This is a genomic window from Virgibacillus tibetensis (genome assembly GCF_036026595.1).
Lineage (GTDB): Bacteria > Bacillota > Bacilli > Bacillales > Amphibacillaceae > Virgibacillus_P > Virgibacillus_P tibetensis.
In genome coordinates this window covers 173,014-230,684 of the sequence record NZ_JARZFX010000004.1, presented here as the reverse complement: position 1 = coordinate 230,684, position 57,671 = coordinate 173,014, and the positions used below count along the sequence as shown (strand labels likewise).

Genomic DNA, 57,671 nt, shown 5'->3' with positions numbered 1-57,671 from the left:
CAAAATCTGACCACACGCAGATCATTCGTCGGATCACGCTTCCATACCGAATATCTTAACGATAACTTAGCTGCTAATGTATTCGTAGAGTTCCAATAAAAGGCCTCCTCAAAATGCCTTTTTCTTTCTTCATATATATTAGGTGTAAAACTTTCGTATACACCTTTTTCTTTAAGACTTTTGAAAACATCAGTACTTTCAGCAAAGTCCATATTTATGTAAGAAGGTAATTTATATGCTTTAGCCTTTGAGAAAATTTGATCCATAAATGGAAAGCCAATTCTAAAGATATGTGGCAGCTTTCTTAGCCTGGCACTCCCCATATTCCTGCTATATTGGTCCAATTCCTGATAAAGCCGAATCCATTTTATTTTTTTTAACAGAATTGCGTAATAATCTAAAGAAGATCCCCATGAAATACTAAAATTCCCTCGATCACCATTAAGTAATACACCCACTCCCTCTTCATTTGCTTTCTCCACCAATCCTTCTAACCAAAAAGAATTCTCAAAGAATTTATACGGCATTTCCATCAGATCTAAAAAATCGTCTATTTGTGAGTAGGGTTCTCTCCCGTAAAAGTCTAAGTAGTGGTCTTTAATGCTTCCTACGTGACTGACTGTTGAGTGAATTTGTGCTCTCTCATTAGGTATTAATTGTTTTGGTGTGAAATCACTAAAATCCTTCGAAGGAATGTAGCTAAAGCTATCTAAACTTTGATTTCGCTCACGTAAGGTTTTTGCTGCAAAGCTAGCTACCGCACCTGAATCCAATCCACCGCTTAACTGAACACCGACTTTTTGACTGGTACGCAAGCGAGAATTAACAGCTTCTTGAAATATCTCTTGAAACGCTTCTACATATGCTTCACCTGAGCCCAGCTTTAATTGCTTATTAGAGGTTACTGTGCAGTATTTTATAAGTTTAACTTTATCTTCAGTTACAGAAATTGAATGTGAAGGTGGTATTTGCATAATACTTTGATATGGGGTAATTGAAGCATCTGTCGTTTCATACATCCCGGAAATAGCCATAAATTCCGCGAGCCATTGTTCATTCAGATCTCTTTGTACATAAGGTAAAGTTAAAAGAGGCTCAATTGTTGTACAAAATGCAAAGCGGTGTTGGATTAGAAAATAATATAATGTTCTAGTTCCAGAAAAGTCCCTGGCACCAAAAAGTTTCTGCTTTTTTTCATCCCAGATCATAAAGGCGAAGTCGCCTATTAAATGTTTCGGTGTATCTTCCCCCCATTTACAATACGCCAATAAAATCAATTGACTATCAGGCATTAACTTTCTTTCCGGTCGATCAACCTGTAGATTATTAAATAATTCATCCCGATTATCGATAATAGCATCAACTGTAATAGCTAATTGACGGTCATAGTCATAATAAGGCAGTTGCTCTCCGACTGACTCTGGAGTGATCCATTGTGCATGGCAGCCTAAAAAAACATTATCTTTTTGCCACATTTGGGCATCGTCAGCGGGGTATTTTTGTAATGCCTGCATCATACCGAAATTGTGTTCTCTAGATATAGGCTCTTTATTTAAATGGTATATTCCAGCGATAGCACTCATGGTAACCTCTCCGATTTAAACTTCTATATTTTTAAAAACAAGTAGTGAGAATTAGGAAGCATCAATTTCTGGATAAACCTTATCTTTCACCGACAATATAGGATTATTTGTTGGACTAATGATATTTATTTTCTTATCATTCCATATGATTCCTCTATCAAGTTCAGGTGCATAATAGGTGTCTACTTTATATACAACCTCTGTGTTCTCTTCAAGCGTACAGAAACCGTGGGAAAATCCTTTAGGGACTAGAAGTTGCTTTTTGTTCTCCTCGCTCAATTCAACACCAAACCACTTCCCAAAGGTGGCCGAGATTTTTCTAATATCTACTACTACATCAAGAATAGAACCGCTGACCACTCTTACTAGCTTTACCTGGGATTGTGGATTTAGTTGGTAATGCATGCCTCTTATCGTTTCTTTTCAACCGATAAGGAATTGTTATCTTGAATGAAATTATTTTCAATCCCATAGCCTCTAAGTTTTACTTTCATAGTTACCCCCCCTCCTTCTAATTGCGCGCTATCAGTGACTTATCATTACACTTGACCTGATTGAAAGCTACGTATTCTCCACTTTTTATATTTTTCCACCATTGTTGGTTATCTGAGTACCATTTCACCGTCTCTTTCAGGCCCTCATTCAAGGTATAAGTATGTTCCCATCCTAATTCCTTTATAAGTTTATTAGGGTCTATAGCATAGCGACGATCATGTCCTTTTCGGTCTTCCACATACTTTATCAATTCGTCTGACTTTCCAAGGTACTTTAATATTCCTTTTACAATATCAATATTACGCTTTTCATTATGACCGCCAACATTATAAACTTCACCTGGAGTTCCCTCATGAAGAACTAAGTCAATAGCACTACAGTGGTCTTTAACATGCAGCCAATCTCTCACATGTAAACCATCACCATATACTGGTAATTCTTTGTTTTCTATCGCATTTGTGATTATTAGCGGAATTAACTTTTCAGGAAAATGATATGGTCCATAGTTATTTGAACAACGTGTAATGTTAACATTCATTTTGTACGTTTCGTAATAGGATTTCACTATGAGATCTGCGCCTGCCTTGCTTGCAGAATAAGGACTGTTCGGAGATAACGGTGTCTCTTCTGTAAAATAACCTTTTTCTCCAAGACTTCCATAGACTTCATCTGTCGATATTTGAAGATACTTTTGAATGTTATTTCTGTAGCCAACATCCAGCAATGTTTGAGTTCCAAGCACATTTGTTTTAACAAATATAGCTGGATCATTAATGCTTCTATCAACATGAGACTCCGCAGCAAAGTTAATTATACAATTTATTTTATGTTGTTTCACCGTGGACTCTACTAACTGAACATCGATAATATCTCCTTTGACGAACTGGTAGTTCAAGATACTCTCTACATCTTTCAAATTCTCTAGATTGCCTGCATAGGTTAGCTTATCGAAGTTTACAATCTTATAGCCCGGATATTTTTTAAGCATAAACCTAATAAAATTACTTCCGATAAATCCTGCTCCACCAGTTACTAAAATATTCATATTTTCTCCTCCAGGCTATTTATTAACTAAGAGTTCTTCTCTTTCTTTGATCCTATTCATTTCTACCAATCGAAGTAAATATTGACCATACTCACTTTTCCTTAGTGGCTCTGCTAATTCTAATAATTTAGACGTTGAGATATAGCCTCTGTTATAAGAGATCTCTTCTAAGCATGCAACTTTAAAGCGCTGGCGCTTTTCAATAATCTCAATGAACTGTGAAGCTTCTAATAAAGACTCATGTGTTCCAGTATCTAGCCAAGCAAATCCACGTCCGAGTAGATCAACTTTCAACTGACCTTTAATTAAGTATTCATTAAGAATATCGGTTATTTCCAATTCTCCTCTTTCCGATGGCTTTACACTTTTGGCAACATCTATAACCTGATTATCAAAGAAGTATAAACCTGTTATGGCATAGTTAGACTTCGGAAAAATCGGTTTTTCTTCGATTGACAATACTTGCCCGTTTGAATCAAATTCAACTACACCAAACCGCTCTGGATCTTTGACATTATAGCCAAATATTGTAGCACCACTTAATTGGCTCGACACCCTTTCTAGGTGAGAAGTAAATTCATGACCGTAGAAAATATTGTCACCTAAAATTAAGGAGACATCATCTTTACCAATAAACTCTTCACCAATAATAAAAGCTTCTGCCAAACCATTTGGTTCCTCTTGTATAGAGTAAGTTAAATTAATTCCTAACTCCGTCCCATTCCCTAACAGCTGTTGAAAACGTGGTGTATCTTCAGGCGTTGATATAATAAGAATATCTTTAATTCCAGCCAACATTAAAACGGAAATCGGATAATAAATCATAGGTTTATCGTAGATCGGTAATAATTGTTTCGATATAGATTTCGTTAATGGGTATAACCTAGTTCCACTGCCTCCAGCTAAAATAATTCCTTTCATAGTAGCCCTCCTTTTAAATTAAAAAATGCACATTAAAAAACACCTCTAGTTAGACTGAGATGTTGCTTTTCATAGGATTTGGTAGTTTTTGCACATTTTTTCTTAATTGACGCATTTTAATTACAATACCATTTCCTCTATTATTATTGAGTAGTTTATAAATGGTTTCCTCTTATTTGGGAGTTAAGGGTAACTCCTATTTTAGGACCCAGCTTCTCTAATCAACTTTCCATTGTTCTCAATCTACCTCCTTCTATTTGCTCCTTTAAACTTAATAACTTACTTAATAGCCATTATTCAGATTTTTATAAGTGTAAGAATTCCCCTATTTAATGGATTGAGCACCAATTCCCGTTATATAAAATAAATGAATAATATATTTTCTTGTCTTTGTACCATTAATTATGATGTTAGAATCAGTAATTACACCATTAATTGTAAATCTCTATATTTATAGCCTTCTCACTTCCGTTTTCACAAAAGAACCTCATAAAGAATGTTTTTGCAATATCCTTTTCCCAACTTCCATTTTTGACCAAAGGCCAATTACTAATATCATTAATATCAATTATTCTCGACCATTTATCTAAGTATTTAACTCTAAGCGACTTAGCTCCCATAGCTAATAACACAGCAGCTCCATGCTTACCACGTTCAATTATAAATCTATATTGATTGCCATTCTTTAAAAAAACCCTTCTATCTTTCCAAATTCCCCACCCGGACTATATCCATTTTTGTTTACTGACTCATATATATTTACTAACCTTATGAATTCTTCTGCACCTCTTTCTTTAGAAACAGTTCCAAAGTGTTGATAACCATGGTTAGGTACCCAAGACTTCAATTTAGCAAAGTCATCCGACCATGGCATGAAAAGAGAATATTCTCTTGGTAACAATTAGTAACTTATATTATATTACCGAGATTAAAACTTATTTTATTTTCTAATTTTCTAATTCTTCGTCTGTCTCTTTAAACACTCTTATACAATTATTTATCTTAAACAGACATTTTTGAATACTATTGTTATTTGTTTGTATTTCTACTCTATTTTCAAAGTCTAAGTAAATATACTCCAAATAAAACAACATTCTGTATAGTTCCTTATTCAAACTTATATCTTGTTCACTCTCATTTATTTTCTTTTTTACATTTTTTCTAGTTTTATTTATATTTTTATTTAAGCTTAATTTAAAAGACTTGTGGTTAACACTTGTTCTTTCAAATATATTGTGATAATACATGTAATAGAAGTCGTGATACAACGATCTCTCCTTTTGTGTATCCCAATCAATTAGTATTGACTTCTTTTTATTTAATAGAATGTTCCATGCATGAAGGTCACCGTGCGTTAAGGTCAGATAAATGTATTTAATATTATTTGTATAATCTAAACTCAGTTTTTCACGAAGCCCCTCTACATACCTTTGGATATTTACCAAGCACTCCCTATCATAACCCTCTTTTTTGAGATAATTAATTCTAGTAATAATAAAACGTTCTTGATCTAAAAGGTAATCCTTTAGCATTATTTTTTTAATAGGAAATAACTCAATATTCCTTTCCCAAATCGGTAAAATGACATTATCAAAATAGGAAGTAATAGGGTAAAATCGATCTGCTTTATAAAGATTTATATACTCCTCAGATATCGATTTCTCATCAGAATTTATTTGCTTGATGTTAGGTGATATATAATAATTCCCAATACCTTTTAAATTGGTTGCTATCTTGGTGAATAATTCTTTTTTAAATTCCACTTTATACTGTGTCACAACTGTTTTTTCTTGAAGGTTGAAAATTTTGTTTCCATTTGAAGTTTTTACTAGTATGTGTCCATCATATGAAGATTCTACAAATTCATGATTATCCTTATACATATACATATACATATACTTTATAAAAATCAGATTTTTGATTATGTTAATTATTCGTAGTAATTTAATGAATCGTCCTGGTAAAATCCTAAGAAATTTATTATATGCTGTAAAATGTAGATTAAACGGCCTAGTTCTGATTAAAAGAAACCATGCTAAACTTAAAATATTCTTATCCATAGAGACATACATATCTTGTATTTTCACAAAACTTCTATCACACTCTAACCCCAAAGAGACACCCTCCTAAGTAACTTTTACTATAATGCTTTTTTATAAGTTGTTTTCTCTGAATTATCTTCAATGTCTATTAATTTACCTCCATTAATTCTGAAGACAGTATCACAGTTTTCTATTGTACTTAATCGATGCGCTATAATAATTAAGGTTTTATCTCCCTTCAAGCCATTAATTGCTTTCATAATCTCTTTTTCTGTTTCATTATCGAGCGCTGATGTAGCTTCATCCATAAATAAAATTTCGGGGTTATGATACAAAGCTCTCGCGATACCAATTCGTTGCCGTTGGCCTCCCGATAGTCTAACACCTCGTTCTCCAACAGTTGTTTCCAATTTACCTGGTAGCTGTTCAACAAACTCTTTTAATTGTGCTTGTTCTAATACCCTCCATACTTGCTCGTCATCAATATGGTTATTATCTAATCCAAATGCCACATTTCCGCGGATAGTATCATCTGATAAGAAAATAAATTGTGGGATATAGCCGATTTTCTGTTGCCATAGTGACTTTTGTTGAATTAGACTCTTATCGTCCACCAGCATATTTCCTTTTTCTGGTTCCAATAATCCAAGAATAATATCGATAATAGTAGTCTTTCCTGCACCAGATTCTCCTACAAACGCTACTGATTGACCAATAGGAATTGTTAGTGAGACATTTTCAACTGCACACTCACCTTGATCAGGATAACGATATGAAACTTCCTCTAACTTGATAGAATCAATAAAGACTTTATTTCCATCGTTTATTAATTCTTTTGGTTTTCTTGTATCAATTTGTTTTGCTCGTTCCTCTCTATTTTCAAACAAATCCTCATACACTACATATAATGCCGGCTGACTCACCCGAATAGCTGTAATTAGTGAAATTACACGTGTTATAGAAGGCATTAATCTAAATGCTGCCATCGCAAATAATGCCATTTTAGGAACAATTTCAGTTGTGTTCATGCCCTGAAAAATAATGATTAGCATTGTAATAAGCACAGTACCAACTAATAACGTTTCAATAAAAAGTCTAGGCGATTGGTCAAGCATCTTTAAATACCTTCCATTATTAGCTTTAATTTGACTTTGCTTTGTATATGCATTTACAAAGAAGTTTTCTTTTCCCGAAACTTTTACTTCTTTACTTGCTCCAAGCCCTTGATTTACCCACTTGATCATTGTTCCACTTACTTTTTGTTGCTCTGTTCCTAACTGAGTGATCTTCTTGCGGAATACATTGAAAAATATCAATACACTACTAACTAAAATGATAGAGGCTGTTAATGTTGCTATAGGGGCGGCAATGACTAGTAACGTTAGAATACATGTGATAATTAGAATTTCGGTAAGTAATTGAAAAACAGACATGATGATACCTTGAAAAACTCTGGGGACCTCTGTATTAATGTTTCTTAGTAGCTCTGCAGAATTTCGTTGTAAATGAAATGTGTAAGGTTTTGTTAGGTATTCATTAAGTAAGCTTCTTGAGAGCTTTACTTGTTGGTTTAAAATCACCCTGCACTGTGCATAAAAAAAGAATAGTAAATATAAATTTTTCATTATAAATATAGTGAATAACAATACTACAGAAAACAAGATGAAAGCATTGGTAGACCGAAAGTTAAATAATTCATATAAATAGGCTAAAATCGGCTGTTGTTGAATAAATTCCGGGTTTGTTACAATTCCTACAAAGGGAACAATCAAACCTATTCCAACAGTTTCAAATATAGCAGCGAAAATCATCATTAGTAATAAAATTAAAAGCTTTTTCTTTTCTCTTTTGTTGAATAGAAATAGTAATTTTTTTAAAACAGTATGCAACCCTCTCACACCTTTTAGTTAAGTTATTTTATACAAAATTAATTTAGTCATCTATTTTTCTATCTTATGTGTTTATTTCACATATTTTAGAGCAGACCTTTTATTCTTCTCAATTATCGAAGGAGAATTTCCATCGTCCACATATCCAAAAAAATTATTTATGTCAAAATCCTTATGGAACGTTTTTTTTCCCAAATTACTTGAAAATTCTTGACGTAATTTGTTTTCTGACAGTAGTTTTTTGACCCCATTATATATTTCTCGATCGTCCACACCTACAATTAGTCCTGTTTCCCCATTTATTATTTGTTCCTTTGCGCCAGTGAAGTCGGTTGTCACAATTGGCTTTCTTAATAATCTAGCTTCCGCAAGTGTTATACAGTAACCTTCATGCCGAGAAGGTTGAACATATACGTCACACTGTTCTATATACGGATAGGGGTTTTTATCAGTACCTAATAAGATAAATTTATCATCTAAATTATATTCTCTAATAAGCTTCTCATAGTATTTTCTCGACTCCCCATCCCCTACACAGTACCACTTGGCGTTATATCCACATTCTATTAATTTCGCTAAAACCCTTATACCAATATCTTGCCCTTTTTCAATTGCTAACCTACCTACAGTTAGAATTCTAATTCCATCAAATTCATCATTAAATCCTTTTCCCTTATCTAACTGACTACGAATTACCTCTGATGAAATAATGTGAGGAAAGAAAGTGACTTTTTCTTTTAATGCAGGTAACATTGTTTCTAATTTGACTTTTCCTTCTTTAGATACCACACATATTCTATCGTATTCATTGTAAATTCTAGAGACGAATCTTTTATCAAAACCCACTTTGGTAACATCGAAATGGACCCACTGAAACTTTCTGTTTGCTCTTATTTTTTTGGCAACAAAATAGCTTATGAAGTCCATAGGACCAGCATAAGCTACAGCAATGTCATAGTGTTCATCTAAAACAGGATACTTTTTCAACAGATACTTAAAGAAAATCCTTCTATCTTTTGTTAATTTTAATATTATGTGTAAGATTAAAAGTTTTAAGGAACCAATAATTTCCCCTTCCTTAAACATCTTAATAATTGTTTCTTTTGGAGGATAGTTTAGTCTGCGTTTTAACTCCTTAAACCCTTTAAAAAAGCGAACATTGACATCATTAGGTATATCATTTAAATAACCCCCATGCTCTAGCAGCAAATATATACTTATATCATACTTTTCTCTTGATAGTTCTGAAATCAAGTTAAGCAAAGACTTTTCGGTTCCGCCAACATTCATAGTACTCAACATAAAAACTATTTTTTTCTTCATTATTAATTCTCACTTTCAGAAAACTTATTTTTACTCAATTAGCTGATAAACCTTCTCTACCTCTTCAAGATTGCCCTTTTTCTCTGCTTTTTGATACTTTATAATGCTTTCTCTTAGGGAATGGTTATGAATGATCTTTAGAATACCTTCACATACTGCTTCCGAATTCATATCGACAACAAGACCATTTTTCTCATCAATCATCTGACTAAAAACTGCATCGAACCTCGTTGTAACTACTGGAATGTTAAGCATTCTTGCCTCAGCTATTGCAATCCCGTAACCTTCAAATTTTGAAGTTTGAACATAGACATCTGCATTCTTAATATAAGGATATGGATTGGATTCTACTCCAAGAAGAATGAAGTGATCTGTTAATTCATTTTCTTCTATATTTTTCTTTATTTCTTCTTTTAAAGGTCCTTTTCCAAGTGCATACCACCGAAAAGGTACGCCGGCATCTTTCAGTTTTTTGCAGGCATCCAGTGCTATATCATAGCCTTTTTGATGTGCGAGCCTTCCTATCGTTAATATTCTAATACCGTCAAAATTATCTTTATAGCCCTCTCCTATTATCGCCATCTCATTTATAAAATGCGGGTTGTTAATGTCATAAACAACATTTACAAGTTTCGAGTAAGCCGGAAAAGTTTCCAAGAAGATTTCTTTAGTTGTATCAGAAACAGCAACCACTTTATCGTATTGATCATAATATTTTTTTTGAAATTGTTTTTCTGTAGCTGCTAACCTATAACTAACATTCACCCATGCGATCTTTTTTTTTGCTCTCACTTTTTCCGCTACATAAAAAGTCGGAACACCCTGTGCATAGCTAATGGCTACATCGTACTCTGTTGGATTAGATTCAATAACTTTTGAAGTACTCTGCCAAAATAACCTTGCTTTTTGAGAGTTACTATATTTTTTTTTACGTAAATTTGATGAATATTTCAGTCTGGATAATAACATTCTGTATTCAGACTTAGTAATGGAAGCTATGATCGCATCATTAAGTCGCAAGTTGGAAAAATTAGTATACCTTAAAGGCTGTAGTATTTTTACTTCCTTTGGAACCAACTTCTCTAATTCCTTCCCATGTGCAAATAACATTAAATCTACCGTGAACTTAGAGTAGTCTAACAGCCCTAATAAGGTTACTAAACTCTTTTCTGCTCCAGCACAATCTAGTGAGTCAATTACAAATAATAAATTTATTTTCATATAGCAAAATTCCTCCTCACTCAAAAAGCTTATTAAGATGTACCATTATAAAAATAACTTTCTATGTTAAATCCTAGTTGTTCTTTTACTTTTTTCTCTACCGTTTTTTATTAACTCAAATAATGGTGGATTTGCACTAAACAATACACACATTAATTTTTGCTTCCAACCAATTTCCCTATGTTTTAATAGAAAAAACAAACTCTTATCAAATGTACTTTTTAATTGTTTTAATTCTTTATCAACATTCCCTATGTTGGACTTAGCCATATAATAGTACCAAAAAAACACTTCCATATAATGTTTAAGTGCTTTTTGATGTAAATCAAACTCTTTTTTGTTTCTAAAAAAAACTTCTCTATGTTTAAGTGCATAAACTCTATCAAATTTCTTAATATGGAATGGGGTATTTACTATACTACCTATTCTTTTAACATAGTAATACAACACAGTTTGAATATATGTTACTTTTTCACTGTGATAAAGAAGCTTATGAGCTACAGATTCATCATCATATAAATTTCCAAATTCATATGATATATCTTCAAATAAATGTTTTCTGTACAATTTATTCCATGAGTACACAAATGTAGCATCCTTTTTGGTATAAATTTGATTTAAAGCTTCTTTGTTATTAAAGTTTTGTACCCTGTATTCTGAATCAAACTTCATAGTATTACAGTGCTGATCCTCATCCACATTTTGAAAATCACAAACTACTATATCCGATGAATGAATGATTGCATTGTCATATAGTGTTTCAAACATAAATTCATTAATATAATCATCATTATCAACAAATCCTATATATTTTCCTATTGCTACTTCTAATCCGGCGTTTCGAGAGGATGCCACTCCACCATTTTCTTTATGAATAACTTTTACCCTTTTATCAAGATTCGCATATTCATCACAAATATTACCACTTCTATCTGTAGAACCATCATTTACAAGTATTAATTCAAATTCAGTGAATGTTTGAGCTAAAATGGAATCAACACACTTTTGTAATAAATGGTGAAGATTATATATTGGAACTATAATACTAATTTTAACTTCCATAACATACCCCCTAACCAATACTCTGGTTTCTAAACACTCTTTTCACCTGATTTGAAAACACAAGGAATCGCAAATTGTATTTCATCATGGAAACAATATATTTATATTTAAAGGATAATAATTTATTTTTCATAACATCCTCATAATTACTTAATAAATTCTTCTGGATATTTTTTAAATAGATTTTCCTATATGTTTTATCTGGTATTTGATTTAAAATATAATAAATATTATCAACACACCAATAACCATAACAAGCAACAACATCCTCTAATATTTGATCATAGTTTTTCTTCATAAAAACCAATATTTCATTCCAACCAATAAATGCATCTAATCTTGATTGATTAAATCTTGATGTTAAAATACTGTTATTTCTTTTTACATATATATATCCCAGAAAATTGGAATATACTATTTTCTGGGCATTAGCAAAAAGCTTATAGGTTGTTGACAAATCTTCATGAATTCGACCTTCAGGAAATTGAATATCCTGAAAACACTTTCTACTAAACAGCTTATTACATAGCGAGAATCGGTATAGAACACCTTTAAAAAGTTCACTCATCCCTTCTTCATTAGTGAATTCTTTTATATAAACTTCATGATTACCACCGTTTATTAATTTACCATCTATTACCCTTCCTAAATTACAAATAGCAATATCACTCTCATTTTCTTGACATAAGTGAAACAAAGTTAAATACATATCCTTTTCAATATAATCATCCCCATCTACAAATCCAATATAATCACCCTTCACTAATTCGACTCCTGCGTTTCTAGCAGAGCTAACTCCACCATATTCTTTGTGAACAACAATAATCCTAGAATCCTTGGCTGCATATTCATCACAAATCACCCCACTATCATCTGTAGATCCATCATTTACCAGAATGACTTCGAAGTTAGTAAAGGTCTGAGCAATAATACTATCCAGACACTTTCTGAGATACGCCTCTACGTTGTAAACAGGCACAATAATACTAATCGTTGGTGGGCTCATAGAAAATCATCCTTCCTCTACACTTTTATTTTTTCTTTTACAAGTGTGGACGACACGCCTTTTGTATAGGGGAAGTAAACAATATCAACACCTACTTGATCAAACTGGCTCTCCAATTCATTAAAAAGTGAATTCCCTTTCCAATCATCCCCAACAAACATGGCGTCGAAATCCAACTTCTCCCATGCAGCAAATTTATCTCTTGTTATTTGGGATACAACCAGGTCGACATATTTTATGCCTTCTACAATCTCTATTCGCTCTTCGTAGGGAATTACTGGTCTCTTTTTCTTGTATTCCTCTACTAGTTCATCGGTACTGACGCCTACTATTAAATAGTCACATCGCTCTTTGGCACGTTTCAATACGTTTAAGTGACCGACGTGGAAGAGGTCAAATACACCTGTGGTATAACCTGTTTTATACTGCTTCATGGCTACCCTCCTTGGTTTTGTTAAAGCATTTTTCAGTTATTTGTTTAAGTAAGTATTCAGTAGCTCTTCCTCGTTCATAGGATCCAATGCTAGTTGAAAACTCTTGTAATCTTCTCCTGTAATCTACAGAATCAAAACTTTCTATTCTCAGTAGTAATTCATTTATTGTGGTCGCATGATAGAAGGGTAAGTCAGTTAAGTTAAAATAAAGCTTTCTGTCATTCTTTAAATAATCGATTACGTCTGGGACATATAAGAAACAAGGAAGACCTGTTAATGCATAGTCAAACATTAGCGAAGAATAATCTGTAATAAGCACATCTGAAATCCCCAGCAGTTCTTGTATATCATCATATTCAGTGACATCAATTACCTGATCACCATAGACCAATTCACTTGATTGAGAGATTAAATGTGGATGTAACTTAACTAAGAAAGTCCAATTACCACCAAATCTTATGTGTAACTCCTCTATGATCTTTTCGTAATCTAAATTATAAATATCCACTTGGTTATCTTTTCTGAATGTTGGAGCATATAAGATTATATTTGCCTTAGAGCTAACTCCAAGAGATTTTAAAATCTTATGCCTTAGATGCACATTATCTTCAAATAAAACATCATTTCTAGGAATACCCTGTTCAAATATCTCACCCTCATACCAGAACGATCTTCTGAATATATCTGTGCTGTAGGAACAGCCTGATAATAATAAATCACATTTCCTTGAATCCTTTTTAGCCATCTCCACATAGTTATCAGGGAGTGTATCTTCGGTATCTTTCTCAATTTGTTTTAACCGTAAAGAGCTATGCCAGGTTTGAATGTAATATTGCCTTTTTCTTTTAACAAATAAGTTCGTCGTTCTAAAGTTTGTGATGACAACCTTAGAAGTACACAGTTCATAAAAATACTTTAAGGACATCGTTTTAACCTTGCGGACTCCTATAAGCTGCTCCTTTGAAGCAGGATCATTAAAGGCCCATACCAGATCAAATGTCTGCTCGGGATAATGATCTACTATATATTTGGTTATGTACTTCGGACTGCAGCCATATTGGCTTCCATAATAACTGAATAGAAATATCTTATTATGTTTAATAGGGAGGCAGTTAAAGATATATATAATGGCTAGTGATACCAGTTCCTTTAAACGATTAATTACTTTGATCATTAAATGACTCCCTTTTCATAGATTGATTCTCTTTAACCCCTTATTTGCTGGTATGATCTTCACTTTTCTTATTGACTTTCTAACTGCAAGGTAAAAAAGATTCAGATAAGGATGTATACGAAAAAACATCAGCTGTCTATAGAGCTGATGTTCATTTCTAGCCGATATTATAAATTGATTATGATTTTTCTCAATGTAGTTCTTAATCTTATTTCGATTGTAACCAGTTGAATCCTTTTTTCTATTTAAGAGCAGCAGATAATAATGTTCAAGATTAGCCTTCAACAACATTCTGTAAGATTGATTAACAAGTTCTGGATAGTTATGCTGTATGAACTGATGTCTTTCCTTTAAGCCCCTAATAAAGTCTAAATTCTTCAGACTGTATGCTGCAACAATACTATCATCACGTTGGTAATAGTTATAAAAAGGTTTGTTAAGAAGGACATAGGTGTTTACGCGATCCATTACTTTATGTGCCCAAAAAACATCTTCAAAAAACACACCTTTTTTGAAAGGAATATCTTTAATTAAATTGGTTTTATAAAGCTTTCCCCATGCAAAGTTTTTAACTCGTTTATTATCAACCAGCTCATGCATGAGCTGCTTTTTTTCCATGACTACTACATTTTCTTCTGGAGGGTAACTTCTAGTATCATAGAGTAAATAATCATCATGGGCATAATAAAAGGCTGATTGAACAACATCAGCTTGATAATCCACCATGTTATTGACCATTAATTCGATCATATTCAGATCCAGCCAATCATCACTGTCGACAAACATAATGTATTCACTGGTTACATGTTTCATTCCATAATTTCTAGCATCAGATAACCCTCCGTTTTTCTTGTGGAAAACTTTTATGCGATCATCTTCAGCCTGATAATCATCTGCAATTTCACCACAGCTGTCCGGGGATCCATCGTCTACTAAAATAATCTCCAGATCAGAATAAGTTTGGTTAATAATACTATCTAAACACCTGTTCAGATACATTTCTACCTTGTATATAGGAACAACAACACTAACTTTTCCTTTTTGCAACGATTATTGCCCTCCTAAACTATTCTATACAGCTTTTCCAGTTCTTCTCTGTTTTGATAGTCTGTTTTCCTGCAGTTAGATTCTAACTGTTTTCTAAGTTCCACATCCATATATAACCTCTCTATTCCATTTGCAATTCCCTCAATGGAAAGCTCACATATTGCTCCATCAAAGCCATCCTTGATCTGGCTCGGTGCCGTAGAATAATTTGTAATTAATACTGGTTTTCCAAGTATTTGCGCCTCACCTACCGTAACGGCCTTTCCTTCATACCTTGATGGTTGAACATATAAGTCTGCTGCCTTCATAAATGAATACGGATTGATTTGTTTTCCTAATAATATAAAGTCATCTTTTAAATCATTTTCTGCTATCAGCTCTTGCAGCGCTTTTTCATCGCCACCATAACCGACAACATACCAGGAAAAATTGTTGAACCCTCTATCCTTTAATAGTTTCAAAGCTTTTATAGCATTATCAATTCCTTTTGCATGTGATAATCTAGCTACTGTTATCAGTTTAAAACGTGAATCACCCAGCATCGGATTTTCAACCTCTTTTTCCGCTAAGTCTCTAACAAAATCTGGAGATGTTATGTTTTCAATTACAATAACTTTCTCTTTTAAAACAGGGTATTTTTTGATAAACGCATCCTTACAATCCACAGATACTGCAACGATGTAATCAAAATTACTCCACATAGCCACATCTGTATTTTTATTTGTATTTACAGCTGAGAAGTCCGTATGTATCCACGCAATTTTTGTTTTTGCCTTCACCTTTTCCGCCACTGCATAATGTGGCCACAAGTAGCTGATTGCAATATCGTATTCCTCCTCCAGATTGGGCAGGAATGGCAGTGCGTATTTCCACATATACTGCATTTGTTTATATCCTGGTTCTGATGTACTACCCAAGCTTGCATTAAATTTAGCTGCAATTCTTGTTAGGCCTATAAGCATACTTCCTGATTTTAAGATTTCTCCTACTGGCATTCTAAACGATTTATAAGCTTTCAATTCCCCCAATAAATTTACTTTATCAGGGATCAAATCCATAAAATCACCAGTATGACTGTACAGCATTAGATCAATTGTGTTAATTTCATAATCAAAGTTATTCAGCATGCTTATAAGACTTCTTTCCACGCCACCAACTTCCATATCAAAGGAGGCGATCAATATCTTTTTCATATGCTTCACCTACATTAGATTGATAGATCTGCATTAATGTGGAAATTCCTTCTGTTAAGGAATACCCGCTCTGTTCAAATCGATTAACAATTTCATTTGTATTTCTCTCTTTTTTGTCTGCTAAATCTATTATTTTGTCTGCCCAAACAGTAGGTCCATCGTCTAACGAAAGAGTTGTAACCAAACCCAATCCAACATCTGCTTCAGGCTGTATAGCTTCAGACACCACACATGGAACTCCACTAGCCTGTGCCTCTAATAAAACGAGCCCTAACCCTTCATATATAGATGGGAAAACAAATACATGCATACTGTGAAGTATCGTTGAGATATTCTCTCTAACCCCCACAAACCTTATATTATCAAGGAGTTCTAATCTCTTAGCCTCTTCTTCAACTTGCCCTTTTAAGTCTCCGCCTCCGATAAGCAGCAATTTTATGGTTGGATTTAAATTGACTATGTTTTTCATTATATCTAATAAAAACGAATGATTCTTTGCTTCGATAAATCTGCCAATATGACCTATTACAATACCATTTCCAAGACCTTCTTCCACCTTAAACTTATTTATTTCTTTTTTAGGTGCGTTTAAAAACGATGTGTAATCAATTACGTTTGGAAAATAGGAGTATTTGGTGTTCGCCACCACGCTCTTTCCGTATAAATACATTCCAGCACCGTCACTGCATGATAATAACTTAGTCGAAAAACCATTAATTAGTAGACGCATAAGTTGAATATACATTTTTCTCGCAACTGAATCACTAGTGTCTGAAGTAGTATGGGCATGAGATATTCTAATATTTACTCCAGCTATTAGGGCTGCTATAGTTGCAATCCCACAATGAAATAACGTATGGGCATGGACTGCATGATAAGGACCATGTATTTTAATGGCACGATAAAGTTCTCTAATCGAGGTAGTCTTTCTAAGCTTTATAATTTTCCCGCCTAGTCTTTCTATTTCGTGATCATAGTCTGCTTCTTTATTGTTGTACGAAATAAAGTCAAACTGTATCTTCCGATGATTTATGTTTCTGTATATATTCATTAACATCGTTTCTGTACCAGCTCTATTCATTGCTCCAACAACTTGAAGAATCCTAATTGGCTTCCTATTTTTCATTTTTTTTCCCCTTTTTAAATCTAACCTAATTCATTTTTCTCCTTTTGCCACTTCGCAAATTCAATTACCGTCTTATATTCCTGCAGCTGTTCAGTCTCCACGCCTGATTCTTTTAACTCCCTTACAAAATCCAACCATTCCCCCTCTGGTAGTGTATTAGGGCCAGATTTCGAACCAAGCAGTGTTTGAAGATCAACATTCAAGACGGCCGATATTTTTTCAATGATTAAAATAGATGGATTTTGTGTTATATCCCGTTCTAAATTACTTAAATACGACTTTGATATCTCTGCTCGAACAGCACACTCTGATAACGTAAGTCCCCTTTTTTCCCGTAGCTTTTTAATGTTTTCTCCTATCATCGTTTATACCTCATGTTTTCCTAGAATCAAATAACTCCTATTAATAATGGTTTTATTAAATACATCTCTAAAGCATTTAATGACACGGAGCTGTTCTTCTCCAGTCAATCCTGAACCAGAGGGGAGACAAATGCCACTTTTAAATAAGTGTTCTGCCACATGATTGTTTTCTTCGTGGGGGTAGTATTGACAACCTTGGAATAATGGCTGGGTGTGAAGAGGCTTCCATACTGGCCGCACTTCTATATTTTCCTTTTCAAAGGATTTCAGTAAGCGACTTACAGTGACACCAGATTCAGCTTCATTTATGGTAAGTGTAGTCAGCCAACGATTCATTCTCGTATTCTCTAACTCAGGCATAAAGTTAATTCCTGGAAGGTCAGCTAACCCGTGGTAATAAATTTCAAATATATTTCTTCTCGTCTCTACCCGACTTGCTAAAACTTCCAATTGGGTTCTGCCTACACCTGCTAATAAATTACTCAGCCGATAATTATATCCGGTAACACTATGCTGGTAATGTGGAGCTGGATCACGCGCCTGACTAGCTAAAAAACGAGCTTTGTTAATGGCTTCTGTATTGTCTGATACAAGCATTCCTCCTCCAGAGGTGGTAATGATTTTATTTCCATTGAACGAATAGATTCCAAATTCACCAAATGTACCACTTACTCTGCCCTTATAGGTGGTACCAAGAGATTCAGCTGCATCCTCTATTATCGGAACATCGTACGTGTTGCAAATTTCAATAATTTCATCCATCTTTGAACTTTGCCCATATAAGTTAACGACAATGACTGCTTTAGGAAGGTTTCCCTCGCGTCCAGCCTCTTGCATGGCTTTTATTAGTGCCTGTGGTGACATATTCCATGAATCTGGCTCTGAATCAATGAAAACAGGATCTGCCCCTTGATACAAAATCGGATTAGCGCTCGCTACAAATGTCAGCGTGGAGCAAAATACTTTATCCCCATTGCTTACATTTAATAAGGCAAGAGCTAAATGTATTGCGGCCGTTCCTGAGCTAACTGCCAGTGCTGCTTTGACCCCAACAGCTTTCGCAAATTCTACTTCAAATGCATCCACGTTAGGTCCTAATGGAGCAATCCAATTTGTTCTAAAGGCTTCATTTATATAATGTTGCTCTTTCCCGCTCATATGAGGTGGAGATAGTAATATTTTCGGTTTTGTCACTAGAGCCACAACCTTTTCATTTACTATTTATTTAATGAGGATTCTTTCAATAATTCTTGTCGGACAACCAACCGCCTTGCTGTACGCTGGAATGTGTTCGATTACGGTAGACCCTGCTCCAATTACCGACCAGCTTCCAACATGCATGCCCGGAATGATAGTAGCAGAAGACCCAACATGCACGCCCTCACCCGTTGTTACAGCTCCGGCTAACGTTGCGTTAGGTGAAATATGCGCATAAGTACCAACTGCATTATCATGTTCTATAATCGCACCCGTGTTAATAATACAGTGCATGCTTATCTCTGCTTTGGCATTCACAACCGCGTTTGGCATGATCACCGTCCCGTTCTCTATTCTTGCCGAAGTACTGATAACTGCTGATGGATGGATGATGGTAAGGTATTGTTCTGGAAGCAGGCTTAAACTTTGAACTACTTTTTTGCGGACGTTATTATTCCCTATTGCAACAATCACCTTGATATCTCCTCGTATCAGTTTTACTAAGTAAGAAATTGGCGCATGAATGATTCCTCGTTCCTGAAACCTTTGTTCATACTTATCATCCAAAATAGCAATTACTTCATATTCTTCTTTGGCAAAAATCATTTCCTGTATTACTCTGCTGTGTCCCCCATCTCCCAGAATAATTACTCGCATCCTACAGAACCCCTTGATTGCCATTGAATTTTTCCATAGTAACAGAATCCTGATGAGAGATTCCTTCCCTTTTCAGAACCTTTGAGGTGGTTAGTAATAAGATTTTACAATCGATGTAAATACTTTGGTTATTTACATACCACTGATCTAAGTTGAATTTTTCTTCCCATGTAATTGCATTTCTTCCATTGATTTGTGCCCATCCAGTAATACCGGGTTTTACAGATTGTCGTGACCTTTGTTTTTCGTTATAGAGGGGTAAATACTCCATTAATAGTGGCCTTGGTCCAACTAAGGCCATTTCACCTCTTAACACGTTAATCAATTGGGGGAACTCATCTAAACTTAACCTTCTTAAACGTTTGCCTAATGGTGTTAATCTAGTTCCATCAGGTAATTCCCTTCCTTTATCATCTAACTGTTTAGTCATGGTTCTAAATTTATATAGATAAAATGGCTTACTGTTTAATCCTGGTCTTAGCTGTCTAAATAATATTGGGGTACCCATGCGTACTCTGATAATGACAGCAACAATAAAAATTATTGGAGAAAATACCGTGAGTAAGGTCAAAGAAATTACGATATCCATCACTCGTTTCACGCTTTGATCACTCCTTATATCGAATGTGTTATTAAGGCATTAAAAAACCGCTGCATCATTATGCACCGGATTCTGGTATTCTGTAGTCGTGTATCCATTTGGATTTTTTTGTTGCCATCGCCATGTATCTTCGCACATCTTATGAATCCCTCTTGTTGCTTGCCAACCGAGTTCATTTTTGGCCTTTGTGGGATTTGCAAAGCATATCGCCGTATCACCTGCCCGGCGTTCTGCTATTTTGTAGGGAATTGTTTTTTCAGATACCTCTTCAAATGCTTCCACCATCTGCAGTACACTGTAACCCTTGCCTGTTCCAAGGTTATAGGCCTCTACACCTCCGGAAGACTGAACTTTTTCCAAAGCACTCAGATGTCCGGTTGCTAAATCCATAACATGTATATAATCTCTTATACCTGTTCCATCCATTGTTGGGTAGTCTTTTCCAAATATAGTAAGTTGTTCTCTCTTTCCAACTGCCACTTGGGAAATATATGGCATCAGGTTGTTCGGTATTCCACTCGGATCCTCACCAATATAACCACTTGGATGTGCTCCAATTGGGTTGAAATATCTCAATATGGCAATATTCCAAGTTTGATCCGATCTATATATATCATGTAATATTTCTTCAATGATTTTCTTTGTTCGACCGTATGGGTTTAACGCATTCAGTTTCGTGTTCTCATCGATTGGAACTTGATCAGGTGTTCCATATACAGTTGCCGATGAACTAAATACAAGGTTTTTCACGCCGTGCTGCTTCATGACCTCACATAAATTCATCGTACCTGTTACGTTGTTTTGGTAATACTTGAGCGGAACAGCTACTGACTCACCAACTGCCTTTAGACCGGCAAAGTGGATCACGGCATCAATCTTATTTTCAAAGAATATGGCTTCCACTCTATCCTTATCCAGCAAATCTGCATGGTACGTTTTGAAATCTTTACCTGTTATCTTACTCACCCTTTTTACTGCTTCTGGGTTACTATTGCAAAAATTATCTATAACAATTATTTCATATCCCTTAGTAAGTAATTCAACACAAGTGTGCGTTCCAATATAGCCCGCTCCACCTGTCACAAGAACTGCCATTCATTCACCCCTTTTCACCAAAATAGGTAATCACTTCTATAGTTAATATTGAGTGTCATTACATTTTCATAAATATAATAAGCCAAGTAACAAACCAAAATTCCAAAATAGATTAACCTCTGATCCTTTTTACTGAAAAGCTTTACTATCCAGGAAATAAGAATTAATTGATACAATTGAAAATAGATTGCAAACCTGGCAAATATCCAATTTTGAGTCGAGATAAGCATAAAGATCGAACCTACTAATGCCATATTTACGATATAGTCACTGGCAGGGAAGATTTTCTTCAGTTTCTCTCTTCCTAAATATGCCAGGATAATCGGCACAAAGTGGACAACTACTCTGATAAAATTAGCCCCACCCTCAGCGAATCCACTATAGTGACCATATTGTGATCCATCAATTGCCGAGAACAATAATGCAGAAAACCTCTCATATCCAATTACTATGAGGATTGAAAATAGAATTAGAGTTACTGTTGCACTCGACCATGCCTTAAATCTGACTAGAAAATAGATAGGAAGCAGAATTAGTGCACTTTGATGAAATAAGGAAGCAAAAATTACGACAAACGAATATTTTAGTAAGTTGCCATTAATTAAATATTTAATGGCTGTAAAGGCAATTGCTGCAGCCAGAACCTGCCGGATTCCATTCATGGATACTAAAAATAACCCACCCGTGATATATACATACAAACTAATTTCTATCATTCTGGAATAGTTATAAAAAACCATAATAATTAGCAAGTTGGTTATCAGTGCTGTTGTAAATATGAGTATTTGCGGATCAGCAGATACATAGTTTTGCAGCACCATTTGAAGGACACCAAATCCGACATCTTTTTGCGAGAGAATGTATTCCCATGTAAAATCATTTGTTTCGAAGGAATGGACATATGAAAATGTATCTCCAATATTAGATCGGAGGCCCGAGACGGCTACCAATGTTACTAATGAGGCAAAGACTAATAACTTATTGGGCTTAATGGAAACAGGTGATTCTAGGTCAGTAGTCGCTGCATACCTGGAAAAAAAAGAAAAAATATATACAAAAGCAAGGTTAAGCCAAAGAAAAGTCATTTGATTTTTCCTTTCAATTTAAAAGAATTACTCTAGTATAGCCGTCCTCGTTTTAGTTTTAATATATAGATATAATAGTAGTCCGACCGGGATTGCCAGAATGGTTATTGTTTTATTAGGCGTTTCTCGTATAAAGGAGTGGTTTTTGCTTAATAAACTACTGGATACATAATGTACAGCCTGCCTGAACTTAAAAACTTTACTTGCAAAAGGTAAGCCCATCAATTCTTTCCGGTAAAATGAAAAACCCCTGGGATTGCTACGATATTGTTTTAACATATTACGTGAAGAACCATCAGGGAGATATTCCACACAGCATAAAACTTCATTCATCAGCAGCATTTCGAAACTCTTATCCAGCATGTAATATTTGTAGGCTAATCCTACATACTTTTCATTTGTAAACAATGGGTAAGGATATTTCTTTGTTAATTCTGAACGATATACCAGCTTTTTATCTCCAGTAACCCCATGCTTGTTATAGAGATCAAATAATGTAGAAGTATTCAAGTCTACCGGTAATTTTGTTCCAATAACTTTACTTTCACTTGTTGAATCCAGACCAATTATTCCACTAACCTTTTTGTTACCATATTTTTCCCAAAATGCGAGGATTTTTTCTACTGCATCTATTGGCATATAATCATCGGAATCAATACAGACATTTAATTCCGTGTTAATCCGTTCGTATGCACTATTATGTGCCCCATGCATTCCTTGGTTTTCTTGCCAATAATAATTTATAGGAATGACATTTTCTTTCATCCATCCCTTAACAAGACCGCGTGTGTTATCCGTAGAACCATCATCAATAATCAACCATGCAAAATCCTTGCATGATTGTTGTTTCAAGCTTTCATAGCATTTACTAAGGCAAAATGCCCGGTTATAAGTAGGTGTAAAAACCGTTAGCTTTTTCATAAAGCTTTCTCTTTCATAGATAAATAAGAACGTTGTGCATGCTCTGCAGTTTTCCTTATATCATAGCCCTGCTTTAACAATGCATCATGGGAAATTGAACGATAGTTATCTACTTCCAGATTAATGATTTTTTGAATCCACTCATTTTTATTTGATAAAGGAAGCTGCTGTATCAAGCCAACTCCCATATCTACTTCCTTTGTTATCGTGTCCGCAATGAAACAGGGTAAACCCGCTGCTTGAGCTTCTATCAAAGTTACTGGGAGTCCCTCATGTAATGAAGGAAATACAAACATATCAAATGCTTGAAGTATTAAATGAATATCCTCTCTTATCCCAAGAAACCTTACCTTTTTATCCAGTTTTAATTCTTTAACTCTTTCCTCAAGTTTTAGCTTTAAAGGACCATCGCCAACCAACAGCAAGATCGAATTAGGTTCTTGTTTAACTACGCCAGCGAAAATATCCAATAAGAGCATGTGATTTTTTTGGGGAGAAAACCTGCCAACATGCCCGACAACTAATGTATCGTTTTTAATATTCAATTCACTTCTAATTGCTTCTCGGATTTTCAGCGAATACTGAAATTTATCTGTTTCAACTCCATTTTTTAAAATAAATGCCTCATGACTTTTGGTTGTAAATAGCCATTTAGCAGCTGCTTGAGAACAAGCATAGTAGTGAGTTGCCTGGGATTTAATATGGCACCCTGCATACCACTTATAAGTTTTAGCAGCTATACCGCCCTCACTCTCTGTATTGTGACTGTGCGCAATCCGAATAGGTACATTTGCTCTCTTAGCGGAGCGAAGCACAAAACCGCTCATTTTATCCATATGGGAATGCACGATTTTATATGCCGGATGTTCTAATAAGAAATTCCTCAATGCCTGGTTAAAGCCCTTATGACCTGCTTCCGTAACATAGGGGATCCGGTGAATAATACCTCCAAGCCTACTAATTTCTTCATCAAATGCGCCTTCTTTACAGGTCAGAAAATCAAACTGTATTTTGGTTTTGTCAATATTTCTGTACAGATTCATGATTAGGGTTTCAGCGCCTCCCCGGTTCATATTAACTACTACATGCAAAATCCTTAATTCGCTGCCCACACCGTCACCTCCTCTTCCATATGTGATTTGTAAATCAGGCTTTTTTCAGCCAGTACTTTGGTTGAACTATACATATCTATAATCAGTTTACGCCCTATTAGGCCTAACTTACTTTTTACTTCTCGGTCATCTGAGAACAGCTTAACGATTCCAGCAAATTCCTCAAGATTGTAATCAGCTAAAAGCCAGCCTGTTTTATTCGTTTGCACGAGTTCCCTATGCCCTCTGTTATCAACCGCGATGACTGGAAGACCACATGCCATTGCTTCCATTACATTAACAGGCAGACCCTCACGATAACTAGAAGCTACGGCAATATCACACACTGGCAGCAACTGATCGATATCCTTTCGAAAGCCAAGAAAATCAACCATATGACTAATCCCAAGACTACTGGCGAGTTGTTGACAGCTGGACAGCATAGCACCTTCTCCTGCAAGTAACAGCTTCACACGTGGAACATCTTTTTTCAGTAATGCAAGCATATGCAGCAGAAACTGCTGGTTTTTATTTTTGTTGAACTCTGCTGCGTAAAATAATAAAAAGTCATCAGCATGATAGCCAAATGACTTTTTCAGTTCTGTTCTTTTAGTTTTATCAACCGGTTTAAATTTCTCTGTATCTACACCAACACCATGAATGTGTTCAATACTTCCTGCCTGGAACTGATGCTTTACCGCCAGCTGGTAGTCTTCTTGGTTAATTGTCAGTAAGCAGTCCGTATACCGCGACAATAATTTTTCAATAGGATAATAGATCAGCCAGTTTGGTATCGGCGCACCGCTGAAAAAATGAAATCCATGCGCAGTATAAAACAGCTTCGTGCCTTTTCTTCTAGCCTTTCTAGCAGCAAGTCGGGCTAGCAGGCCTCCTAAAGGTGTATGGCAATGAATGATAGAGTAATCATTCTGCTCAATAATCGTTTTTAATTGCTTATAAGCTTCTAGGTTCGAGAGACTAAATGGGGAACGCTGAATCGGAATGTTGTGTTTAGTATCGGTATAGGGAAGATCTATGGTACCGGATGCTGCAACATCAACTTCCCATCCCTGGTCTTTAAACCACTTCATAGTGGGCAGATGGAAAGCCTTGAAATGATAATCAACCGTTGCACAGTATAGTATTTTATTAACCATAACATCCCCCTTTAGCCCTATTTTGTTAATTCTGTTTCTACAACCAATGATAAATAATCCAATAATTCTCTTCTCAAATCATCCCGATGCAAAGCGAACTCGATAGTAGTTTGAATAAAACCCATCTTCTCGCCAACGTCATAACGCTTCCCTTCAAAATCATATGCGTATACTGCCTCAAACTTAGTAAGCTCTGCGATAGCGTCTGTCAATTGAATTTCATCTCCAGCACCTGGCTTCTGCCTGTTCAAAATGTCAAATATGGTTGGGCTCAAAATATAACGACCTAGAATAGCCAAATTAGATGGTGTCTCTTCTACTTGTGGTTTCTCTACTAAATTATGGACCGTATAAAGATGCTCATCGATTATACGACCATCCACAATTCCATATCTGGAGACATCTTCTTCTTTCACAGCCTGCACCCCGAGAATAGAGGCATTATAATGTTCGTATTGATTTATAAGTTGCTTTAAACACGGTGTTTCTGATTCAACAATATCGTCACCCAGCAAGACAGCAAAAGGATCGTTCCCAATAAATTTGCGTGCACACCAGATAGCATGACCCAGACCCTTTGGTTCCTTTTGGCGTATATAATGAATATCTACCATTTTGGAAGATTTCTGCACCTTACTTAACAAATCAAACTTTCCTTTATTGAAAAGATTTTGTTCCAATTCGAATGAATGATCAAAATGGTCTTCAATAGCTCTTTTACCTTTACCCGTTACAATTATAATATCCTCAATACCAGATTCAATTGCCTCTTCGACAATGTATTGAATAGTAGGTTTATCAACGATTGGCAACATCTCTTTTGGCATTGCCTTAGTTGCTGGCAGAAATCTTGTACCCAATCCTGCAGCTGGAATTATCGCTTTCTTAACTTTCATTTCATTACACTCCTTATCAATCTTATAAAGGTATTGCTGACTTTGATTGTTGACTGAACTCATTGTTTGCAAGATTTAATAATTCCTGCCTAAGAACTGAACTCTCTAAATTTCTGTAGCCCTCTATGATTTTCTTTATATCTTCTAAGAAAAGGTTAGCTGTTGTTTTTCCAACATAAATTTTAGGGTATACTTGGTTTTCATTAATTTCATTTTCTTGTAGTAATTCTTCAAAAAGCTTCTCCCCTGGCCTTATACCAGTGAACTCCAGCCCAATCTCATCAATTGAATAGCCAGATAGTTTAATTAAGTTTTTAGCAAGATCTACAATCTTTACTGGGTCGCCCATGTCCAGTACAAATATTTCTCCACCATTTGCTAGAGCGCCAGCTTGAATCACGAGACGTGAAGCCTCTGGAATGGTCATGAAATAGCGGATCATATCCGGATGAGTCACAGTAACCGGACCTCCATTTTCTATTTGTCTTTTAAATAAAGGGATGACACTTCCACGGCTTCCCAGCACATTGCCAAATCGAACTGCAACAAACTTTGTACTGCTGTTTTTGTTCATGTTCTGCACAATCATTTCTGCTATTTTCTTAGATGCTCCCATAACACTAGTCGGATTAACTGCTTTATCTGTCGATACCATTACGAATGTATTTACATTATTCCAGCTTGCTGCATTAGCTGTATTCATTGTTCCGATAATGTTATTTTTTACAGCTTCTTCCGGGTTACGTTCCATTAAGGGCACATGTTTATGGGCAGCTGCATGGTAGACAACATCCGGTGTATGTTTTCTCATCACTTCCATCATTTTCTTTTCATCCTGAACATCAGCTATTTCCGTAACGAATTGAATAGGTTTATGGGTAGTATTTTCTTTTAATTCCATTTCGATCGTATAGATGCTATTTTCTCCATGACCGAGTAGTATGAGCTTACTGGGAGAAAACTGAGCAATCTGCCTTGATATCTCCGAACCGATAGAACCACCGGCTCCTGTTACAAGGACCACTTTTCTCGTAACATACTCCGAGATACTGTCTATATCCATATCAATCGGATCCCTACCGAGCAAATCTTCTACTTGCACATCCCTAAACTGGTTAACAGAAACTTTTCCAGTTATTAAATCTTCCAATAATGGCAGTATTTTAGTTTGTGCTCTTGTTTTCGCACACTCTTGAAAAATAATATTTAACTCTTTCTTTCGAAGAGAGGGTATCGAAATGATTATATTATCAATTTCCAAGTCGTTTACAGCCTTCTCTATTTCTTTTACCCCTCCGATTACAGGGAGTCCAAAAATATCAAGTTGGTGTTTATTCTTTTCATCATCGATAAAAGCAACTGGAAGAAGATTGCTTTCATTATTCTTGAGTAACTGCCTTGCAACCATTGTTCCAGCTGAACCAGCCCCGATTATTAGTGTTCTGATTTTATTATCTTGCCTGTTCATGATTGAGTCGCGGTAAATCCTCCACACAAATCGCGATCCACCTATCAAAAACATATGAAGCAGCCATGTGACCGCAAGTAGTTTAAGATAAATACCTTGAGTAATAATTAATTGAATTAAAATGGCAGAAAGAATAGAGAAGGAGACGATTTTGAAAATAATTAGTAATTCTTTTGTACTGGCGTATTCCCAGATCTTTTTATAAAGCTTGTATTTTAAGGCAAAAAAATGATGGCATAAAAGAACTGCAATGAAGCTTGTTATCAGCAGGGGATTTTGATAAATATCTATACTTACAAGAAAACCACTTAAAAACATGGCAGTTAATACAAAACATGTATCAATTATAATAAAAAGGGATAGTCTCTGCGTGTAGGTCATTTACTTCCTCCTTTCTTTTTTATTCACAACTGCAACTGCAAAGATTAACATACTTGATTTGTGACGCAATACACCTCAGTTGCGCAGTATCATTTATGTATTCATATGGGCATCTAACCCATCCTCACACCACACTACTGACGACGCGCGTCTAAGGTTAATATTTATTAACCCACAGCATGATCGAGTGCCTGCATAGATAAAGGCAAGTAGGCATCACCAACTATAATTTTCTCTATAACATTCATATTACTTTAATTAATTCTTAATAACGAACAATTAAATTAAAAAAATTTCATCCCTTTTCATTTATTATGACACCAACAAGATCCGACCTGGAAAGCTTAAGTATCTTCCTGGCCTCTACTGCCTTCTCCAATATTGTTTTTCCGCGATTTACCACTAAGATAACCCCGTCACATTGATTAGCCAGCAACCTAGTCTCCGTCGATTTTAGTATCGTTGGTGAATCGATTAATACCATATCATAAGCAGTCTTTACCCCATTCAACAGCTTTGCCATAATTTCATTACCAAGCACCTCAGCAGGACTGGAAACCGCTGACCCACTAGTTAAAATGTCGAGTTTTCCAATACCTGTTTTATGAATCGCCTCATCAAATGTTGCCTTCTCTGTTAAAATATCGGTTAAGCCAACTTCATTGGAAATCTTAAAAATACGATGAATAATTGGTTCTCTTAAATTTGTATCAACCAGCAGCACCTTGTCTTTTTGCTGGGCGACAGAAACTGCCAGGTTGGCCGTCGTCGTGGACTTTCCTTCACCTATACCTGGAGAAGTTACGAGGAATGTCCTTTTTCTCTTCTCCTCAGACAGAAATTTAATATTCGTCCGTATTGTTCTAAATTGATCCGAAATAATTGAATCTGCACTTGAGTGGGTAATGAGATGTCTCTTTTTTACGCTGTCTGCTTTTGACCTCTTATTTAACACCTACCGTCTCACTCCTTCTCAATTTCACTTCATGGGATTTGGTTTTCTTCATTACTAATTTTTTCTTATTCATATTTGAAACAACTCCAATTACTGGAACACCAAGTGCCTCTTCAACATCACGCTCTTTCCTTATCTTTCCATCCAGAGATTCCAATAGAAAGACTAGACCAGTTCCCGTTATTATTCCAAAAACGAGGGCTATGACGGTAGTATGGTTTTGTTTCTCATTAATTGGATACGGGTTCTCTTGAGCTGCTGATAATAATTGGACATCCCGAAAATCGAGTATGTTTACTATTTCATTTTTAAAGGCATTCGCTGTAGCGTTGGCAATGGATGCAGCAACCACGGGATCTGTGTCAATGACAGAGATCATAATTACTTGTGAGTCTTCCAGTCTCTGAACTTCTATTTGGCTGGAAAGACTTTCAGATGGCCTTGATAGCTGTAATTCCTCTTTTACTTTATTCATAACTATTGGATCTTTAATCATTACCATAAGTGTACTCATCGATTCACTGTCTGATCCTATAATGACCCTGGTAGATGACTCATACAACAGTGTTTGAGAGGTAAGATTGCTGTATACAAATCCAGCCAGTGCTGCAGCAGCTGCTACAAGAGCTATAATCCAGAATCGCTGTTTTATTGAAGCAAATATTTCTTTAAGATTAATTTCCTTCACCTTATCCATACCACCTTTATACATATGGGTTTAATTAAATTCTATTCACTAAAATACTGTTTATTCTTTATAACGAACATAACCACTAAAAAAATAAACATTGACTTGAATAGAATTAGTTATATTTCTTTCTACTATCTTAGTGTAGTTCTTTATACAGAACAAGTCAATAGTTTTTTGCATTAAATTCGTTTGTTATTACACAAATTTTTTTCCATTAATACTTTATTAAGAACATACGAGCAGAATATACGAATGCTGTATTTAAATCAAGCGTTTCTTTTACTACTTTCAGACCCTGCATGTATAGGCTAATTATTGGACGGAACACTATTAAAAACGTATTATTTCTTACTAAGAAGTACTAGAGGAGTGAATATGTTGACGTCCAATCAATTTAAAAAATTTAATAATATACCACTATCTGTTCTTGATCTTGCACCTGTTAATGAAAACAGTGATCCAGGTCAATCTTTTAAAAAGAGTGTAGAATTAGCTCAGCATGTTGAAAGGCTGGGTTTTCACCGGTATTGGCTGGCAGAGCATCACAACATGCCTGGCATTGCCAGCTCTGCAACCTCAGTGATTATGGGGCATATTGCCGGTAAGACGAATCACATGCGAATTGGAGCTGGAGGAGTCATGTTGCCCAATCATGCTACACTGGTTATTGCTGAGCAATTTGGTACCCTTGAATCGCTCTACCCTGACAGAATCGACCTTGGCCTGGGCCGTGCACCTGGAAGTGACCAAGCGACAGCTTATGCACTGCGCCGAACACTAAATATGCGTGTAGAGGATTTCCCCATGCAGGTAAATGAGCTGCAGGATTATTTTTCGGATGATCCAGTCTCCCGTGTGAAAGCAGTTCCTGGCCAGGGTCTTAATATACCAATCTGGTTACTTGGTTCAAGTGACTTTAGTGCACGATTAGCTGCCGAAAAGGGATTATATTTCTCTTTCGCCAGTCATTTTGCACCAGCCTATACTATTCCAGCATTAAAACTGTACCGGGATAATTTCCAGCCTTCTGCATTTCTTGAAAATCCATACGCAATGGTCGGCGTTAATGTAATTGCAGCTGATACGGATGAAAAAGCGCATTATATTGCCACCTCTCTACAGCAACAGTTTTTAAGCATTCGTAGAGGCAAACCAACAAAACTGCAGCCCCCAATAGAAAATATTGAAGAGAAATGGTCACCTATGGAGCTTGAGGCAATTAAGCAATCACTCGATCCACGCACCACGATCGTAGGTAGCCCAGAAACAGTGAAGGAGGGGCTTAAAGCTTTCCAAGCGGATACACAGGCAGATGAAATAATTATTGCTTCACAGATTTTTAATCAAGAAGATCGATTGCGGTCCTATGAGATAGTTGCTGAATTAATGAATTAGATCAACTAAAAGCCTCGTTCACTGTAGTAGTGAATCGGGGCTTTTTATATAAAGGAAACTGTTTTCCATGAGCGTACAAAGAATTCAGCAGCAACAAAAATGCCCCAGAAGAGTATATTCCCCTGGGACGATTGCTATGACTTATTCTGATTTTTTTACGAGTAGCTGTTTAATCTCTTGTAACTCTTTTTGTACTTCTATTAATTTTAAGTCAGCAGATGTTGGCTTTTTCTCTTCTTCTGCTTCCTCCATATTATTAACGATTACACCGATTAATAAGTTGAATATGACGAAAGTACCTATCAAAATAAAGGTGATGAAAAACCACCAGGATGTTGGATCTTGTGCAAGAATCGGTCGCGCTACGCCACTTGCCCATGATTCCAAGGTAACTACTTGAAATAATGTTAATAAGGAATCATGCAGCGTACCGAAATACTCTGGAGCAATATCCTTGAATAGCATCGTACCGATTACCCCATAAATATAAAAGAAAATACTTAATAGTAATAGAATAGTTCCCATGGAAGGGATTGTAAGTAGAAGTGCATTCACTATCTTACGTAAGGACGGAATAACCGAGATAGCTCTTAATACACGCAGTACACGCAATATCCTTAAGACTGTAACATAGTAAGCTCCCACCAGAACATGTCCACTTATTACAATAATAAAATCAAATACACTCCAAGGATCCTTAAAGAATGATCCAATCGATTTACTTCCTAGTAATCTAATTATAATTTCCGCGGTAAAAATCCACAATAAAGCTTTATCTGCTATGTATATCCAACCCGCATAATTTTCGGAAAAATAGGAATATGTTTCTAAGCCAACTATAATAGCATTAATTAAAATTAACCCGATAATTACATTCAAAAATAGAGAATGCTCGGAGATCTGGGCACATTTTTTTCTGAAATTGTTCATGAAGTGTTACATCCTCCTCTTAGGTTATTTTACTTATTTCATCACATTTTGTCACTTAATCGGTACTGTGATTTTTATACAGCAATTCCAGCAGTATTTAGACCAGTAAATTTTTTTGATTTTATGATTTGAGGAATGTAAAAATATAAAGTCACCATTTTCTTCATGAGTGCACAAAGCCCTTATCCCGCTCTAACAAGATTGAATCATTACTTTCCGAGCAGCTATGAAGAATCACGTATGGCTTTTAGAAATCACTTAACTGCTATTCACAAGAAATGGCTTCTTGCCTGCCTGAGGATATAAACATTACATTTTAAAAAGAGGCGGAGCTATTTCTTCCATCAGGAAAGAAAGCAGAACTGCGTGGACTAAGTTCTATTTTTTTAAGGGGGCTGAAAAGGGGAGCGATAGCCATATTATTCTTGAGAATTTAAAACGATGATTCTGTTTTTACAGCAGAAGCTATTTTATGACATTTTAAAAATAGCATATTGATCTCCTAATAATAAATGCTGTCTCATAAGGAGACAGCATTTATTATTTGCGCTTCACATTTTTTATTATAAATCTGCTCTTAGGAATACTTGGCATGCGCACCATACTAAAGTCTAAATCTTGCTCTGGTACATGGTAGTCCAAATGGTTTGTCAGAAATTCAAGGCTTGTTTTCATCCCCTCTACCGTAACCCATTCACCCGCACATCGATGTCCCATCTCATATTCTCCCCCACCTTGAGGTATAAAATCAAATGGGCTGCCTTCCCAATCATAGAACCGCTCAGGTCGGAACTGTTCCGGATCTCCCCATAATTCAGAACTATGATTGGTACCGTATATATCAAGCAATACCAATGTATTCTTTTCAAATAGATAGTTATTCCAAGTGAATTCTTTACGTACTCTAGCCCCAGTAAACGGACCAAATGGATAATATCGACGTACTTCCTGCACAAACATCTTACTGTAATTATCCTTGTCTTCCTGCAATTTCACTTGTGTCTCTGGGTAATCATGCAATGCCAGCGCACCAAATGTAATATAACGACCTATCGCTACAATAGGGCGCAGTATATTAATCAGCTCTACTGCAGCAGTCTTTGTGTCCAGTAAATTTCCATTCAAGTCTTCATGCCACGCCATGGCATATAATGCTTTATCCTCATTGGCAGACATTCTCCCAGTGCGGACCCTTGTAATAATATATTCAATCCACTTTTCAGTTCTATTACGGGCAACTCTCCCCCGCCAGTGTCTTGGACCCACTGCTCCAAACGCATCAATCATTTTCGACATATCATTCGTCCGCTGACTTAATTCCTTCGCCCAAATTGGAACCCCCGCCCAATGACAGGCCACTTGAAACATAATCTTTTCCACTTCATTAAACAGAACAACTTCATCCATATCTTCCCATTTATCGACTGCCAATTCCCACTGTTCGTTTGTTAAATCAGTGAATGCCTTTAACCGCTCTGGTGTCATTAGCGACATGAACAGCTGTTTTCGGTGCCGGTGAGCTTCCCCATCCATACCTTGCACACCACCCTCACCGAATAAACTTTCTTTTATTCGTTTTGGTGCGGCCCCCTTTCGCTCGAAAAGCTCTGTATCATAAAAGACCTTCGCAGCTTCTTCACCACTCATACAGATCACCTTTTGTCCGCCCATCAACCGTGTTTCAAATATAGTAGTATTAAAATATTGTAATCGATTAGGGATAAATCGGTAACCTTCAGTCATTAGAGCGAGACTGTTGTCCAGGCCCTTCTCTTGAGGAATTTTATTTAGTGAGGTCATCTTATTGCAACTCCTTTTTCAAACATTTTTTCTAGTTAGCATACCCATGTAGATAGGTGATGAAACAAGGCGGAGCTATAGCTAACCGCTCCGAAAATACACTTCGCCCAAAGGGTTGACCGCTGAATGAACCGTGTCCAACACGGGATAAAGCTGAAAAAGCGCTGAATGAAGGCAGGGGCAGCGGGCTGGAGCATCAAACAATTAACAGTTAATCCAAAGTCAGTGTGAGCAGTATATCTCGAATCTTACTACCTCTATCAAGGCTCATTTGTCAATTTCACGCTGCGGCAGTTAAGTTAGCAAGAAATCCCATGTTACATAGATTATCCCAAGTGCATTAAATTATCCCAGGCCAACTGGGACGCCTAAATCGAAGTTTTTGATTGCCTGTTCTTAGTTGTTTTGCTGAGTAACTTTATACAATTGTAATCTAGTAACTTTATGTAGGCATCACAACAAAAAAAATTATTATTTTACTATTATGCCGCATTAAAAAGATTCATTACAGGAAAATATCCAAGCCAAATATCGTGCCTATTCCAAAGATCAGTGTCCAAATACCAATGCTAATAGTCATCCAGAGAACAACCCACTGCTTCTGTGCACCTAATGACATTCCAATAAATACTGCAAGGTGGGTCCCTGTTACGATAGGTCCCAACATAGCCAAACCGGGAAGGCCATATTTATTCCAGATTTTTCTTCCGCGTTTTGTACGGTCAGCCATCGATTTCCCCTTCTTCACCCGTCGTTTTTCATACCAGATTTTTGCTTTATCAAAACCAATTATTACTGGAAAAATTGTAATCAGATTCCCGATAAAGGCTAAAACCATAACCCAAAATGGCGATAGACCACGTATGATCCCTAAAGGTATGACCAAAGCTATTTCCAGCCATGGTATAGCAGCTCCTATAAACACTAATGCATATTCAAATAACATATAGCCCTCCAAACTCCACAAACAAATTAGTTTACATGCAACAGGACTGTCTATTATACACCCTTTTGCCAAATACAATCTGTTGTAAACACTATACTCACGTTATATAATATAGACAGGTGTATTCATCACATTATTTACTGGTTACCTTTTATGCGACTAGTATAGTGTAGTACACAAAAAAATAACCGAATTAAGGGTGAGAATATGGGAAAAAGAATATTTTATTTTCTATTGACGAACGTATTAGTCCTGCTTACCATTAGTATTATTTTTTCACTTATACCAGGTGGATTTAATTATATTGATGAGGGTGGAATTAATTTTAGCCAATTACTGATTGTCAGTGCTGTAATCGGTTTTACAGGTGCCTTTATTTCTCTGGGTATGTCACGTTGGATGGCTAAGAGGATGATGAAAGTAAAAGTAATTAATCCAGATGGAGCGATGTCTTCTCATGAAAGGGCTATAGTAGAGAAAGTACACCGCCTTTCAAGAACTGCTGGATTAATGCACATGCCTGAAGTGGGAATCTATAATTCTCCTGAAGTTAATGCTTTTGCTACTGGTCCATCCAAGAAACGTTCTCTGGTTGCTGTTTCAAGTGGATTACTTCAGCAAATGGATGACGACGCCGTGGAGGGAGTAATTGCCCATGAAGTAGCTCACGTAGCAAATGGAGATATGGTTACGATGACCCTTCTGCAAGGTGTCGTAAATACATTTGTTGTTTTCCTCGCACGCATAGCTGCATTTGCTGTATCCCGATTAGTAAGACAGGAACAAATGGCTCCAATAATCCATTTTCTAGCAATTATTGTGTTCCAGATTATTTTCTCAGTTTTGGGAAGCCTTGTCGTCTTTGCCTACTCGAGACATCGTGAATACCACGCTGATCGCGGCGGCGCAGATCTGGCCGGAAAAGATAAAATGAGACATGCACTTGTATCATTAAAGGCGTATTCTCACAGAGTAAAAGCTGACGACCAGACAGCTATCTCTACCTTAAAGATAAATGGGAAAAAGAAATCCAGTATCTTTTCAACACATCCTGATATAGATGAGCGTATCAAGCGTTTAGCATAAGTGTATTAAACTGAAAGACCTTCCAAATGGAGGGTCTTTTCTAGTAATAGTAATAAAAACCACTAATATAGTTCAGGTACTCTGCTGGCAAATACCGGGACCTCTTTCCTTATTTTGGGGACCGATTCCAATACAAGTGATGCAATTATCGTTTCTTCCTCCGTCTCACTTCCTGTGTGAATACAATTGCCCCAAGGATCTATAATCATAGAGCTTCCTGCAAAATCTACTCCATCATAACTTCCGACTCGATTACTTGAAACAACGTACATTTGATTTTCTATTGCTCGTGCAATTAAAAGAGCCTTCCAATGCTCTTTTCTGGCAGCAGGCCATTCTGCCACAACATATAATATCTGTGCACCTTCCAGCGCCAAAGTACGTGCCAATTCAGGGAAACGTAAATCATAACAAATAATGATCCCCATTTTAACGCCACCTAGTTCAAAAACCTCTACCTTTTTTCTTCCGCCAGTCAAATAACGCGGTTCATCCAACATGGGAACGAGGTGCATTTTGTCATACTTATAAATAAGTTCTCCTTGTCCATCAATGACCATACTGGAATTATAATACTTTCCTGATTTTTCATTCGCAATCGACCCACCGATAATATGTATCTTATATTTACTTGCCAGCCTTTTTAAAAATGATGTTGTTGGTTCTCCCTCTTTATCAGCTAACTTGTCGAGCTCTGGCAAAGTATACCCGGTAGTCCACATTTCCGGAAGTACAATTATATCAGGCCGATCCATTTTACAGACATTTTCTACCCATTCTTCTACCCGTAATCTGTTGCCTTCCGGGTTTCCAGCTATAATATCCATCTGGTAAACAGCGTGTTTCATATGAAATCCCTCCCATGGCTAATTGTATCACTAAAAGTCGAATAAATCTGAGGATGCAGATTTAGTACCTTGTAATGCTTGAAGCTAACTGATTGAGCTATCTAATGTGGACCTCAATCAACCTATGTTCTCTCTTTATTTATACCAGCCTTTTTCCTTAAATTGTGAAATAGCTTCAATTCGATTACTTACATTTAGCTTATCCAGAATTACAGAAACATAATTTCGAACCGTGCCAGTTGTAATAAATAATTCACCTGCTATTTCCTTTGTTGTCTTTCCATCTGCAATCAGCTTAATTACCTGTGCTTCGCGTTCCGTTAATGGGTTGTCGTTGTTATACGCCATGTCTACTAATTCCGGTGCGTAGATTCTCCGACCTTCCATAATAGTTCGAATAGAGCTTGCTAATTCATCACTCGGGCCGTCTTTCAATAGGTAGCCGCCTACCTTTGCATTTCTGGCACGCTCAAAGTAACCAGTTCTTGCAAAGGTTGTTAAAATAATTACTTTACATGGATGATCCTTTAATTCTTCCGCAGCATCCAAGCCGCTTTTAACAGGCATTTCAATATCCATAATACAGATATCAGGATTATGTTGCTTTACTAATGCTATAGCTTCTTCCCCATTTTTTGCTTTTCCAACTACTTCCATATCATCCTCTAAATTAAGCAGGGATCCAAGTGCTCCAAGCAGCATCCCCTGATCTTCGGCTAATACAATACGAATCACAATAATTCCCCTTCCGTTTGTTGAATAATATGAGGAACGCTAATGATAAGGGTCGTTCCATTAGACGATTCAATGTCCAATCTGCCATTTACAAATTCAAGTCTCTCTTCCATCCCACGCAACCCATGTCCTTTATAAGCATCATTTTTTTGGGATATCCCTTTCCCGTTATCCTGCACTTCTATACGAACTTCACTAAGGGATTGTTCAATCCGAACATGACAGGCAGTAGCCTGGCTATGTTTAACTATATTCGTTACGGATTCTTTAAGACACATACTCAATACATTCTCAACGAGCTGGGTTGTATGTTTAAGATCCAAATCACCCTCAACACTGAAATCCATTTGTGCTGCCTCTATTACCTGCTGAATACGCTGGATTTCATCTTTTAATTTCGCACCCTTCATATCTGAAACCATTTCGCGTACTTCTTTTAGAGCGGTTCTTGCTGTTTGATTAATGTCAATAATTTCTTTTTGCGCTGCCTCCTGATCACGATAAACCAGCTTGCCGGCCAGATCACTTTTTAAGCCAATAAGAGAGAGTTTCTGTCCCAGCGTGTCATGGAGGTCTCTTGCAATCCGCTGACGTTCTTCATTGATCACCAATTGCGAAATCTTTTTATTGGCATCCTCTAACTGACCTTCCAATAGCTCTTGTTTATTTCTATTATACATATTAAAGGGCAGCAAAATGACACCAATAATACTGATGATTATAAACGGTATTTGGGAGAAGAATAATTGACCCTGAATGAAGAAACCAATAACGACTGCAACTATTGTTGTGACTAAATGAACTATATAGAGCGTTATAAAACCCGTCTTATTTTGAATATTTCCTATAAAAAACGCCAGAAAAAGAGAGAAGTAAACATATCCAAAATATAGTGTCATGCCTATACTTATAGCCATTTCTATCGCTACGGACACATAAACCGTCCAGCCCTTCTTGATAAACGAAAGCCTGTATGTAGTAAAGAATAAGGCGATCATAAATACACCAATGATAACTTCAATTAGTGAGGAAGAACGAATGATAAAGTAAAATGGCAGCAAACAAAAAATGATCCATGCGTAGGCGCTTAGTCCCGTGTTCTTTGGAAAGATATGATACCAATTTTGCAAGTTAAGCCCTCCTTCTCTATTAAGTATAACAAAATAATAGCCCTCCCATTAAGTATGGAAGGGCATTTTATAGGTTCTATTTAGAACAGTTTTCACTGCTTATTTTTCCAGACTTGATTTTCTCGCCGTTGGAAGCTCTAAATTCAACTTTCTTTTCCTCAAAAGCTCCTTAACCTCTTTAAAGCTCACAAAAGACTTGCTTGCCTCATCAAATAATCGGAACTTGATTGATTTCAAACTCGTTGCTAATGTAATTGTAGTTGCTTGCTGTAATGGCGGTGTAGAATCATGTGCTTTCTCCAAGTTATAATTCGGCACCCTCGGACTAAGGTGATGAACATGATGGTATCCAATACTGCCAGTCACCCATTGCAGTACTTTAGGAAGTTTATAATAAGAACTTCCATCAACAGCTGCTTTTACGTAATCCCACTCGTCTTCATTTTCAAAATAGGAATCCTCAAACTGGTGCTGTACATAAAACAACCAAATTCCAAGTGAACCTGCAATGAAAAGAATCGGAAGCTGTATAATCAGTAATGCTTGCCAGCCTATAGTCCATATTAATAGTCCATAGATTCCCGCAATTGTTATATTGATAAGATACGTATTCAGGCGTTCTTTTCGTCTGGCATCTTTACGATTAAAACGATTCGATATTAAGAATAGGAAGATAGGTCCCAATCCAAACATAACAATGGGAGTACGATAGAGGCGATAAGCCAATCTTCCCCAAAATGATGCGGCAACATACTCATCAACGGTCATTACCCAAACATCACCTGTTCCACGTTTATCCAGATTGCTGCTTGTTGCGTGGTGTATGGAGTGATCTCTTTTCCATTTTTCAAAAGCAAAGTGAGTAATAACCCCGGTAATTGTGCCGACAATTCTATTTGCTTTTTTATTTTTAAAGAACGACATATGTGTGCAGTCATGAAATATAATAAAGATTCGAATAACAAACCCTGAAGCCACAACGGCTAGTGCAAGGGTGAGCCAAATTGATACAGACAAACTTTGGTACGCAAGAAACCAAAGTAGAAAAAACGGGAGGATGGTGTTTAGTAACTGTACTATGCTAGCTTTCATATCTGAAGTTGCAAAAGATGCAACACTTTTTCTTAGTTGTGCTTGCTTTTGTTTATTCATAATTTCCTCCTATAAAAGATAGTTTATTGGCGCGTATTTATATCTACTCTTAAGTATAGGGATAAGGCATGCTTATTATAAGACATAAACGTCAAGGTAGGAGTATGACAAGTGTCATGTATTTAACTTTATTACGTTGACTCGGCTTTTGCTGTCAGGTAATTTTATAGAGCCAAATTTATATGCTTACTTATTTATCCCAAAAAATAGAGCAGACTTTTCAGCCCGCTCTACTTGCTTTAGTTATCATCTGTCTGATGCTGATGAAGTGGTGGTGGAACTAGCCAGCCCTTTTCCTTATTAAGCCGTAGAAACTTGCCCCCGAGTGTAGCTTTCTGTGTATGAAATTGTCCGAACATCATAATAATATCTTCTCGAATCGACTGCCCCATCATCGCACTGCACGAAACTAACCCGGCTGCGATTCCTGCTGATACAGTTGCTGCAATTTCCTGATCCATAACGCGCGCGCCTGGAGGAATATCTTCCAGCTGTGCTTGTGGCCTTTCCGGGGGTGTAGGTGGTAAACCAACTCCATTATTCTTTAATAGAGTTTCAATTTCTTCTACCTGCTGTTTTCCCTGTTGGATAGCCTCTTTAATTAATCTCTTAAGATCTTCATCACCTGCATGATTAAGAAATGTTTGATGGCCAGCAATTCCTGACTTCATTGCTAACACCGATGACCAAGCACCAAATACTTCACCATAATGCATCGGTTCGTCTGTCGGGTTTCCACTTAAAATTCCCATTGCAATCCTCCTAATAAAATTCGTATACTGTATCCCTTAACTTTACACACACTTATACTTCCTAGTTATTTCTTTTTTATACAAGATTTTAGAAGGGGGAGTATTTATTTTATGCAGTGGAATTTTCTTTTACCGGTTCATCAATGAATTTAAAATAAGGTAATAATAAACCCATTATGGATATTGAGCATATAATTATTCCTATTAAAATATATAGTGGCCTGATTCCCCATACCTCACTTAACAACCCACCAGCCAACACACCTAATGGCATTGCTCCTCTAATGATAAATAATCGTACAGAAAAAATTTTACCCATCAAATGATTGGGGACTGTCTTTTGGCATATCGTTGTATTATGTACATTGAAGAACGCCATTGCCACCCCGGCAATAGTTTCCGTTGCTATTGCAAAAACAATGGATTGCGTAAAACCTAAAGCGACAAATGTGAGACCACCTACCACCAGAGCTCCCAGCATAAGAATTCTACGGCTATAAAATGTTATTTTACCAACAAATAAAGTTCCAATGATGTAGCCTAAAGGAAAACCCGCCATGAAGTAACCATAAACTGCATAATTACCATTTAATTCCCCGGTTATATAGGGAAGATTAATTACCATGGTAACGCCGACTCCAAATTGCACAAAAGCAAGAAATATTCCCAGCCAAACAATAATGCGTTGCTGGAAAAAATAATGTAGCCCTTCAGTAAATTGTTCCAACCATGTTTTTCGATTATCCTGATAGATTCTTTTTTCGCGGATAACCAATAGTAGAAAACCGCTCGTCAAAAGCAGGCTACAAATCAAAGCTAATGTAAAGGTTATACCGATGTACTCAATGACTATACCTGCTGTAACAGGAGCCATAAACATCATTAAACGGGCCGTTCCATCTACATAAGCATTAGCTGCCTGGAGTTGTTTATCTGAAACTATGGTAGGTAAAATAGCTTGATTCGAAGGTACATACAGTGGTGTAATTAATCCAACCATCAGCTGTACAGCATAAATGTGCCATGGCATTAACGTTCCCATTATGTATGCAGCGAGGGGAACTATAAAGATTAAACCACGACTCCAAAGAGCGAAAATCATAATCCACTTTCTGCTCCATTTATCGATATATGGCCCACTAACTAACTGCAAAGTGAGTGATGGCAGAAAATATAACAACCACATACTCCCTAAAGCCATGGTAGATCCAGTAAGTTCATAAATTAAAAGGGCGTTACAAAAGGTTCCGAAAGCGCCTCCTAATTCAGATGTAGCATTACCTATCCATAAAAACGTAAACGATCTATTTTTAAAAACATTCATTACTGCCCCTCAGTTTCTACTCAGATTACCTGCTTTATCTAAGGTGTAAATATAAATCCAATTCGTTAGCCAGTGACTCGATTGCCTTCTTCTTCAATACGTATTTCGATTGGTTCACTTCAACTAGCTGTGCTGAACGTAAAATTTTTAAGTGATGGTGTATTGTGGATTTTCCCATTTCCAGTTTCTCGGTGATATCCTGGAGTGTGCGATCTCTTTCAAATAAATATTTAACTATTCGCATCCTGACCTCATCACCCAATGCCTTATGTTTTAATAGGAGAAAATTATTGGGCAGATCCTTATCTTGCGGATCTACACTTTCGTTGGCAATTGGATAATAAAACACTTTTGTATCTTCTATGTCTGCAACCACATTCCAGGGACGATAAATATAGTGAGGAATTAATAGCACCTTTTGAATACTTGGCTCAGGAGCATAATTGATACCGCCTGTTGCCCATTCCACAAACACCTCAGAGGACATTTTTTCTTTTGCCCGAGCTTTTGATTGCGTATCGGTTTGCAGTATTTTTTCAAGCTTTTCAATTGTTGGCTCAATTACTTGCTCAAACCAATCAGTCATTACCTCGATGAGATGGCTCTTCAATTGACGGGCTTCTGCTTTGCAAATAAATTCTATATAAGCGGGAAAAAATGGATTTTCACTTGTTTGTTCTTGTAATCGCAGTAATGCTTCACTGTTTCCATTAGCTGCCTGTTCTCTTAAAGATTGATTTGCATTACCAGTGAATGGGATACAAATGAATTTTAATTTGTTTTCAGAGAGATCGTGTATGTAGGATGTGAATTCCTCTAGAGTTGAAAAGTCCTTTTCGTGTAATAACTGGAGGAGCGATTTCCACGTATTATTCTTTTCTGCATAATCTAAATGTTCTTGCAATTCTTTTGATAGGTTATCTCTTGTTTCCTTCCAATAAACTATTGGTCTTTCCATGGAATCGAGTAAGGGAGTATTTGTAATCGCAGCAATACCCAGTGCCGCTTCCCATAGTGGAGAGTATTTGATTTCGATTTCATATGTTTCTCTTTTTCTGCTTGTTGTACTTATAATATCCATTAATAAAACCTCCTGACCTCATTCTATACTTTTAGAATAAATTATTCAACTATTATTGAACTTTGATATAAAATATACTGGATAACCAAAACACCCCGCAGCTTTGCATGCGGGGTGTTTTTTTGTTGCTATAAAGTCCAGTTTATTTCAACTGGCAATACTTCTGCAATGTGCTGTTGATGCTTCTGTTTCTCCTCTTCTGTCATCCACAGGTGAATCGTACCATAATCCTCACTGTTTCTGATTAAACGGCCAATGCCCTGCCTCAATCGGAGAAGCATATATGGAGCGTCGACTTCCTTAATGGGATCGTCTGCATGGTTTCGCTTCGCTTTAAACACAGGATCCTTGGGAGGGAAAGGAAGCGAGGAAATAATTACTTGAGTTAACGCTTCCCCCGGGACATCCAGCCCTTCCCATAAATGGTGGGCACATAATACAGATGATTGGTCCGTTTGAAATTGGCGGACTGTCTCACTAATCTCACGGTCTCCTTCATAAAGTATTGCAAAGGGCCATTTTTCATTTGTTGCCCATTGGCGGAATTCGTCCATCTCTTCTACAGAAGAGAACAACACCAATGACTTACCCCCAGCTTCTGCTAACTGTTCACCAATCTGCTTCCACTTGTCGTTAGAGATTGTTTCAATATGGCCTTTAAGCTTCATCTTATTTTCGTAGTCAAATGGAGAAGCAACTGAAAACGAATCATAGGTTTCGATTCCTAAGCTGCCAGCAAGGTAAGAAAAGTCTCCTCCCTGTGATAATGTAGCGGAAGAAAAAACAAACGGCATCTTCTGGGAGAATACTTCTTTTTTCAAAACATCCTCTACTAAGCGTGGCATAATTACTAAGCTCACCGTATTTTCATTTTCTTCCATCCAAAAGATTCCCTCGTCATCTTTTAGTAAAATGGATAAGCCGTAGGAGAAGAACTCCAAATACTCTTCAATAATCGTGACATGATATTCATCGATCGTGAATAATTCGGAATCAAATACTAGCTCTTCAAGTAATTTCTGCACTTTATTATGAAGCGTTTTTGCCATTGTGATCGTTTCTTTTGACAGGGTGAGTTCCTGACGGTTTGATCCTTCTACGATCTTGGCTGTTTCACCAAGCATTTCAAACCACTCATCATTTAATGCCAGGATATCTTCAACTAAATAGAGAGATTCTTCTCTGACATCCTGCCCCATATAACCTGTTAGTACATTTGTTAATGTTTCAAAATTATAGCGATATGTTAGCCCTTTCTGGGCAGCGAATTCTAATAGATGTCCTTCATCAAACACCACTGTACTCGCTTCTGGCAGCAATGGCATCTGGCCCTCACGCTTACGTGATTCCTTTGTCCATACATGTTCCATATAAAAGTCATGTGAACAAATAATAAGATCTGTAGCATGTCTATAGTACTCCCGGTTTAACGTTTGGCCACTGCGATGTCTCCAATCGCAAGTTGAGCATTGCTGCAATGGGTCCCATGCAATTTTATCCCATTTATTATTCGGTACCCATGGATACTCTTTTCGATCTCCATAGCGCTCAAATGATTTCATCGTAGAACTCGTGTCAAACACAAAATCGGGTATTTCATCATGTACCCTTAAGATATCCTCATCATCTGTCTTATTAGCCAATGGATCCAGTTTTTTGATGCAGACATAGTTCTCTCTCGCTTTTGCCAACCTTACGTCAATGGTAAGACCTAATGCTTCCTCCAGCTTTTGAATATCCCCGTCCTTTTTGACGAGTTGTTCGATCAACGTTTCATCTGCACAGGAAATAATCGCGGGTTTCCGGCGATAGCGAGCATAGTTAATAGCATATAATAAATAAACGAACGTTTTACCTGTTCCCACGCCCGCCTCTGCGAATATAGTACGTTTATTTTTAAAAGCCTGCTCAAGTTGAAAGGCCATAAAGATTTGCTCATCACGTAGTTCATATCCTTTTTCAGGCAAATGATCATAAAATACGTCACCGATGTAGTCTCCTAATCGATCAAAGAAATTTTCTGTTTTCGATACTGTAAATGGAAGTGCACTTGTTTTTGACATTATAAACTCCTCTATATCATTCATTCATTCGAAAGGCTATTATACGTTAATAGCTAGTCTCTGTCACTTCATCAGAATTAATGAGTATTCAGGAGTAAAAGCTTCACACCGCAATCACTGACGGGTCTTTCATTGGGCATTTCCTTTATTTCCCTTATAGAGTTCTCTGACGACCTTGGTGGAAAAATGTCTGTTGTCTAAAAGAATGGACTGTACCTGCGATTACTCTGTACAAAGCATAGTAGAATTTCGGTGAAGATTTTGCGGTCCCACAAAATATATAAAAGACGAAGTAACTGCAATGTTGATCTCCGCTCCGAGCAGTCGCTTTCACCACTCCGGGTACAAGTGCAACATCTGCTCAGCTTCATTTCATTCGCTTTGCAGTGTTTTCTTTGCCGCTGGGCACGGCTTCAGCCTCGGGCTAACAGGATGTTAGTCATGAAGGCGTTGCGACAGGACGTCGCGTTTTTAGCCTTCCATCCCCACAAACCACCGCTGTGGGGTCTTCATAAACACGATGAAGACATTTTCACCTGTGATCGACTCGCCAGGGAGTCTTCATAAACGCGATAAAGACCTTTTTACCTGTGATCGAGGCGCCAGGGAGTCTTCATAACCATGATGAAGACATTTTCACCTGTGTTCGACTCGCCAGGGGGTCTTCATAAACGCGATGAAGACCTTCACACCTGTGATCAAACCGCGATTGCATAAATAAGCTATTAGAAGCGAAGTATTCTGCCGAAGCGAATCCAAGCACTCAACCATCTTTAAAAAGTGAAAGGTATCACTAAGAGAATTTTCATTACTTCGTCTTTTATATCAAATGCGATGATAAAAGTAACAAAATCAACGAAAAGAGCCTTGGGGTCTAGGTGTACCCAGACTGTTTATAGCATAAAACGATTAACAGCTTTATATTAATGCTATTCCACGTTCGTCCGAAATAACTTTTCCACATTTGTACGTTGTTTTAGTTTTTCTCTTATCTGACTCAGGTCTTCATCTGACACCAAGTCCGTTTTAAATTGCTTCTCTTGGCCATTAACTAACATAATTACCATAAGCTCATGTTCGTTCTTTGCCACGCAATAGTGAATATCATTATACTCAATTGTAATGTTAGGCAAGAGGGGGCCTCTATAAATAGTCATCCTCTCCTCTTCCATATAAATATAATCTCTTTCGGAACGATTAAAGTAGTGGATTCCCTGTACTACTCCGATAAAAACAGGAATAAAGCCAAGCATGATAAAGTATGGCTCCATTGACCCAATATTACTAATTTGGTAGACAAGGAAGAATCACGCTATCAATGCCGCTCCAAAAGCACCCCTTCCCCTCTTCGTCCATTTTTCCTGGTTAACGAATTGAAACCCCATAACTACACCCTTCACTATGTTTTCTGCATTCCAATACGAATATTCTAACAATTACAACCAAAGATGTCTATACTGTAAAGAATTAAAGCACAAGCGCCGGTTTAAAAAGCCAGTCTCCCTTCCCCAAGGAAAACCAGCTTTCTTATATTATTATCCCTTTGTTAACTACCACTAAATATGATCCAACTCATGCCAAATTAGTTCTGCCCTACCAGTTCACGCATGGATCCATTCTCGATGAAGTTTGCATGCCAGGATAATGCCTTCTCCAAAATATGCGGCGTTTGTCCACCACGTTCCAGCGCTTCCTTATAATAATCCCATAACTGCTCACGGTACATAGGATGTGCACAGTTTTCTATAATTAATGGCACATGTTCTCTTGGAGCAAGACCACGCAAGTCCGCATAACCCTGTTCTGTCACTACAACATCAACATCATGCTCTGTATGATCAATATGTGATGCAAATGGCACAATACTTGAAATATCTCCATTTTTGGCAATTGATTTTGTTACAAAAATTGCTAGTCGAGCATTCCGGGCAAAGTCACCTGAGCCGCCGATACCATTCATCATTTTCGTTCCAGACACATGTGTCGAGTTCACGTTACCGTAAATATCAAATTCCAGTGCTGTATTAATTGAAATTAGTCCAAGTCGGCGAATAATTTCTGGATGATTTGATATTTCCTGTGGCCGCATAATTAATTTATCACGATATCTTTCAAATTCACTAAACACCTGATTCATTTTTTCTTCCGATAGTGTAATGGAACAACATGATGCAAAACTTACCTTTCCTGCATCAATCAAATCGAATACCGCATCCTGTAATACTTCTGAATAAACCTCAAGATCCGTAAACTCTGAGTCTACCATACCGTGAAGTACAGCGTTTGCTACGGAACCAATACCTGATTGTATTGGTGCAAGTTTCTCTGTTAGTCTACCTGCTTCAATTTCCTTTCGTAAAAAAGTCAGCAGGTGATCAGCCATAATCTTCGTTTCCTCATCAGGAGCTACAATTGTTGAAGGAGAATCAAGCTGACTAGTGAAAACAATTCCCTTCACTTTTTCAATATCAATCGGTATACCAATTGTACCAATTCTATCATCTACTTTTGTAACAGGAATGGGTGAGCGTTTCCCCTGTTTTTCCGGATTGTATAGATCATGCAATCCTTTTAGTAATTCTGATTGAGCTGTATTTATTTCAATAATAATTCCCTTCGCATTTTCTGCAAATGCCAATGAGTTACCAATAGATGTAGTTGGAATAACCATCCCATCTTCTGTTATAGAAATCGCTTCCAAAATTGCATAATCAATTGTTTCGATTACATCAGCACGCAATAGTTCAGCGGTATGCGACAGATGTTGATCCACAAATAAATGCTCTCCTTGATTGATTTTTTTACGCATTGTCGCAGCCGCCTGGAAAGGAAGGCGTTTGTTAACGATACCCACTTCCGCAAACCTTTTATCTATGTTTGAACCCATTGATGCACCAGTAAACACATTAACTTTAAATTTCTCACCATTTTCTGCCCTTTTAATCAACGCTGTAGGAACTGCTTTTACATCTCCAGCACGAGTAAATCCACTTAAGCCCAACGTCATTCCATCTTGTATCCAAGAGGCTGCCTCCTCTGCTGATACGATACGTTTGTGCAAGCGAGGGTCTTCTATACGATCTATCGTTTTCTCCATGTCCATCCCCACTTTCACTATTCATAAGTATAAGAATAATTTTAACTGAAGCGCTTTCTTTTTTGGGGGAAATAGACGGGAAAAGCATTTTATTGTTTAAAGCACAGAAAGATATGGATGAAGCAGCATGTTTTTACAAGACTCTTCTCGTATCGTTTGTTGCTATATATAAAGTACAACTAAGGCATTCGCCCAGTTTTTTAACATTAATTAAAATCCGAGAAGCTTGCGGAAATAGCTCGAATACGATTGACTTACCGGTATTTTAGTTCCATTATTCATCGCCAATACAAAGGTTGAGTGTGTATCTGGGTGAATGTCTTCAATATGATTTACGTTCACAATAAATGACCTGTGACAACGGATAAAGGTTTCTCTAGGCAACGTATATTCAAATTCCTGCAATGCATTTTTATGCGTCCCTTCAAACCCTTCCGCAAAAACAAGTGTCTTTCGATCTTTGACTTCCAAATATTTTACATCATCAAACGGTATAGGCTTCCAGCCGTCTTCGGTTTTTACCGTTACTACAGATTTCCCTTCAGTAAGCGCAGGATAAATCGCTAAGACGCACCCTTCCAGCTTCCCATCATAATGAAATGGAACAGCCATACCATGATACGGCACCCCATAAACATTCCGGTTAATAAATTCAGATACCTTCTGCTCGGTTATCAACGCCTTATGAGCTAGTGTCTCTTCTTTGATGACATCCCCCGGTCTTATCTTTAAATCGATTCGCTTGCTTGGTCGGTAGTATATGTATTCTTTTGTATTCGAAACAGCAATAGAAATCTCATCCGAGAATAGTTCTCCGATGACATCCAGTAGTGAGGTGATTGTAAGCTTTTGCATCCCGAATCTCCTTTTCTCCTAGAAGAAGTTCTTATATAGATAGTATACATGTGAGATTAACATATTTATAACAAATCGAATACAATGGGCACAAGAATAGACAATTACCTATATTAGTTAGGAAGTGAAGCTATGCAACATGTCTATACAGTACGATCCGGGGATACAGTATATGAGATTGCCAGAAGGTGGAATGTCCCCTTTGTTTTGCTCGCAGTTGTAAATAAATTGACCCCGCCTTATACAATTTTTATAGGGCAACAAATTATCATACCTAAAGGTGACCAAGGGTTTATAGCTTATACTACCAATCGTTCCGGACAATTCGATATCTGGTTATACAATCCGGAAGATGCTTCAAATGTTCAGCTGACACAGGCTTTAGGGGATTCCTTTTCCGTTCCTGAATGGTCAGGTGATGCAAGTAGAATTGCTTTTATCGGGAGAAACAGGATCTTGTATGTTCTACACCTGCCTACCGGGGCTATTGCAGGCATTGATCAGCTTGGTGAACAAGATATTATGCACATCGACTGGTCTCCTGATAATAGGAAGATAGCATATACAACAAGAGGGCAAATTTTCATCTATGACGTTATAACCCATCAAGCACAAAGTATTCAACAGCCCGGCGCATCAGATGTTCAATGGCTTTCCAATGGAAGAGAAATCCTCTTCCAAGCGCCGGACACAAATGGCATAAGCCAGCTTTTTATTATGGCCATAGATGGATCGGAGAAAAGACAACTAACAAATAATAGTGATGGCCCACTTAATAATGTTCGTCTTTCACCCGATGAATCCTTTGTGTTATACACAACTCCTGGAGTAAGTATCTCTCTCATTCGAACGATTGAGCTGGCAACTGGAAATCTGTTTGAAGTAGAAGGAGGGCCACTTGCAAAAAACTATTATCCAACATGGTCTCCCGATTCTAATAAAATAGCTTATAGTGCTACGGCTTTCAATGATACGTATTTCAACCAGATTAGAACGGTAGGTAAGCGGGGAGAAAATGACCTGATTCATGCGATTTCTAATTGCTTTGCAACACCCGTTACCTGGTCACCCGACAGCAGGAAAATTGCTTACCTGTCTGGTTGTACCGAGCAGGATTTTGCTCATGAACTTTGGGTAATCGATATCAACCAGCGGATTCCTTTTAGGATATTGGAAGGATTTCTTATTACAGCCATTCAATGGTCCCCTTCGCTTACAGGTAGTCATTTTAAAAAAATCTACAAAAATAAGACTTATCGAATAAAATTTAACTATCCTTCTCACTGGCGAAAGGTAAATGACGAGAGATACGAAGGTTATGATGGTTTCTTTCAAGTATCCGCTATAAGTGGAGGGGATAATATCGAGGAGATCTGCAGGGGTGAAGCTTATCATCCGTTAATGCCCTATGGAACCAGTCCGCGCATAATTCGATCTACTATTCAAAACCAGGATGCGTGTTTTATTTTTCCATCAGCAGATCAGCCTGCAGAAATGAATCGACAGGCTGCATTAATTGTAAGGTACCCCAAACCTATTGAAATACAAGGGTCATTATATAACTACTTGATTTTATGGATAGATGAGCAACATATTAGAGAAATTGCTTCTACGTTGAAATTTAAGATATAAATGAATTGCCGCTCCTTGAACCCAGGATGCGGCAACTATTTTAACTTTGAATGAAACTAGCAGGCATGACCGCAGCTACTACTTCGCCCTTTGCGCAGCATATATCACCTGCGAATACTTCAGTATGTATTTTCCATTTCTTTGGATGAATTTCTTCAATTGTACCAATCGCATTTAACGGTACATCCTGGGGTGTTGGCTTCATAAAATCCACCTTCAGGGAGGCTGTTACAAAACGCGGCGGCTCTGTACCATCTCCTATTTCCTGACCATTTTTCCGATGCAATGCCATGGAGGCAGATCCTGTCCCGTGACAGTCGATCAATGACGCCAGTAATCCACCATAAACAAATCCCGGAATCGCTGAATGCTCAGGCCGAGGTGTATAGACAGTTACTGTTTGTTCCCCTTGCCATCTCGTCTTGAAGTGCAAGCCTTCTTCATTTAACCGACCACAACCATAACACCAGGCATAATCTTCTGGATAATAGTCCTGAATTGATTTATCAGTACCCATCAATCTCCCTCCTTTTTGAATAGTATAGCATACAAAAAGCAGCTGATACTTCCACACGTGATCGCCAAACCGTTCGACAAAACCGGGAAGTGGCACCACTACAAGCTCTGCACCAGGTAAATTACGAGTGGGCCGAGCATGACGATAAATATGGCAGGGAAGATGAAAAGCATCATGGGAAAGATCATTTTAACTGGTGCTTTCATCGCTTGTTCTCTGGCTGCTTGTGTACGTTGTTCTCTTATTCTGACTGTTAATGTGCGGAGTACCTTTGCCATTCCGACCCCTAGCATATCTGCTTGGATCAAGGAGGTAATAATACTTTGGAATTGTGGTATAGGTACACGACTTCTTAAATCTACAAATGCCTCTCTTCTGGATTTACCGAGCTTCATATCTTCTAATGTTATTAAAAACTCTTCAGCAAGCGGCCCCTCTTGTTGATTGCATACTTTTAACAAGGAGGCATCAATCCCCATTCCTGCTTCAATCGACAGGTTCGCCATATCAAAGAAGTCGGGCATCTTTTTTTGAATTTCAAGCCGACGTTTTTTGATAATACTGCTTAGATAGAAAGACGGATAATATATACCCAGAATACTTATAATACCAGCAAGAAAAAAAACTGCGGAAATACTGGTTGTTACGCCAGACAGAAGCATATACACAGCAAAGAAAAGCACAATACCAAGGATGACTCGCAGAAATGTAAAATCAGACGCAGACAAGTCCATCGGATATCCTGCCTCACGAAGTCGATCTTCCAACCCCTTTTTTCTAGCAGCAGGCATTACCTTTTCAATCATTGCCTTTGCTTTATCACTGATTCTTTTCATAAGGCGCATATGTTTTGTGCTGTTTTTCTTCTTAATCTTTTCCTCAGGCTTTGCCTTTCCTTCTTCAATTCCAAAGTAAGAAGCCGTTCGCTTGTTTATAATAAGCTGCTTCTTAAATAGGAGAGTTAAAGTCCCTCCGATAACGAGCATTATAAAAATAGCGGTGGATAAAATAAAATATAAAGAAGTCATATTACACCTCAATCTGTACAATTTTTTTGACAAACAACCAACCAAGTAAAATATTCAAAGATCCAACAATAACCATTACCCAGCCCAATGGGTGAGAAAAGAGCATCTCAAAGTATTCCGGATTAACTAGCTTTAAATACAGAGCCAATGCTAGTGGTAATAGCGTAATAATTACAGATGACATTTTCCCCTGGGATGTTAATGCTTTTACTTCATCCTTTACTCTGTTTCTATCTAAAATTGTCTCTTGTATTGTTTCCAGCAGAAAAGCCAGGTTCCCACCACTTGAGCGTTGAATAATCAAGGTGTTTAAGACAATTTCAAGCTCTTTATTTGGCAATCTGTCCAGAAGGTTCTTAAAAGATTCTTCTACAGAAAGCCCATAATTTATTTCCTGTATAGCTTTTGTAAATTCCTCTCCTAATGGCTCCCCAGCTTCTTTGGCTACCATTTGCATCGTTTGCATGAAGCTGAACCCCGCTCGCAGGGAATTAGCCATAGTACCTAATGTCGATCCCAGTTGGTCGGAACACAACTGCAAACGCTTCTTCCGCTTCTTTTTTACGTAATGAATGGGCAAGTAAAATCCGATCACTCCAATTAAGGCAATAATCAGAAAATGTAATTGATAAAAATACCCTATCATCATAACAATTATGGCGACCATAGCTCTGCCGATCAATAACTCTCCAAGTGAGAGTTTTACGCCCGATTGAATAAGGAGACTCTCGTTCTTGGAAAGGTTAACTACTTTTTCTATAGCCAAACTTGCTTTCTTTACTAAAGAATCCTGTTGTTCAGGCTTTTTCCTGGCTTCTATCACATCATTATATTCAATGTATTTTTTTAGCCGATTCTCGTATTTCCCTTTTTCAAATACAAGATACAGAATTACTTTGGAAAAGAATGTCACAAGTAGGAATGTGCCTAAAAGGAGATAGATTGTGTTGGTCATTACCACTCCTCCTTAAATATGGAATGCACACTATGATGACCGGCATTTTCCAGCTTCTCCATACAATACGGCATTACACCCGTTGAACTAAATGCACCTTCCGTTTTTCCGGTAGACAGGTTTTTCTTTTCCTTGTAAACAAAAATATCCTGAAGAACGATTGTATCTCCTTCTAAACCTAATACCTCTGTAATATGAGTGATTTTTCTCGTTCCATCTTTCATACGCGCTTGTTGTACAATAATTTCCAATGCTCCAGCTATCTGTTCACGAATTGCGCGTACGGGCAAGTCGAAACCAGCCATTAGCACCATGGTCTCCAGTCTGGCCAATAAATCCCGTGGTGTGTTAGCATGGCCAGTTCCCAGGCTTCCGTCATGACCTGTATTCATCGCTTGAAGCATATCCAAGGCTTCTGCACTCCTAACTTCTCCGACTATAATCCGGTCTGGTCGCATCCGCAGTGAATTTCGTACAAGGTCCCGAATTGTAATCTCACCCTGTCCCTCAATGTTTTGCGGTCGAGCCTCCAGGGATACAATGTGTTCTTGTGATAACTTCAGCTCGGCAGCGTCCTCAATTGTTACAATTCGCTCAGTTCGTGGAATGAACGAGGACAGGACATTCAATGTACTTGTTTTTCCTGATCCTGTCCCCCCACTAATAAAAACATTAAGTTTTGACTCTACTGCCGCTTTAAGAAAGTTCGCCATATTTTCATTTAGTGTTTTCATCCGTAATAAATTATGGATCGTAAAGGGAACTTCTGAAAATTTACGAATCGTGAGTGTTGGCCCATTCAGAGCAAGCGGGGGAATAATTGCGTTAACACGAGAACCATCAGGCAGCCTCGCGTCTACCATCGGAGTACTCTCGTCAATTCGCCGTCCCAGAGGCGCTACAATTTTTTCAATAATGCGAAGTACATGTAAATCATCTCTAAAATGAACCGCCGTTTTTTTAATTTTCCCCTCCACTTCAATGTATACATCTTTTGGTCCGTTCACCATCACTTCTGTTACCTCCGGGTCAGCTAAAAGTGGAGAAATAGGCCCGTAACCAGTCAGTTCATGAGTCATGTTTTGCTTCAATTTTTTCTTTTCTTCGAATGTAAGGTGATCCCCGTCTTTTTCAAAAAATTGCTCTGCTAGTTTATCAATTAAAGGTTCCAAATCCTTGTTCTGATTAATTGGCCTCTTAAACTCTTCCACAAAAAAATTATGAAGGCGGACTTCCAGCTTAGAAGATGCGGGATTAGTAGCAATCGGTTTAAACTCCATTTCCTCCCTTTCTTCCGCAACCATTATTACTGGTTCTCCACCCAGGCGCTGTAGCAGTGACATTATGCATGCCCCCCTGCATGGGCTATTCGCTTGGCTTTATGCCTACGTTTTACCGGTTGACTGACTGGAGTTGCGAGATTTTCTGCAATACGAAAGATTTGCCTGGCAACCTGAGCTCTTGGATTGGAATATACGAGCGGATTCCCCTCATTCAGCGCTGTAATCATGGCCTTATCCATTGCAGGTAATATAGAATAAATTTTCAAACCAACTACCTTTTCAACAGTCTCTGGTGTGATTCCTTTTACTTTTGTCAGCCGGTTTAAAATAACCTTTACACGTGTATTCAATTGTAATGTCGTTAATGTATCCATCAGGACCTTACTGTTTTTCAATGTCGGTAAGTCTAAGTATGTCATGACCAGAATATCATTGGAATTTTCCAAAGCAACGATTGTATTTTCGTCCATATGACTTGATACATCAATGATTACCACGTCAAAGCGAGTCTTTAGATTACGTATCGCTTTTTGCACGTATTCACCTGTTATTACTTCAGCAAATTCGGGTCGTTGGGGAGCAGCCAATATCGATACCCCATTCTTAATAGATGTCATGAAGTCCTCAATTTGTGTCCCTTCCGAATCCTCTTTAACCCAATCATAAATGGTCCGCTTTGGTTTAACATCAAAAAACATGGCCACATCACCAAATTGCAGATCTAAGTCGATCACTGCGACCTTTTCTAATTTCTTTCCATAAGCTGCTGCTAGATTTACTGCGACCGATGTTTTTCCAACACCACCTTTTGTACTTGCAACGGTTATTACTTTTGCATTTTTTGTTGTTTTAAAGGGTGGAAGCTTTATCAATCTGTTTCCAACAGATGAAATTGCCAAATGGATATCCTCTTTCACTTTTGATAATGGGGATGATAGGAAAATAACATCACTGGCACCTGCACGAAAAGCCTTCTTCATATTAAGTTCCTCTTCCGTATTGAATAATAAGAGTGTAGATGTTAAAGGATATCGCTGTGAAATTTTTGTGCATAGACTATAAACATCATAGGATGCAGCGTGTGGCAAAATTACAATACTTTGTTCTGTTGCCTGCAGTTTTGTAAACAAGGCCGATTCACCAGCAATCCAGTGTAAGGTATATGCTGGATCTTTAATTACGTCTTCTATTGACGACATCCATTCCTTATTTTCAGCTATAGCATATATTTTAATCATTAGTTGAACACTCCTTCATGCAAATCATCTTCATGTACATGTGTATTTTTTGGTTCCAACTCCTCGTCTCCTTCTTCACGAAGCATCAGGTATAGCTCATGGCTTGCAGCAAACCCTAAGGTAAGTCCCTCAATTGGGGTGACCTCAAACGTTACCATTTGATACCGTTTCATAGTCTCTTGATCATCCGCTGCGTGGCCAATGGCTAAAACCTTAACATTTTGCAATAGGAGTGTTGCTGAATCATGCTGGGTTTCCTTTTGCTCTTCTGGGACTTCCATCACGACGACAACATCAACAAATGAGCCTAGCTCAATATAACCGGCGACTCCCTGAACATCCGTAACTTCAACAGTCATAGCACGAGTTCCTTTTGATGCTGGTAGCCTTTCATTTGTTTCTATGGATCCCTCTTCCATCTCTGCGGCAGCTGCAATATTTCCCTCTGCCTTTTTCTCTTTGTCTTCTTCTATGACTGGTTCACTTACTGGTTGAGACTCTTTCGGCATTTCATTAACCATCAAATACATCATTCCAGCTGCAATTATTCCAAACACCATGGCAGTCAACCAGATTTTCTTCGTATTCATTGCCCCCACCCGCTTTTCTAAAGTTTAATTTAATTGACGAGTTTTACCCCGGATATTCCATAATTTTCACCTTCGCCAAATTCACCATTTCTGACGAATTCAATGAATCGTCCTTCGATGCGCTTCTCATTCCCTGTATTTATGACAGCCGATATATAATAAGCTGCAAAACCGACGATCTTCACTTCCGATTTCCCTTCAGCATCTTGGAAGGTTTCCACAATAGGAACAGTTACAACCCGACTACATGTGCTATCAGCAGTTTCATAAGAGTTACAATGATCTTTACCTTCATCGTTATCTATTCGTGTCTGAAAACCTTTACTCACCTGTCCCCAGGAGAATCCTGTCTTTGTTAAAACGCTATCCACCTCTAGAGTGACTCCGTTTTCAATCTTCTCCCTTAAATTTTTCCACTCACTTTCTACATCTAGAAAACCAAAATTCCCTTTAATAGATTCTTCACCCTCAGATTTACCTGGCTTAAAATGCATGGTGTAAGGCTCTCCAACTTGAAAACCCCATTCTACGCATTCTTCTTCGTCTTCATCCATTACCGTACACTCCCCTTCTTCAATTCCAACTGGGGTTATGTCATCACCTTTAATTAATGTATTAAGAACTTCTGCCCTGGCCATTGCGCTAACATTTGTATCATTAAACCCCAGCACTCGAGCAAAGGTAAGTTCCTTAGTGACTGTTTTATATATTTCAATATAGTTATCACCTGTTTCAACATCTCCGGTATCAAGGCCAAATCCATTTTGTAATGTAAGATCAAATGCCACTGCTTCTGCATCATCCTGGGAAACTTTTAATAATTGTGCACCACCAAGCACTGCAGCATCTAATGACTTTTGCAAGCGGCTTTTTTCAAAATAGAGACCTCCTGCATCAACAACGAATGCTGTAAATCCTATGATGATAAATAGACAAAGAGCTACCATGATCATTGCAACTCCGCTTTGTTCCCTATAAAGTCCCTTTAGTTTTCTCATCATTCCACCCTCATTACTGTTTTATTTTCCAAAACAAATGCATCCACGACCCAACCAATAAATGGCGTTAAAAATTCAACCGGGTAGGTCAAAGTAATTGTCACATCACTTCCACTAG

The 57,671-nt window shown here is 37.3% G+C and carries 53 protein-coding genes and 1 pseudogene (2 of these 54 only partly in view); 3 read left to right on the top strand and 51 right to left on the bottom strand.

The window, feature by feature from the left end:
• The 29 genes and pseudogenes from QGM71_RS11085 to QGM71_RS10945 all read right to left on the bottom strand — a co-directional run.
• Nucleotides 1-1,583, bottom strand: partial view of a lasso peptide isopeptide bond-forming cyclase gene (locus QGM71_RS11085; RefSeq protein WP_327607610.1) — the 5' portion only. The gene continues 349 nt to the left of window position 1, outside the view; the window shows 1,583 of its 1,932 coding nt (coding positions 1-1,583); its start codon is at nt 1,581-1,583; its stop codon lies beyond the left edge, outside the window.
• Between the two features lie 51 nt (nt 1,584-1,634).
• Nucleotides 1,635-2,056: pseudogene (rfbC, locus tag QGM71_RS11080) on the bottom strand (dTDP-4-dehydrorhamnose 3,5-epimerase); the annotation flags it as partial.
• 38 nt (nt 2,057-2,094) lie between these two features.
• On the bottom strand, nt 2,095-3,123 hold the full coding sequence (rfbB, locus tag QGM71_RS11075) for a dTDP-glucose 4,6-dehydratase (protein ID WP_327607609.1): 1,029 nt from the start codon (nt 3,121-3,123) through the stop codon (nt 2,095-2,097).
• A gap of 15 nt (nt 3,124-3,138) precedes the next feature.
• Nucleotides 3,139-4,044 carry a glucose-1-phosphate thymidylyltransferase RfbA gene (rfbA, locus tag QGM71_RS11070; protein ID WP_327607608.1) on the bottom strand — a complete coding sequence of 302 codons (906 nt, stop codon included), beginning with the start codon at nt 4,042-4,044 and terminating at the stop codon, nt 3,139-3,141.
• A gap of 685 nt (nt 4,045-4,729) precedes the next feature.
• A complete protein-coding gene (locus QGM71_RS11065) occupies nt 4,730-4,918 on the bottom strand; it encodes a hypothetical protein (RefSeq protein WP_327607607.1) in 189 nt (62 codons plus the stop codon).
• Between the two features lie 73 nt (nt 4,919-4,991).
• Entirely contained in the window at nt 4,992-6,158 is a 1,167-nt protein-coding gene (locus tag QGM71_RS11060) for a phosphotransferase (protein ID WP_327607606.1), read from the bottom strand.
• Nucleotides 6,159-6,184: 26 nt separating this feature from the next.
• A complete protein-coding gene (locus QGM71_RS11055; RefSeq protein ID WP_327607605.1) occupies nt 6,185-7,975 on the bottom strand; it encodes an ABC transporter ATP-binding protein in 1,791 nt (596 codons plus the stop codon).
• Nucleotides 7,976-8,047: 72 nt separating this feature from the next.
• Nucleotides 8,048-9,298 (bottom strand): glycosyltransferase, encoded by a 1,251-nt coding sequence (locus QGM71_RS11050; protein ID WP_327607604.1) that lies wholly within the window; start codon nt 9,296-9,298, stop codon nt 8,048-8,050.
• A 30-nt stretch (nt 9,299-9,328) separates the two neighbouring features.
• The gene (locus QGM71_RS11045; protein WP_327607603.1) at nt 9,329-10,519 is read right to left on the bottom strand and encodes a glycosyltransferase; all 1,191 of its coding nucleotides are present in this window, start codon (nt 10,517-10,519) and stop codon (nt 9,329-9,331) included.
• A gap of 66 nt (nt 10,520-10,585) precedes the next feature.
• A complete protein-coding gene (locus tag QGM71_RS11040; RefSeq protein WP_327607602.1) occupies nt 10,586-11,581 on the bottom strand; it encodes a glycosyltransferase in 996 nt (331 codons plus the stop codon).
• A gap of 10 nt (nt 11,582-11,591) precedes the next feature.
• Nucleotides 11,592-12,587: a glycosyltransferase gene (locus tag QGM71_RS11035; RefSeq protein WP_327607601.1), complete on the bottom strand. Its 996-nt coding sequence runs from the start codon at nt 12,585-12,587 to the stop codon at nt 11,592-11,594.
• A 17-nt stretch (nt 12,588-12,604) separates the two neighbouring features.
• Nucleotides 12,605-13,021 (bottom strand): adenylyltransferase/cytidyltransferase family protein, encoded by a 417-nt coding sequence (locus QGM71_RS11030; RefSeq protein ID WP_327607600.1) that lies wholly within the window; start codon nt 13,019-13,021, stop codon nt 12,605-12,607.
• Complete coding sequence (locus QGM71_RS11025) at nt 13,008-14,195, bottom strand: CDP-glycerol glycerophosphotransferase family protein (protein WP_327607599.1); 1,188 nt, start codon at nt 14,193-14,195, stop codon at nt 13,008-13,010. Before QGM71_RS11025 ends, QGM71_RS11030 begins: the two co-directional genes overlap by 14 nt.
• Before the next feature lie 15 nt (nt 14,196-14,210).
• On the bottom strand, nt 14,211-15,242 hold the full coding sequence (locus QGM71_RS11020; RefSeq protein WP_327607598.1) for a glycosyltransferase family 2 protein: 1,032 nt from the start codon (nt 15,240-15,242) through the stop codon (nt 14,211-14,213).
• A 14-nt stretch (nt 15,243-15,256) separates the two neighbouring features.
• Nucleotides 15,257-16,435 carry a glycosyltransferase gene (locus QGM71_RS11015; RefSeq protein WP_327607597.1) on the bottom strand — a complete coding sequence of 393 codons (1,179 nt, stop codon included), beginning with the start codon at nt 16,433-16,435 and terminating at the stop codon, nt 15,257-15,259.
• Nucleotides 16,407-17,561 (bottom strand): glycosyltransferase family 1 protein, encoded by a 1,155-nt coding sequence (locus QGM71_RS11010; RefSeq protein ID WP_327607596.1) that lies wholly within the window; start codon nt 17,559-17,561, stop codon nt 16,407-16,409. The genes QGM71_RS11015 and QGM71_RS11010 overlap by 29 nt, the downstream gene beginning before the upstream one ends.
• Nucleotides 17,562-17,581: 20 nt before the next feature.
• Nucleotides 17,582-17,923: a helix-turn-helix domain-containing protein gene (locus tag QGM71_RS11005; RefSeq protein WP_327607595.1), complete on the bottom strand. Its 342-nt coding sequence runs from the start codon at nt 17,921-17,923 to the stop codon at nt 17,582-17,584.
• A 3-nt stretch (nt 17,924-17,926) separates the two neighbouring features.
• Entirely contained in the window at nt 17,927-19,081 is a 1,155-nt protein-coding gene (locus QGM71_RS11000; RefSeq protein WP_327607692.1) for a DegT/DnrJ/EryC1/StrS family aminotransferase, read from the bottom strand.
• A gap of 63 nt (nt 19,082-19,144) precedes the next feature.
• Nucleotides 19,145-19,777, bottom strand: coding sequence for an acetyltransferase (locus tag QGM71_RS10995; protein WP_327607594.1), 633 nt, complete (start codon nt 19,775-19,777; stop codon nt 19,145-19,147).
• Nucleotide 19,778: 1 nt separating this feature from the next.
• Complete coding sequence (locus tag QGM71_RS10990) at nt 19,779-20,378, bottom strand: sugar transferase (RefSeq protein WP_327607593.1); 600 nt, start codon at nt 20,376-20,378, stop codon at nt 19,779-19,781.
• A 39-nt stretch (nt 20,379-20,417) separates the two neighbouring features.
• Nucleotides 20,418-21,473 carry a UDP-glucose 4-epimerase GalE gene (gene galE / locus QGM71_RS10985; RefSeq protein ID WP_327607592.1) on the bottom strand — a complete coding sequence of 352 codons (1,056 nt, stop codon included), beginning with the start codon at nt 21,471-21,473 and terminating at the stop codon, nt 20,418-20,420.
• A gap of 14 nt (nt 21,474-21,487) precedes the next feature.
• Nucleotides 21,488-22,558, bottom strand: a complete 1,071-nt coding sequence (locus QGM71_RS10980; protein ID WP_327607591.1) for an EpsG family protein — start codon at nt 22,556-22,558, stop codon at nt 21,488-21,490.
• Between the two features lie 27 nt (nt 22,559-22,585).
• Nucleotides 22,586-23,479: a glycosyltransferase family 2 protein gene (locus tag QGM71_RS10975; RefSeq protein WP_327607590.1), complete on the bottom strand. Its 894-nt coding sequence runs from the start codon at nt 23,477-23,479 to the stop codon at nt 22,586-22,588.
• Nucleotides 23,476-24,591: a glycosyltransferase family 1 protein gene (locus QGM71_RS10970; RefSeq protein WP_327607589.1), complete on the bottom strand. Its 1,116-nt coding sequence runs from the start codon at nt 24,589-24,591 to the stop codon at nt 23,476-23,478. Before QGM71_RS10970 ends, QGM71_RS10975 begins: the two co-directional genes overlap by 4 nt.
• A complete protein-coding gene (locus QGM71_RS10965; protein WP_327607588.1) occupies nt 24,576-25,727 on the bottom strand; it encodes a glycosyltransferase family 4 protein in 1,152 nt (383 codons plus the stop codon). The genes QGM71_RS10970 and QGM71_RS10965 overlap by 16 nt, the downstream gene beginning before the upstream one ends.
• 17 nt (nt 25,728-25,744) lie before the next feature.
• Complete coding sequence (gene galU, locus QGM71_RS10960) at nt 25,745-26,623, bottom strand: UTP--glucose-1-phosphate uridylyltransferase GalU (RefSeq protein WP_327607587.1); 879 nt, start codon at nt 26,621-26,623, stop codon at nt 25,745-25,747.
• 22 nt (nt 26,624-26,645) lie between these two features.
• Nucleotides 26,646-28,472, bottom strand: a complete 1,827-nt coding sequence (locus tag QGM71_RS10955; protein ID WP_327607586.1) for a polysaccharide biosynthesis protein — start codon at nt 28,470-28,472, stop codon at nt 26,646-26,648.
• Between the two features lie 295 nt (nt 28,473-28,767).
• On the bottom strand, nt 28,768-29,427 hold the full coding sequence (locus tag QGM71_RS10950; RefSeq protein WP_327607585.1) for a CpsD/CapB family tyrosine-protein kinase: 660 nt from the start codon (nt 29,425-29,427) through the stop codon (nt 28,768-28,770).
• Complete coding sequence (locus tag QGM71_RS10945; protein ID WP_327607584.1) at nt 29,417-30,115, bottom strand: YveK family protein; 699 nt, start codon at nt 30,113-30,115, stop codon at nt 29,417-29,419. Before QGM71_RS10945 ends, QGM71_RS10950 begins: the two co-directional genes overlap by 11 nt.
• 378 nt (nt 30,116-30,493) lie before the next feature.
• Between QGM71_RS10945 and QGM71_RS10940 the strand changes: the two genes are divergently transcribed.
• A complete protein-coding gene (locus tag QGM71_RS10940) occupies nt 30,494-31,513 on the top strand; it encodes an LLM class flavin-dependent oxidoreductase (RefSeq protein WP_327607583.1) in 1,020 nt (339 codons plus the stop codon).
• Between the two features lie 141 nt (nt 31,514-31,654).
• Here QGM71_RS10940 and QGM71_RS10935 read toward each other — a convergent pair whose 3' ends face one another.
• The 3 genes from QGM71_RS10935 to QGM71_RS10925 form a co-directional block, all read right to left on the bottom strand.
• On the bottom strand, nt 31,655-32,443 hold the full coding sequence (locus tag QGM71_RS10935; RefSeq protein WP_327607582.1) for an ion transporter: 789 nt from the start codon (nt 32,441-32,443) through the stop codon (nt 31,655-31,657).
• A gap of 540 nt (nt 32,444-32,983) precedes the next feature.
• A complete protein-coding gene (locus QGM71_RS10930) occupies nt 32,984-34,243 on the bottom strand; it encodes a cytochrome P450 (protein WP_327607581.1) in 1,260 nt (419 codons plus the stop codon).
• Nucleotides 34,244-34,748: 505 nt separating this feature from the next.
• Nucleotides 34,749-35,189 (bottom strand): small multi-drug export protein, encoded by a 441-nt coding sequence (locus QGM71_RS10925; RefSeq protein WP_327607580.1) that lies wholly within the window; start codon nt 35,187-35,189, stop codon nt 34,749-34,751.
• 207 nt (nt 35,190-35,396) lie between these two features.
• Here QGM71_RS10925 and htpX point away from each other — a divergent pair, with 207 nt between their 5' ends.
• Nucleotides 35,397-36,275 (top strand): protease HtpX, encoded by an 879-nt coding sequence (htpX, locus tag QGM71_RS10920; RefSeq protein WP_327607579.1) that lies wholly within the window; start codon nt 35,397-35,399, stop codon nt 36,273-36,275.
• 62 nt (nt 36,276-36,337) lie between these two features.
• Here the strand turns inward: htpX and QGM71_RS10915 are convergent, their stop codons facing one another.
• From QGM71_RS10915 to QGM71_RS10865, 11 genes are all read right to left on the bottom strand, one after another.
• Nucleotides 36,338-37,123 (bottom strand): carbon-nitrogen family hydrolase, encoded by a 786-nt coding sequence (locus QGM71_RS10915; protein WP_327607578.1) that lies wholly within the window; start codon nt 37,121-37,123, stop codon nt 36,338-36,340.
• Between the two features lie 135 nt (nt 37,124-37,258).
• A complete protein-coding gene (locus QGM71_RS10910; protein ID WP_327607577.1) occupies nt 37,259-37,858 on the bottom strand; it encodes a response regulator transcription factor in 600 nt (199 codons plus the stop codon).
• Nucleotides 37,855-38,988: a sensor histidine kinase gene (locus QGM71_RS10905; RefSeq protein ID WP_327607576.1), complete on the bottom strand. Its 1,134-nt coding sequence runs from the start codon at nt 38,986-38,988 to the stop codon at nt 37,855-37,857. Before QGM71_RS10905 ends, QGM71_RS10910 begins: the two co-directional genes overlap by 4 nt.
• 99 nt (nt 38,989-39,087) lie before the next feature.
• Nucleotides 39,088-40,140: a fatty acid desaturase gene (locus QGM71_RS10900; RefSeq protein ID WP_327607575.1), complete on the bottom strand. Its 1,053-nt coding sequence runs from the start codon at nt 40,138-40,140 to the stop codon at nt 39,088-39,090.
• A gap of 239 nt (nt 40,141-40,379) precedes the next feature.
• Nucleotides 40,380-40,892, bottom strand: coding sequence for a DUF3231 family protein (locus tag QGM71_RS10895; RefSeq protein ID WP_327607574.1), 513 nt, complete (start codon nt 40,890-40,892; stop codon nt 40,380-40,382).
• A 109-nt stretch (nt 40,893-41,001) separates the two neighbouring features.
• The gene (locus tag QGM71_RS10890; protein ID WP_327607573.1) at nt 41,002-42,216 is read right to left on the bottom strand and encodes an MFS transporter; all 1,215 of its coding nucleotides are present in this window, start codon (nt 42,214-42,216) and stop codon (nt 41,002-41,004) included.
• Nucleotides 42,217-42,250: 34 nt separating this feature from the next.
• Entirely contained in the window at nt 42,251-43,297 is a 1,047-nt protein-coding gene (locus tag QGM71_RS10885; RefSeq protein WP_327607572.1) for an ArsR/SmtB family transcription factor, read from the bottom strand.
• Between the two features lie 128 nt (nt 43,298-43,425).
• Nucleotides 43,426-45,360 (bottom strand): ATP-dependent DNA helicase, encoded by a 1,935-nt coding sequence (locus QGM71_RS10880; RefSeq protein WP_327607571.1) that lies wholly within the window; start codon nt 45,358-45,360, stop codon nt 43,426-43,428.
• A 929-nt stretch (nt 45,361-46,289) separates the two neighbouring features.
• Entirely contained in the window at nt 46,290-46,613 is a 324-nt protein-coding gene (locus QGM71_RS10875; RefSeq protein WP_327607570.1) for a hypothetical protein, read from the bottom strand.
• 329 nt (nt 46,614-46,942) lie between these two features.
• Complete coding sequence (locus tag QGM71_RS10870; protein WP_327607569.1) at nt 46,943-48,457, bottom strand: acetyl-CoA hydrolase/transferase family protein; 1,515 nt, start codon at nt 48,455-48,457, stop codon at nt 46,943-46,945.
• Nucleotides 48,458-48,667: 210 nt separating this feature from the next.
• On the bottom strand, nt 48,668-49,312 hold the full coding sequence (locus QGM71_RS10865) for a LytTR family DNA-binding domain-containing protein (RefSeq protein ID WP_327607568.1): 645 nt from the start codon (nt 49,310-49,312) through the stop codon (nt 48,668-48,670).
• A gap of 132 nt (nt 49,313-49,444) precedes the next feature.
• On the opposite strand from QGM71_RS10865, the gene QGM71_RS10860 reads away from it, so the two are divergent.
• Nucleotides 49,445-50,944, top strand: a complete 1,500-nt coding sequence (locus tag QGM71_RS10860) for a LysM peptidoglycan-binding domain-containing protein (protein ID WP_327607567.1) — start codon at nt 49,445-49,447, stop codon at nt 50,942-50,944.
• A 40-nt stretch (nt 50,945-50,984) separates the two neighbouring features.
• Here the strand turns inward: QGM71_RS10860 and QGM71_RS10855 are convergent, their stop codons facing one another.
• The 8 genes from QGM71_RS10855 to QGM71_RS10820 form a co-directional block, all read right to left on the bottom strand.
• Nucleotides 50,985-51,461: a PaaI family thioesterase gene (locus tag QGM71_RS10855; RefSeq protein ID WP_327607566.1), complete on the bottom strand. Its 477-nt coding sequence runs from the start codon at nt 51,459-51,461 to the stop codon at nt 50,985-50,987.
• Between the two features lie 98 nt (nt 51,462-51,559).
• On the bottom strand, nt 51,560-52,489 hold the full coding sequence (locus QGM71_RS10850) for a type II secretion system F family protein (protein WP_327607565.1): 930 nt from the start codon (nt 52,487-52,489) through the stop codon (nt 51,560-51,562).
• Between the two features lies 1 nt (nt 52,490).
• Nucleotides 52,491-53,444: a type II secretion system F family protein gene (locus QGM71_RS10845; protein ID WP_327607564.1), complete on the bottom strand. Its 954-nt coding sequence runs from the start codon at nt 53,442-53,444 to the stop codon at nt 52,491-52,493.
• The gene (locus tag QGM71_RS10840; protein ID WP_327607563.1) at nt 53,444-54,787 is read right to left on the bottom strand and encodes a CpaF family protein; all 1,344 of its coding nucleotides are present in this window, start codon (nt 54,785-54,787) and stop codon (nt 53,444-53,446) included. The genes QGM71_RS10845 and QGM71_RS10840 overlap by 1 nt, the downstream gene beginning before the upstream one ends.
• Nucleotides 54,787-55,965, bottom strand: a complete 1,179-nt coding sequence (locus QGM71_RS10835) for an AAA family ATPase (protein WP_327607562.1) — start codon at nt 55,963-55,965, stop codon at nt 54,787-54,789. The genes QGM71_RS10840 and QGM71_RS10835 overlap by 1 nt, the downstream gene beginning before the upstream one ends.
• On the bottom strand, nt 55,965-56,555 hold the full coding sequence (gene cpaB / locus QGM71_RS10830; protein WP_327607561.1) for a Flp pilus assembly protein CpaB: 591 nt from the start codon (nt 56,553-56,555) through the stop codon (nt 55,965-55,967). Before cpaB ends, QGM71_RS10835 begins: the two co-directional genes overlap by 1 nt.
• Nucleotides 56,556-56,584: 29 nt before the next feature.
• Nucleotides 56,585-57,553 carry a Tad domain-containing protein gene (locus QGM71_RS10825; RefSeq protein WP_327607560.1) on the bottom strand — a complete coding sequence of 323 codons (969 nt, stop codon included), beginning with the start codon at nt 57,551-57,553 and terminating at the stop codon, nt 56,585-56,587.
• Nucleotides 57,553-57,671 carry the 3' end of a TadE/TadG family type IV pilus assembly protein gene (locus QGM71_RS10820; RefSeq protein WP_327607559.1) on the bottom strand. The gene runs 262 nt beyond the window's last position, so only the last 119 of its 381 coding nucleotides appear in the window; its start codon lies off the right edge, out of view — the gene reads right to left on this strand; it ends in the stop codon at nt 57,553-57,555. Before QGM71_RS10820 ends, QGM71_RS10825 begins: the two co-directional genes overlap by 1 nt.

What these genes read in the sequence shown, in the direction of transcription:
- QGM71_RS10925 (WP_327607580.1), bottom strand. Translation starts at nt 35,189, where the DNA reads ATGTTATTTGAATATGCATTAGTGTTTATAGGAGCTGCTATACCATGG.
- QGM71_RS10875 (WP_327607570.1), bottom strand. Translation starts at nt 46,613, where the DNA reads ATGCTTGGCTTTATTCCTGTTTTTATCGGAGTAGTACAGGGAATCCAC.
- QGM71_RS10825 (WP_327607560.1), bottom strand. Translation starts at nt 57,553, where the DNA reads ATGAGAAAACTAAAGGGACTTTATAGGGAACAAAGCGGAGTTGCAATG.
- QGM71_RS10870 (WP_327607569.1), bottom strand. Translation starts at nt 48,457, where the DNA reads ATGGAGAAAACGATAGATCGTATAGAAGACCCTCGCTTGCACAAACGT.
- galU (WP_327607587.1), bottom strand. Translation starts at nt 26,623, where the DNA reads ATGAAAGTTAAGAAAGCGATAATTCCAGCTGCAGGATTGGGTACAAGA.
- QGM71_RS10965 (WP_327607588.1), bottom strand. Translation starts at nt 25,727, where the DNA reads ATGGTTAATAAAATACTATACTGTGCAACGGTTGATTATCATTTCAAG.
- QGM71_RS10835 (WP_327607562.1), bottom strand. Translation starts at nt 55,965, where the DNA reads ATGATTAAAATATATGCTATAGCTGAAAATAAGGAATGGATGTCGTCA.
- QGM71_RS11015 (WP_327607597.1), bottom strand. Translation starts at nt 16,435, where the DNA reads ATGAAAAAGATATTGATCGCCTCCTTTGATATGGAAGTTGGTGGCGTG.
- QGM71_RS10995 (WP_327607594.1), bottom strand. Translation starts at nt 19,777, where the DNA reads ATGCGAGTAATTATTCTGGGAGATGGGGGACACAGCAGAGTAATACAG.
- QGM71_RS11040 (WP_327607602.1), bottom strand. Translation starts at nt 11,581, where the DNA reads ATGGAAGTTAAAATTAGTATTATAGTTCCAATATATAATCTTCACCAT.
- QGM71_RS10900 (WP_327607575.1), bottom strand. Translation starts at nt 40,140, where the DNA reads ATGAATAAACAAAAGCAAGCACAACTAAGAAAAAGTGTTGCATCTTTT.
- QGM71_RS11065 (WP_327607607.1), bottom strand. Translation starts at nt 4,918, where the DNA reads ATGCCATGGTCGGATGACTTTGCTAAATTGAAGTCTTGGGTACCTAAC.
- QGM71_RS11050 (WP_327607604.1), bottom strand. Translation starts at nt 9,298, where the DNA reads ATGAAGAAAAAAATAGTTTTTATGTTGAGTACTATGAATGTTGGCGGA.
- QGM71_RS10930 (WP_327607581.1), bottom strand. Translation starts at nt 34,243, where the DNA reads ATGACCTCACTAAATAAAATTCCTCAAGAGAAGGGCCTGGACAACAGT.
- QGM71_RS11005 (WP_327607595.1), bottom strand. Translation starts at nt 17,923, where the DNA reads ATGATAGGAGAAAACATTAAAAAGCTACGGGAAAAAAGGGGACTTACG.
- QGM71_RS10890 (WP_327607573.1), bottom strand. Translation starts at nt 42,216, where the DNA reads ATGAATGTTTTTAAAAATAGATCGTTTACGTTTTTATGGATAGGTAAT.
- QGM71_RS10915 (WP_327607578.1), bottom strand. Translation starts at nt 37,123, where the DNA reads ATGAAACACGCTGTTTACCAGATGGATATTATAGCTGGAAACCCGGAA.
- galE (WP_327607592.1), bottom strand. Translation starts at nt 21,473, where the DNA reads ATGGCAGTTCTTGTGACAGGTGGAGCGGGCTATATTGGAACGCACACT.
- QGM71_RS10850 (WP_327607565.1), bottom strand. Translation starts at nt 52,489, where the DNA reads ATGACTTCTTTATATTTTATTTTATCCACCGCTATTTTTATAATGCTC.
- cpaB (WP_327607561.1), bottom strand. Translation starts at nt 56,555, where the DNA reads ATGAATACGAAGAAAATCTGGTTGACTGCCATGGTGTTTGGAATAATT.
- QGM71_RS10975 (WP_327607590.1), bottom strand. Translation starts at nt 23,479, where the DNA reads ATGAAAAAGCTAACGGTTTTTACACCTACTTATAACCGGGCATTTTGC.
- QGM71_RS11045 (WP_327607603.1), bottom strand. Translation starts at nt 10,519, where the DNA reads ATGAAAATAAATTTATTATTTGTAATTGACTCACTAGATTGTGCTGGA.
- QGM71_RS11035 (WP_327607601.1), bottom strand. Translation starts at nt 12,587, where the DNA reads ATGAGCCCACCAACGATTAGTATTATTGTGCCTGTTTACAACGTAGAG.
- QGM71_RS10840 (WP_327607563.1), bottom strand. Translation starts at nt 54,787, where the DNA reads ATGTCACTGCTACAGCGCCTGGGTGGAGAACCAGTAATAATGGTTGCG.
- QGM71_RS10940 (WP_327607583.1), top strand. Translation starts at nt 30,494, where the DNA reads ATGTTGACGTCCAATCAATTTAAAAAATTTAATAATATACCACTATCT.
- QGM71_RS10955 (WP_327607586.1), bottom strand. Translation starts at nt 28,472, where the DNA reads ATGACCTACACGCAGAGACTATCCCTTTTTATTATAATTGATACATGT.
- QGM71_RS10895 (WP_327607574.1), bottom strand. Translation starts at nt 40,892, where the DNA reads ATGGGAATTTTAAGTGGAAACCCGACAGACGAACCGATGCATTATGGT.
- QGM71_RS11010 (WP_327607596.1), bottom strand. Translation starts at nt 17,561, where the DNA reads ATGAAAAATAGGAAGCCAATTAGGATTCTTCAAGTTGTTGGAGCAATG.
- QGM71_RS10855 (WP_327607566.1), bottom strand. Translation starts at nt 51,461, where the DNA reads ATGGGTACTGATAAATCAATTCAGGACTATTATCCAGAAGATTATGCC.
- QGM71_RS10865 (WP_327607568.1), bottom strand. Translation starts at nt 49,312, where the DNA reads ATGCAAAAGCTTACAATCACCTCACTACTGGATGTCATCGGAGAACTA.
- rfbB (WP_327607609.1), bottom strand. Translation starts at nt 3,123, where the DNA reads ATGAATATTTTAGTAACTGGTGGAGCAGGATTTATCGGAAGTAATTTT.
- QGM71_RS11030 (WP_327607600.1), bottom strand. Translation starts at nt 13,021, where the DNA reads ATGAAGCAGTATAAAACAGGTTATACCACAGGTGTATTTGACCTCTTC.
- QGM71_RS11000 (WP_327607692.1), bottom strand. Translation starts at nt 19,081, where the DNA reads ATGAGCGGGAAAGAGCAACATTATATAAATGAAGCCTTTAGAACAAAT.
- htpX (WP_327607579.1), top strand. Translation starts at nt 35,397, where the DNA reads ATGGGAAAAAGAATATTTTATTTTCTATTGACGAACGTATTAGTCCTG.
- QGM71_RS10885 (WP_327607572.1), bottom strand. Translation starts at nt 43,297, where the DNA reads ATGGATATTATAAGTACAACAAGCAGAAAAAGAGAAACATATGAAATC.
- QGM71_RS10860 (WP_327607567.1), top strand. Translation starts at nt 49,445, where the DNA reads ATGCAACATGTCTATACAGTACGATCCGGGGATACAGTATATGAGATT.
- QGM71_RS10980 (WP_327607591.1), bottom strand. Translation starts at nt 22,558, where the DNA reads ATGACTTTTCTTTGGCTTAACCTTGCTTTTGTATATATTTTTTCTTTT.
- QGM71_RS11025 (WP_327607599.1), bottom strand. Translation starts at nt 14,195, where the DNA reads ATGATCAAAGTAATTAATCGTTTAAAGGAACTGGTATCACTAGCCATT.
- QGM71_RS10935 (WP_327607582.1), bottom strand. Translation starts at nt 32,443, where the DNA reads ATGAACAATTTCAGAAAAAAATGTGCCCAGATCTCCGAGCATTCTCTA.
- QGM71_RS10880 (WP_327607571.1), bottom strand. Translation starts at nt 45,360, where the DNA reads ATGTCAAAAACAAGTGCACTTCCATTTACAGTATCGAAAACAGAAAAT.
- QGM71_RS10845 (WP_327607564.1), bottom strand. Translation starts at nt 53,444, where the DNA reads ATGACCAACACAATCTATCTCCTTTTAGGCACATTCCTACTTGTGACA.
- rfbA (WP_327607608.1), bottom strand. Translation starts at nt 4,044, where the DNA reads ATGAAAGGAATTATTTTAGCTGGAGGCAGTGGAACTAGGTTATACCCA.